Origin of the sequence: Blautia sp. HCP3S3_D9 (genome assembly GCF_052063845.1) — a bacterium.
Classification (GTDB): Bacteria; Bacillota; Clostridia; order Lachnospirales; family Lachnospiraceae; genus Blautia_A.
This window is the reverse complement of sequence record NZ_JBQHWS010000011.1, coordinates 1-57,671: the sequence shown is the minus strand read 5'-3', so window position 1 is coordinate 57,671 and position 57,671 is coordinate 1. Positions and strand designations below refer to the sequence as shown.

Annotated in this window: 52 protein-coding genes and 1 pseudogene (1 of these 53 running past the window's edge); 39 read left to right on the top strand and 14 right to left on the bottom strand. The window is 42.7% G+C overall.

The window, feature by feature from the left end:
• The 28 genes from ACTNES_RS04330 to ACTNES_RS04195 form a co-directional block, all read left to right on the top strand.
• Positions 1-101: the 3' end of a GHKL domain-containing protein gene (locus ACTNES_RS04330; protein WP_441038600.1), read on the top strand. The gene continues 793 nt to the left of window position 1, outside the view; only the last 101 of its 894 coding nucleotides appear in the window; its start codon lies off the left edge, out of view; the stop codon is at positions 99-101.
• Positions 102-198: 97 nt separating this feature from the next.
• On the top strand, positions 199-600 hold the full coding sequence (locus tag ACTNES_RS04325; protein ID WP_441038599.1) for a hypothetical protein: 402 nt from the start codon (positions 199-201) through the stop codon (positions 598-600).
• 148 nt (positions 601-748) lie between these two features.
• A complete protein-coding gene (locus tag ACTNES_RS04320; RefSeq protein WP_441038598.1) occupies positions 749-898 on the top strand; it encodes a cyclic lactone autoinducer peptide in 150 nt (49 codons plus the stop codon).
• A gap of 1 nt (position 899) precedes the next feature.
• Positions 900-1,490 carry an accessory gene regulator ArgB-like protein gene (locus tag ACTNES_RS04315; RefSeq protein ID WP_441038597.1) on the top strand — a complete coding sequence of 197 codons (591 nt, stop codon included), beginning with the start codon at positions 900-902 and terminating at the stop codon, positions 1,488-1,490.
• A 251-nt stretch (positions 1,491-1,741) separates the two neighbouring features.
• Positions 1,742-2,197 (top strand): RNA polymerase sigma factor, encoded by a 456-nt coding sequence (locus ACTNES_RS04310; protein ID WP_441038596.1) that lies wholly within the window; start codon positions 1,742-1,744, stop codon positions 2,195-2,197.
• On the top strand, positions 2,166-2,417 hold the full coding sequence (locus tag ACTNES_RS04305; RefSeq protein ID WP_441038595.1) for a helix-turn-helix domain-containing protein: 252 nt from the start codon (positions 2,166-2,168) through the stop codon (positions 2,415-2,417). The genes ACTNES_RS04310 and ACTNES_RS04305 overlap by 32 nt, the downstream gene beginning before the upstream one ends.
• A 414-nt stretch (positions 2,418-2,831) precedes the next feature.
• Entirely contained in the window at positions 2,832-3,020 is a 189-nt protein-coding gene (locus tag ACTNES_RS04300) for a DUF6462 family protein (RefSeq protein WP_441038594.1), read from the top strand.
• Positions 3,021-3,129: 109 nt separating this feature from the next.
• A complete protein-coding gene (locus ACTNES_RS04295) occupies positions 3,130-3,297 on the top strand; it encodes a hypothetical protein (RefSeq protein WP_006861758.1) in 168 nt (55 codons plus the stop codon).
• 46 nt (positions 3,298-3,343) lie between these two features.
• Entirely contained in the window at positions 3,344-4,585 is a 1,242-nt protein-coding gene (locus tag ACTNES_RS04290; RefSeq protein WP_320812842.1) for a tyrosine-type recombinase/integrase, read from the top strand.
• 417 nt (positions 4,586-5,002) lie between these two features.
• Positions 5,003-5,476, top strand: a complete 474-nt coding sequence (locus ACTNES_RS04285; RefSeq protein WP_087418645.1) for a DUF6075 family protein — start codon at positions 5,003-5,005, stop codon at positions 5,474-5,476.
• Positions 5,476-5,655 carry a hypothetical protein gene (locus ACTNES_RS04280; protein WP_087418633.1) on the top strand — a complete coding sequence of 60 codons (180 nt, stop codon included), beginning with the start codon at positions 5,476-5,478 and terminating at the stop codon, positions 5,653-5,655. The genes ACTNES_RS04285 and ACTNES_RS04280 overlap by 1 nt, the downstream gene beginning before the upstream one ends.
• Before the next feature lie 20 nt (positions 5,656-5,675).
• Positions 5,676-6,461: a ParA family protein gene (locus ACTNES_RS04275; RefSeq protein WP_087418632.1), complete on the top strand. Its 786-nt coding sequence runs from the start codon at positions 5,676-5,678 to the stop codon at positions 6,459-6,461.
• Complete coding sequence (locus ACTNES_RS04270) at positions 6,451-7,341, top strand: ParB/RepB/Spo0J family partition protein (protein ID WP_441038593.1); 891 nt, start codon at positions 6,451-6,453, stop codon at positions 7,339-7,341. Before ACTNES_RS04275 ends, ACTNES_RS04270 begins: the two co-directional genes overlap by 11 nt.
• A 17-nt stretch (positions 7,342-7,358) precedes the next feature.
• Entirely contained in the window at positions 7,359-8,423 is a 1,065-nt protein-coding gene (locus tag ACTNES_RS04265) for a DUF6017 domain-containing protein (RefSeq protein WP_441038592.1), read from the top strand.
• Positions 8,404-8,739 carry a DUF6050 family protein gene (locus ACTNES_RS04260; protein ID WP_441038591.1) on the top strand — a complete coding sequence of 112 codons (336 nt, stop codon included), beginning with the start codon at positions 8,404-8,406 and terminating at the stop codon, positions 8,737-8,739. The genes ACTNES_RS04265 and ACTNES_RS04260 overlap by 20 nt, the downstream gene beginning before the upstream one ends.
• An 83-nt stretch (positions 8,740-8,822) precedes the next feature.
• Positions 8,823-9,473 carry a hypothetical protein gene (locus ACTNES_RS04255; protein ID WP_441038590.1) on the top strand — a complete coding sequence of 217 codons (651 nt, stop codon included), beginning with the start codon at positions 8,823-8,825 and terminating at the stop codon, positions 9,471-9,473.
• Positions 9,474-9,490: 17 nt separating this feature from the next.
• A complete protein-coding gene (locus ACTNES_RS04250) occupies positions 9,491-10,903 on the top strand; it encodes a hypothetical protein (RefSeq protein WP_441038589.1) in 1,413 nt (470 codons plus the stop codon).
• Between the two features lie 204 nt (positions 10,904-11,107).
• The gene (locus ACTNES_RS04245) at positions 11,108-11,584 is read left to right on the top strand and encodes a PcfB family protein (protein WP_118540950.1); all 477 of its coding nucleotides are present in this window, start codon (positions 11,108-11,110) and stop codon (positions 11,582-11,584) included.
• Positions 11,581-13,422, top strand: a complete 1,842-nt coding sequence (locus ACTNES_RS04240; protein WP_441038588.1) for a VirD4-like conjugal transfer protein, CD1115 family — start codon at positions 11,581-11,583, stop codon at positions 13,420-13,422. Before ACTNES_RS04245 ends, ACTNES_RS04240 begins: the two co-directional genes overlap by 4 nt.
• A 374-nt stretch (positions 13,423-13,796) precedes the next feature.
• Positions 13,797-14,012: a Maff2 family mobile element protein gene (locus ACTNES_RS04235; RefSeq protein ID WP_002582189.1), complete on the top strand. Its 216-nt coding sequence runs from the start codon at positions 13,797-13,799 to the stop codon at positions 14,010-14,012.
• Between the two features lie 13 nt (positions 14,013-14,025).
• Entirely contained in the window at positions 14,026-14,898 is an 873-nt protein-coding gene (locus tag ACTNES_RS04230; protein WP_441038587.1) for a VirB6/TrbL-like conjugal transfer protein, CD1112 family, read from the top strand.
• Between the two features lie 51 nt (positions 14,899-14,949).
• Positions 14,950-15,357 (top strand): PrgI family protein, encoded by a 408-nt coding sequence (locus ACTNES_RS04225; RefSeq protein WP_441038586.1) that lies wholly within the window; start codon positions 14,950-14,952, stop codon positions 15,355-15,357.
• Complete coding sequence (locus tag ACTNES_RS04220; RefSeq protein ID WP_441038585.1) at positions 15,305-17,800, top strand: VirB4-like conjugal transfer ATPase, CD1110 family; 2,496 nt, start codon at positions 15,305-15,307, stop codon at positions 17,798-17,800. Before ACTNES_RS04225 ends, ACTNES_RS04220 begins: the two co-directional genes overlap by 53 nt.
• A complete protein-coding gene (locus tag ACTNES_RS04215; protein WP_441038584.1) occupies positions 17,800-20,394 on the top strand; it encodes a CD1108 family mobile element protein in 2,595 nt (864 codons plus the stop codon). The genes ACTNES_RS04220 and ACTNES_RS04215 overlap by 1 nt, the downstream gene beginning before the upstream one ends.
• 15 nt (positions 20,395-20,409) lie before the next feature.
• Positions 20,410-20,667 carry a DUF4315 family protein gene (locus tag ACTNES_RS04210; protein ID WP_441038583.1) on the top strand — a complete coding sequence of 86 codons (258 nt, stop codon included), beginning with the start codon at positions 20,410-20,412 and terminating at the stop codon, positions 20,665-20,667.
• Positions 20,645-22,234 carry a CD1107 family mobile element protein gene (locus ACTNES_RS04205; protein ID WP_441038582.1) on the top strand — a complete coding sequence of 530 codons (1,590 nt, stop codon included), beginning with the start codon at positions 20,645-20,647 and terminating at the stop codon, positions 22,232-22,234. The genes ACTNES_RS04210 and ACTNES_RS04205 overlap by 23 nt, the downstream gene beginning before the upstream one ends.
• Positions 22,235-24,346, top strand: a complete 2,112-nt coding sequence (locus ACTNES_RS04200) for a DNA topoisomerase 3 (RefSeq protein WP_441038581.1) — start codon at positions 22,235-22,237, stop codon at positions 24,344-24,346. It begins immediately after the preceding gene.
• A 15-nt stretch (positions 24,347-24,361) separates the two neighbouring features.
• Positions 24,362-24,640 carry a hypothetical protein gene (locus tag ACTNES_RS04195; RefSeq protein WP_441038580.1) on the top strand — a complete coding sequence of 93 codons (279 nt, stop codon included), beginning with the start codon at positions 24,362-24,364 and terminating at the stop codon, positions 24,638-24,640.
• 251 nt (positions 24,641-24,891) lie between these two features.
• On the opposite strand, the gene ACTNES_RS04190 is transcribed toward ACTNES_RS04195, so the two are convergent.
• The gene (locus ACTNES_RS04190; RefSeq protein WP_441038579.1) at positions 24,892-26,355 is read right to left on the bottom strand and encodes an IS6 family transposase; all 1,464 of its coding nucleotides are present in this window, start codon (positions 26,353-26,355) and stop codon (positions 24,892-24,894) included.
• A gap of 176 nt (positions 26,356-26,531) precedes the next feature.
• Here ACTNES_RS04190 and ACTNES_RS04185 point away from each other — a divergent pair, with 176 nt between their 5' ends.
• The 4 genes and pseudogenes from ACTNES_RS04185 to ACTNES_RS04170 form a co-directional block, all read left to right on the top strand.
• Positions 26,532-26,867: a helix-turn-helix domain-containing protein gene (locus ACTNES_RS04185; protein ID WP_441038578.1), complete on the top strand. Its 336-nt coding sequence runs from the start codon at positions 26,532-26,534 to the stop codon at positions 26,865-26,867.
• A gap of 72 nt (positions 26,868-26,939) precedes the next feature.
• Positions 26,940-35,309 carry a DEAD/DEAH box helicase family protein gene (locus tag ACTNES_RS04180; RefSeq protein ID WP_441038577.1) on the top strand — a complete coding sequence of 2,790 codons (8,370 nt, stop codon included), beginning with the start codon at positions 26,940-26,942 and terminating at the stop codon, positions 35,307-35,309.
• Positions 35,310-35,318: 9 nt separating this feature from the next.
• Positions 35,319-36,152, top strand: coding sequence for a DUF6674 family protein (locus tag ACTNES_RS04175; protein WP_441038576.1), 834 nt, complete (start codon positions 35,319-35,321; stop codon positions 36,150-36,152).
• A 68-nt stretch (positions 36,153-36,220) separates the two neighbouring features.
• A pseudogene (locus ACTNES_RS04170) lies at positions 36,221-38,707 on the top strand (YodL domain-containing protein); the annotation flags it as partial.
• A 344-nt stretch (positions 38,708-39,051) separates the two neighbouring features.
• Here ACTNES_RS04170 and ACTNES_RS04165 read toward each other — a convergent pair.
• The 9 genes from ACTNES_RS04165 to ACTNES_RS04125 form a co-directional block, all read right to left on the bottom strand.
• On the bottom strand, positions 39,052-40,884 hold the full coding sequence (locus ACTNES_RS04165; RefSeq protein ID WP_235250899.1) for a recombinase family protein: 1,833 nt from the start codon (positions 40,882-40,884) through the stop codon (positions 39,052-39,054).
• 281 nt (positions 40,885-41,165) lie between these two features.
• A complete protein-coding gene (locus tag ACTNES_RS04160) occupies positions 41,166-41,849 on the bottom strand; it encodes a M15 family metallopeptidase (protein WP_317244421.1) in 684 nt (227 codons plus the stop codon).
• Entirely contained in the window at positions 41,850-43,061 is a 1,212-nt protein-coding gene (locus ACTNES_RS04155) for an ABC transporter permease (protein WP_235250898.1), read from the bottom strand.
• Entirely contained in the window at positions 43,048-43,935 is an 888-nt protein-coding gene (locus ACTNES_RS04150) for an ABC transporter ATP-binding protein (RefSeq protein ID WP_235250896.1), read from the bottom strand. The genes ACTNES_RS04155 and ACTNES_RS04150 overlap by 14 nt, the downstream gene beginning before the upstream one ends.
• Positions 43,919-44,680: a hypothetical protein gene (locus ACTNES_RS04145; RefSeq protein ID WP_235250895.1), complete on the bottom strand. Its 762-nt coding sequence runs from the start codon at positions 44,678-44,680 to the stop codon at positions 43,919-43,921. Before ACTNES_RS04145 ends, ACTNES_RS04150 begins: the two co-directional genes overlap by 17 nt.
• Positions 44,681-44,684: 4 nt before the next feature.
• On the bottom strand, positions 44,685-45,209 hold the full coding sequence (locus ACTNES_RS04140; protein ID WP_262655559.1) for an RNA polymerase sigma factor: 525 nt from the start codon (positions 45,207-45,209) through the stop codon (positions 44,685-44,687).
• A gap of 188 nt (positions 45,210-45,397) precedes the next feature.
• A complete protein-coding gene (locus tag ACTNES_RS04135) occupies positions 45,398-46,300 on the bottom strand; it encodes a BRO-N domain-containing protein (protein WP_235250478.1) in 903 nt (300 codons plus the stop codon).
• Positions 46,301-46,330: 30 nt separating this feature from the next.
• A complete protein-coding gene (locus ACTNES_RS04130; protein ID WP_235250477.1) occupies positions 46,331-47,233 on the bottom strand; it encodes a hypothetical protein in 903 nt (300 codons plus the stop codon).
• A gap of 90 nt (positions 47,234-47,323) precedes the next feature.
• Positions 47,324-48,070, bottom strand: a complete 747-nt coding sequence (locus tag ACTNES_RS04125) for a sigma-70 family RNA polymerase sigma factor (RefSeq protein ID WP_227078340.1) — start codon at positions 48,068-48,070, stop codon at positions 47,324-47,326.
• A gap of 240 nt (positions 48,071-48,310) precedes the next feature.
• Here ACTNES_RS04125 and ACTNES_RS04120 point away from each other — a divergent pair, with 240 nt between their 5' ends.
• Genes ACTNES_RS04120 through ACTNES_RS04100 form a run of 5 tightly spaced genes read left to right on the top strand, consistent with a single transcriptional unit; the run spans position 48,311 to position 51,332 of the window.
• Positions 48,311-48,505 carry a transposon-encoded TnpW family protein gene (locus tag ACTNES_RS04120; RefSeq protein WP_235250476.1) on the top strand — a complete coding sequence of 65 codons (195 nt, stop codon included), beginning with the start codon at positions 48,311-48,313 and terminating at the stop codon, positions 48,503-48,505.
• Between the two features lie 16 nt (positions 48,506-48,521).
• Positions 48,522-48,851, top strand: a complete 330-nt coding sequence (locus tag ACTNES_RS04115; protein WP_235250475.1) for a DUF3847 domain-containing protein — start codon at positions 48,522-48,524, stop codon at positions 48,849-48,851.
• A complete protein-coding gene (locus tag ACTNES_RS04110) occupies positions 48,775-49,218 on the top strand; it encodes a hypothetical protein (protein ID WP_235250473.1) in 444 nt (147 codons plus the stop codon). Before ACTNES_RS04115 ends, ACTNES_RS04110 begins: the two co-directional genes overlap by 77 nt.
• Complete coding sequence (gene mobQ / locus ACTNES_RS04105) at positions 49,193-50,662, top strand: MobQ family relaxase (protein ID WP_235250472.1); 1,470 nt, start codon at positions 49,193-49,195, stop codon at positions 50,660-50,662. Before ACTNES_RS04110 ends, mobQ begins: the two co-directional genes overlap by 26 nt.
• A complete protein-coding gene (locus ACTNES_RS04100) occupies positions 50,586-51,332 on the top strand; it encodes a DUF6040 family protein (RefSeq protein WP_235250471.1) in 747 nt (248 codons plus the stop codon). The genes mobQ and ACTNES_RS04100 overlap by 77 nt, the downstream gene beginning before the upstream one ends.
• A 97-nt stretch (positions 51,333-51,429) precedes the next feature.
• Here the strand turns inward: ACTNES_RS04100 and ACTNES_RS04095 are convergent, their stop codons facing one another.
• Together ACTNES_RS04095 and ACTNES_RS04090 are read right to left on the bottom strand one after the other, a co-directional pair.
• Positions 51,430-52,287, bottom strand: a complete 858-nt coding sequence (locus ACTNES_RS04095; protein ID WP_235250470.1) for a MerR family transcriptional regulator — start codon at positions 52,285-52,287, stop codon at positions 51,430-51,432.
• A 126-nt stretch (positions 52,288-52,413) separates the two neighbouring features.
• On the bottom strand, positions 52,414-52,653 hold the full coding sequence (locus ACTNES_RS04090; protein ID WP_055213328.1) for a DUF6061 family protein: 240 nt from the start codon (positions 52,651-52,653) through the stop codon (positions 52,414-52,416).
• A 594-nt stretch (positions 52,654-53,247) separates the two neighbouring features.
• On the opposite strand from ACTNES_RS04090, the gene ACTNES_RS04085 reads away from it, so the two are divergent.
• Both ACTNES_RS04085 and ACTNES_RS04080 read left to right on the top strand, forming a co-directional pair.
• A complete protein-coding gene (locus tag ACTNES_RS04085; protein WP_441038602.1) occupies positions 53,248-54,876 on the top strand; it encodes an LPD16 domain-containing protein in 1,629 nt (542 codons plus the stop codon).
• A gap of 4 nt (positions 54,877-54,880) precedes the next feature.
• Positions 54,881-55,084 (top strand): transposon-transfer assisting family protein, encoded by a 204-nt coding sequence (locus ACTNES_RS04080; protein ID WP_055171222.1) that lies wholly within the window; start codon positions 54,881-54,883, stop codon positions 55,082-55,084.
• A 399-nt stretch (positions 55,085-55,483) separates the two neighbouring features.
• Here ACTNES_RS04080 and ACTNES_RS04075 read toward each other — a convergent pair whose 3' ends face one another.
• Positions 55,484-56,854 (bottom strand): relaxase/mobilization nuclease domain-containing protein, encoded by a 1,371-nt coding sequence (locus ACTNES_RS04075; RefSeq protein WP_441038574.1) that lies wholly within the window; start codon positions 56,852-56,854, stop codon positions 55,484-55,486.
• Positions 56,803-57,144, bottom strand: coding sequence for a MobC family plasmid mobilization relaxosome protein (locus ACTNES_RS04070; RefSeq protein WP_441038572.1), 342 nt, complete (start codon positions 57,142-57,144; stop codon positions 56,803-56,805). Before ACTNES_RS04070 ends, ACTNES_RS04075 begins: the two co-directional genes overlap by 52 nt.
• Between the last annotated feature and the right edge of the window lie 527 nt (positions 57,145-57,671).

The following is a 57,671-nucleotide window of genomic DNA, read 5'->3' as shown; positions in this document are numbered from 1 at the left end:
TATACAGGGCAGCCGCAAAATATCATGGAACTGTAGTGATTGAAGATTCTGTGCCAGAGCAGTTCAGAATCCGTGTATTACTATACGGAAGTCAGGAATAATTACATAAACACTCGGAAAAATTACATGAAAAAGTATATGCGGAAAAAGGTGGTAAAATAAAAGGATAGATTAGTTATTCTGTTGTGGGGATTTGGTATGGAGAAAATATTATTATTTAGTGATGATGAAAAATTGTTCGAAATTACAAACCGAATAACAGAAGAAAAATACGAGCTCATATGGAGTACCTACCATCGGTTGGAAACGAATAGATATCCATTTGCAGATGTTGTTATTATGCATTTTGATAGAGAGAGGATGAAAAGGGGTACATTTAAACCTATCGTAAGGGTAAAAGGAAAATTAGGGCATTCTATACCAATACTTGCTGTCATAGAAGGTGGGAGTACACAGGATATTTTTTCTGCGCTGAAAACTGGCGTATACGATTATATAGAAACGATAGATGATCTGGGGAAATATCAGAAAAAAATAGAAGATCTTATTTTATGGAGCTGGTATTTAAAAAAATATGAATCGGGATGGAAAAAGCAATGATCAGGAAGGTCATTGCTTTTTTTGAGAGGAAAAGCCAGACCTGCTTTTTAGGAAAAGTTACATGAATACTCGGTTTTTTTACAAGAAAGAAAAATAAAGAGTTTTTTATAGTAAAGTATAGGAAAATAAATGAAAGGAGATTCCTATTATGAAATCTAAAAATGTAAAAAACCAGCCAGCAAAAGTATTGGCAAATGTATCCTTGAAACTTGGCAAAATGTCAGCAGACAGTGCTTGCTGCTATATTTATCATCAGCCTAAAATGCCGGAGGCTCTGAAGAAGATGAAAAAGTTTTAATATGAAGCGGCTATCGGAAAAATTAACGGGATACCTTATTAAAACCGGTGCAGTTTCAGCGGAATCATATGCGATATATCAATATGGCTTTCAAATAGGGCTTGAAATGTTGTGCTGTTTTGTGGTTTGTTTGGGTATAGCAATATATCTGCATTTGATTCCGGAATTTGCAGTATTTACAGTGATTTTTATGCTACTGCGGACTTATGCCGGAGGAGTGCACCTGAACAGCTTTGGGGCGTGCTTTATATGTTCAGTTGTTGTACAGACACTAACATTACTTTTTGATAGTAAGTATAAATTTACGATAACTAATGCGTTACTCATTATCTTAGTGAGCGCAATATTAATATTGAAAGCCGCACCAGTAGAAAGTATTAATCGGGAACTTGAGAGCGATGAAAAAGAACATTGCAAAAAAGTGACTATGAAAATTTTGATTGGTGTTTTTATATTTGCAGGCTGTTGTACAACTGCAGGTGTTGATAATATGGTGTCATTGGTCGCATTGACTGTTTTGGTAATTTTAATCTCTCAATATGTCGGTGTGGTGGAATACAAAATTGAAAAGAGTAAGAGTGAGCGGGGATGATAGAGGGTTATTATTTCCGCTTTTTAATTATAGAGGTTGATAAGGAGAAGGTTATCTTTTGAATATCAGACTATTCCTATGAAAAAACGTCCAATGGGTCTCGGCTCATAAGGGCGTTTTTTATATATTACGAAAACTTTTTATAGAGTTTTACTTTCAAACCCGAACAATGGGCATCACTCAATCGGGATAAGGGTGAAAGGGAAAAAGACCTTTGCTCATACCTGATGGTCGGGAAGGAGGTGAACTCTATGGAGCAATCTTCTTCCTGTGATGAATTGACGGTTATGCATCAGTTTGATCGAAAATGCAAATTGGCATTGGATGGTGAAGTCGTGGATTATGAAAGACATATGACGTATCTCAGAAATCATGAAGTTATGTTTTCTGAATTATCGGAAAAAGAAATGAGTAGCCTTTCTGTAATTGACGAGTATGAACTGGAAAAATGCTATTTTCAGGCGGGCGGTTATGATGTGGAAGTCAAAGACGCTCTTTTGGCAGAAGCATTGAAAACACTGACAGAAAGAAAAAGAGATGTCATTCTGCTGTCATATTTTATGGAAATGAGCGATGCGGATATTGCAAGAAAACTGAATCTTGTCAGAAGTACCGTGCATGAGCATCGGACACGCTCACTTGAATTATTAAAGATTATATTGGAGGATAACACAGATGGAAGCCGCAGAAAAAAATGTAAGCAATAAGAAACTGATATCGTTTCGGATAATCAAAAAAGCATCAGAGGGCGATATTCAGGCAATTAATGAGGTGTTAAAACACTATGAGGGTTACATAGCAAACTTATCTATCAGAAAAATGTATGATGAGTATGGCAGTGTTCATTATTGTGTGGATGAAACACTTCGCAGGCGTCTGGAAACAAAATTAATAAAAACAATTCTTGGATTTAAGATTAAACGCTAAATAGTATAAATGGGTATTGTATTCCCTTCTACCCAGAAAGGTATTTGGCATGGATGTACCTTGACAACTTCATATTTTACCCTGCAGGGCGCAGAAAACAGTGGAGCTATGCAACAGATACGCCATGACTGCCTGTGTCCGGCACTTTGCGACATCGTGGCGTAAAGTTGCCGGACATTGAAAACGAAGAAATGCCAGTTTGGGTATTGAAGTAAAGGTACGAGCGAAAAAAATCCGATTACAGGCAAAGTGACGGGGACTTTGTGCGAAGATACTGTTTCTGATAATGAGACTTCCGGAGATAAGCTGCTTCGGTCCGAGAGGATAGCGTGATGCCAATGAGGCTGTACCCGACAGCCGCCTGCAGGAGATTTTGGAGAGAACTGATAAAACAATCAAAGCGAGGATATAAAAGTGCATCAGAAAATAAATAAAAAAAGATTCGTTCGTTACAAAGAAGGGGCAGAACTGTATAGCATGTGTCAAAGAAAATTTGAGCAGATGGCAAAGGACGCTAATGCAGTTTATAAGCTGGATAAATTGGTTTTAGTAAATTGTGATATTTTTGAGGAATATTTAGAGACGTTTCGTGTAAAGGAATAATGTATATGAAGAGATTTTGTAAAATTGTATTTTTGTAAGACGAAAACGCTTGACTTTTCGTTGGACGGAAAGTATAATGGTCTTAGTTATGAATGGGAGGTGCAAATGAATGGCAAAAATCGGGAGACCGAAAAAGGACTCTCCTAAATTGAAGTCAGTGACAATCAGGCTTTCAGATGATGAATACGAGAAATTCATAAAGTATGCTGCCAGTCATAACATGACCATGACACAGGCATTACTGAAAGGTATAGAACTTTTATACCAGAACTCATAATGCTTGAAGTACAAAATCTCTTTCCTTTACTTAGAAAGGAGTAGAGATGGCGAAAGCGAGAAAAGATAACAAAGGCAGGGCTTTAAGAAAAGGAGAAAGCCAGAGAACAGAAGATATGCGGTATGTGTATACCTATACCGATCCTTTTGGAAGAAGAAAGTACATTTATGCTACTGATTTGCGGACGCTGCGGGAAAAAGAAAATCAATTACTGAAAGATCAACTGGATGGTCTGGATGTGTATGCTGCAGGAAATGCGGATCTGAATTTTGTATTTGACAGGTATATATCGACAAAGACAGATTTAAGAAAGACTACCTATACGAATTATAAGTATATGTACGATCATTTTGTCAGAGATGAATTTGGGAAACGCAAGATAGCAGAAATTAAATATTCCGATGTATTGTATTTTTACTATCATTTGATAAATGAGAAAAAACTGCAAATTAACACGCTTGAAACAATACATACGGTATTACATCCAACATTTCAGCTTGCGGTTAGAGATGATATTATCCGTACAAATCCCAGTGACGGGGTAATGGCACAGGTAAAAAAGAAACCGGGGCGAAATCACGGAGTCAGGCATGCTTTAACGGTGGAGCAGCAGAGAGCGTTTATGAATTATACTGCCAATAATCCGATATTTTGTCATTGGACACCGCTATTTACTGTTCTTCTTGGAACAGGTGGCAGAATCGGAGAGATTATTGGTTTGAGGTGGCAAGATTTAGACTTTGAAAACAGAACCATTAGCATTAACCATAGTGTTGTTTATTATGCACAGGAAGGTGCTAAGACGAGGAAAAGTGTTTTTCAAGTGTCGTTACCGAAAACCGAAGCGGGTATCCGTACAATACCTATGTTGGATGCAGTATATGATGCTCTTAAAGAGGAATACGAAGTACAGAAGGAGAATGGGTTTAACAGTACCGAGATTGATGGAATGACAGGGTTTGTGTTTTGTAATCGTTTTGGAAATGTACATAATCCACAGACAGTCAATCGTACAATCAAACGTATTTTAGAGAACTATAATGCAGAGGAAGTCTTGAAAGCGAAAAAAGAGAAAAGGCAGCCAGTTATTTTGCCGCACTTTTCGTGTCATCATTTGAGACATACATTCTGCACAAGGTTCTGTGAGCAGGAGACTAATATTAAGGTGATTCAATCCATTATGGGACATGCCAATATTGAAACTACAATGGATATATACGCCGAGGTCACTGACATGAAAAAGGTAGAGTCAATGAAACATCTATCAGAGAAATACGATGTATTTTAGGAAAGAGTCCGATAGTCGGGCTTGTGCAACAAAAAAGAGTTTTTGCAACGAAAATGCAACGAATTTTGAAATGATAGTACCGAATAATGCGTGATAATGCGCTAAACAAAACATATTGAAAAGGCTTAAATACGGGATAATATGCAATAGTGCGTTATCCTCTTGGGTATTTCCGACGATGAAATCATTAGACAAATAAAGCCAGTATTTATGCGGGTTTGCGGACTTTTAAATTGTATGGTACGACAAGAGTACGACAAAATAACCTGTCTTAAAGGGTTAAAATAAACGATTTTAAATTAAAATCGAGTCAGTTCAAGTTAATATTTTGTACTATAAGGACATTTTTCTAAAAGAAATTTTAGAGAAGTGTCCTTTTTTGTTATGGTCAGCAAAGCAGAAATGGAGGAAAAGAACATGAATAGTACAGCGTTAGGAGCAGGAGCCGAAAAAGCTCAAGAAATTATTTTTATCAGCGAAGCACATGAGAAATTCTACTATGAGAAATTGAAAGAGGTACGGTATCAGGATGTGTACCACAAGGCACTTTGCTATTGTCTTGGTATTAGCGATGATACCAGAAGAAATGCAAATCGCATTTATGATTTTAAGACAGGCTGTGTAAAGACAGAATGTTTACATGAAGGCTGGCAGACCAGCGGAAGCGTGAAAGTAGTCAGAATGGCGTTTAATCTGTACTGCAACGGTACACCAAGTGTTGACGATTACAAGGACGCAGAGGAGCAGATCAATGAGTGTAGGCAGTATACGGTGGAAGAATTGTTCTGCTGTGCCTACGCACCGTATTTTTGGCAGGCGATACAAATCCGGTATCCGGAATATGCAACCTATAACCGGAAACTGTATGCCTTGTTTGGAGGAGCAGATTGATGTTAAAAGTTCGATTGATGGGAACAAAGAATGATATTAAATGGTTTGGGAAGATTTTGCAGAGAAATCCCAAGATTGAGGTAACAGAGTTTTCAGATTTATACCCGAATAAAGGAACAAAGAAATTCCACAGGGCTTATGTGGAAGTCAGAAAAAGCAACGTAAAAGAAAATGAGTAGAAAGCAAAGGAGAATTTATCATGTGTAGAGTTATTGCAATCGCAAATCAGAAAGGTGGAGTCGGAAAGACCACCACAACAAGCAATTTAGGAATTGGACTGGCAAAACAGGGGAAAAAGGTACTTTTGATTGATGCCGATGCACAGGGCAGTCTTACCGCAAGTTTGGGGTACACAGAGCCGGACGCAATCGAGATCACATTGGCATCGGTCATGGGCAGTCTGATTAAGGACGAGGAAGTTGAGCCTATGGATGGTATTTTACACCATGAGGAAGGAATAGACCTTATGCCGGGAAATATTGAGCTTTCCGGTCTGGAGGTTTCCCTTGTGAATGTCATGAGCCGGGAGCGTATCATGCAGGAGTACATAAGCATGGTGCGGGATTATTACGATTACATCTTAATTGACTGTATGCCTTCACTTGGAATGATTACCATAAATGCCTTTGCCTGTGCCGACAGTATTTTGATTCCTGTGCAAGCGGCATATCTGCCAGTAAAAGGCTTACAGCAGCTTATCAAGACCATTGGCAAGGTAAAGCGTCAGATTAACCCAAAACTGGAGATAGAGGGCATTTTATTGACGATGGTGGACAGCAGGACGAATTATGCAAGGGACATCAGTGCCATGCTGAAGGAAGCCTATGGAAGCCGGGTAAAGATATTTACCAATATTATCCCGATTTCGGTAAGGGCGGCGGAGATTTCTGCGGAAGGAGTCAGCATTTATAAGCATGATCCAAAGGGAAAGGTGGCATCTGCCTACAATTCTTTGACAGAGGAGGTGCTTGCAAATGAGCAGTAATACAAAGACAGGAAGCGCATCTAAAATCAAAATGGAGAGTTTTGATGATTTATTCGGTGGAAGCAACGCACAGGAAACAGGGGCAGAGCAGATTATCAATGCCCCGTTAGCAGACCTTCATGAGTTCAAAGACCACCCATTTAAGGTATTGGACGATGAAAAGATGGAGGAAACAACGGAGAGTATCAGACTTTACGGGGTACTTGTTCCGGGAATTGCAAGACCGAGAGCTGGCGGCGGCTATGAGCTGATCGCCGGGCACCGTAGGAAGCATGGCTCAGAAAGAGCCGGGAAAACGGAAATGCCGATTATTGTCCGCAATTATTCCGATGATGAAGCAACCATTATCATGGTCGACTCCAATATTCAGAGAGAGGACATTTTACCGAGTGAAAAGGCAAAAGCCTACAAGATGAAATATGAAGCTATGAAACATCAGGGAAAGAAATCGGGCAAGAATACCCTTGATGAAGTTGGGGAAGCTGCCGGAGAGAATGCGAAAAAGGTACAGCGTTATATCTGGCTTTCAAGGCTTTCCGATGAGCTTCTTGAAATGGTGGACAGCAGGAAATTAGGGTTTTCGCAGGGCGTGGACATATCCTTTCTGTCAGAGGAAGCACAGCAGTGGGTAGAGGTCATTATAGAAGAACGGGGCTGTAATGTCAGCACCGTACAATCCGGCAAGCTAAAGGAATATGGCAAAAGTGGAGAGCTTACGCTTGCAATGGTGCGACTGATTCTGACAGAAGAAAAGCCAAAGGAACGCAAGGTTACACTGAAAGCGGACAAGATCAGCAAGTATTTTGCTGAAGATTATAGCAGTGAAGATATAGAGAATATTATCATTCAGCTTTTGGATGAATGGAAGAAAAGACAGTAGAAAGGAGGTGCAGGCACATGGGTAACATGATGAGATTTGATTATTACTATGGTATCGAAGCAGAACAGTTTTCATTTTACAGAGTTCCAAGATTGCTGATTAAGGACGAACGGTTCAAAGAGTTATCCAGTGATGCAAAGCTCCTTTATGGTCTGATGCTTGACAGAATGTCACTATCCATGAAAAACGGATGGTTTGATGATGAAAACAGGGCATATATTCATTATACCCTTGATAATATTATGGAGGATTTAGGCTGTGCAAAAGAAAAGTGTGTAAAAGTATTGGCAGAGCTTGACAGCAAAAAGGGTATTGGTCTGATAGAGAAAAAAAGACAGGGATTAGGGAAGCCGGATATTATTTATGTCAAAAACTTTGCCACTTTGGAAGTGGGCGGAGAGCCAGAAAGCCAGCCGAAAAGTCCTTCAAATACTTATGCTTCCACAGAAGTTCGGAAATCGAACTTCAAGGGGTTCGAAAATCAAACTTCCAGAAGTTCGGAAATCGAACTTCAAGAGGTTCGGAAACCAAACTTGCAGGTGTTCGGAAATCAAACTTCAAGAGGTTCGGAAACCGAACTTGCAGAGGTTCGAGAAGCGAACGCTAATTATAACAATACTAACTATACTGATTTGAGTTATAACAATCAATCTAATCAATCTGAAAGTGAAACAGAAGAAACGATTGATGCGATGGAAGATGTTAACGCATACATTGAAATCATCAAGGAGAACATAGAATACGATCACTACATGAAATATGGTGATTGGCAGGACAAAGCACTTTATGATGAGCTTTTTGAGGTGATTTGCGAGGTTGTATGTGTAAAGCACAAGACGGTTAGGATTGGCGGGGATGATTACCCGTATGAGCTGGTAAAGTCAAAGTTCCTGAAACTGAACAGCTCGCACTTGAATTATGTCATTGGCTGCATGAAGAATACCACAACCAAGATTACGAATATCAAGGCGTATATGGTGACAACACTTTATAATGCGCCAAGCACAATCAATCATTATTACCAACAAGAGGTACAGCACGATATGTATGGAGGTGGATGGTATGAAAAGGGTATTGTTTAAGGTCATTGTTCCGGCAGTGATAATTGCGGTATGGATGCTGACCTGTTATCCGGTATGTAAGAAAGCAGAAGGCTTTGACTGGTTTTTATATTGGATTATTGCAGGGTGTCCGTTTGGTATTCGCCGGATGTGCCTGTGGCTGATACCCAAGAATTTCGGCATCAGCGGCAGTATCGGTGTTCTTGCACTGAATTGTATCATAGGCGGTTTGATTGGCGGTGTAGTGCTGATTTTTAAGATAATCGGCATTGCAGGAGAGCTTATCAGTATTGTAACAGGACACTTCTGGACGAAAAGTCCCAAAGTGGAAATATAGAACTTCTGGACATTTTGTCCAAAGGTGGGGCAGTCAGAACATGGCTGCTCTTTTATTGTCAGAAGGAAGGAGCAAAAAGATATATGGAGTCAATGAGAGATGTGGACAGGATAATGGAACGAGAGATTAAAAAGGGAAGTACACCCTTACAGTTTGAACAGTTAGGCTTTGGTGATTACAGCTATAATGAAATTACTTCAAAGGAAAAGCTTTTGCAGGTGCTTTCCTATCTGTTGCGGATCGGTGAGTATGAGCCATTCGCCGGAAAAACCATAGGGAACAATGTTTACATGGATATGCGGGGGAAAAAGGCAGTTTTTAAGAGAACCAGACTGACCTATGAGAGGAATAATATTTTTGCAACGGTTAAGCGGTTGGCAAAGAAGTATAAGCCGGACTATGAGGGAAAGGTGTATCTGGAAACAGTAAGATGTTTCTTTACCATATCTGCGGAAGAATTGGAAAAGTGCCGATACAATTATAAAGGCAAGGACACCTATGCCTTTGTGACATCTGACAGATATATTATGGCTTTATATACATACTGTCTGTCAGCAAGAAAAGCAGTGGCTTTGGAAAATATAGAGTTGGAGGGACTTTCGGAAGCGGAGCTTTCTATGGTAAAATTAGAGAGTGTCAGGGAAGTGTTATTCCAGGCTTTGTTACTTGATGATGTGAAGTTTGAAGATGGCAAGATGTATGCCGAATTTTGTACAGTATATTTATTAGAATAAATGATATAAAGGAGAGAATGATGTTACCTAATGACAATTTTTATAACTTGATTTTGTCGTATAAATTACCAATATCAAGAGGGAAGCAACCAGCTAAGCTTTTTTTGAAGGCTTATTTTCAACAATATATAAACAGCTGTAAAAAAGCTTTATTAAGAACAGATGAGTGTGATTTAGATGAAGCTTGTTATACATATATAGAGAGTAAGTTGCCAATTTTAGAAGAATTATGTGAGGATATTCTTAAAGTATTTGATTATTATGATGATGGAAAAATGGTAGAGATGTATAATCATTTTTCAAAAATGATGAACAAAATAGAACCATTGATGTCGGTAAAAAATATCGGAAATGTTGGATATGAATCATTTAAAAATTACTATCGTATTAGGGCTGGAAAGGATGAATATAGCAGAAAAGATTTGTTCCATATTCCAATGGATATGCGTCACTTGATAAAATCGTATAGATATAGTATTCCAGGATACCCTTGTTTATATTTAGCATCAGGTAAGGAGCTATGTTGGTTTGAATGTGGTATGCCGAAAGAATTTTCTTATGCAGGGTTTGTTTTAGATTTAGAGGGTGATAAAAAAGTAAAAATAATAGATTTTACCATGTTACCAATTGACGTTGCATGGGCAATATATTTGGAAAATGTAAATCATAAAGAAAATCGAAAGGTTATTTATGAGTTTTTGGCAAAATATCTTTTATTGTTGCCACTAAAAGCAGCTTGTTCGATGAAAGTATCTAATCGTGATGTTGCATTTGTAGAGGAATATATATTTCCACAGCAACTATTGCTTTGGCTAAGGGAAAATGGAACATATGACGGAATTGCCTATAGAACAAGTTCGGCAATAGAGAAGTCAAAAGAGTGGAATTATATAAATCTAGTTCTTCCGGCAAAGAAAATCGAAAACGGTTATTGCAGTCATCTTAATAGCATATTTAAAGTTTCCAAGCCTGTTAAAATCAAAATAAGTAGTTTTATGGAGAAATATAATAAACAAATTGAAGATATTAAGGGATTCGTAGAGTATCTAGAAAATGAAGGGAGACAGGAATATTTTTTGTATCCTTATAGAGAACTGACGTCAATATGCAGGACATTTTTAAAGATGTGCGAAATGCTTGCAAATGAGAATTATGTCGATGCAGAAGCCATATATCAGACATTAGAAACATTGAATTTGTCGATTGGTATTATTAATGATAATATTGATTCGATAACAGAAAAATCAATAGCTGAGGTGAAAAAAGTATATTTTGATGAGGATGATGATTTTTTACGAAAAAAGATAAATAAAAGTATGAATTATTTTTTCACTAAAGTTAAACCAATTGTATTTGATATGTGGGATTATTATTTTAGAGTATTTTGTGATTACCCATTAGATTGTAATTCCTATGAGAAAATAATGTAGTGTATTTATATAAAAAGTGGTAAAATAAGAACAGCGCAAGGGCAGTTATAGACCGTAAAGGTTTGTAGCTGCCCTTTTTGCGTTTACAGAACTTTTGGACAAAATGTCCAGAAGTGGAAAGGAGAGCTTATGAAGTATTTACTGCACAGGCTGTATGTTCCACCATAGCGGAGCTACAGCTACAAAAAATCAAGGAGGAAAACCATGCAGGAGGAAGTTACACAGAAAACGATTGCCCTTGTTTTCAAGTCCTCAAGGCTGACCGCCGATGTACTGAAAAAAGCCATGAAGATGTATCTGGAGCGCCGGAAAGCCGGACAACAGGCAACGCATGGAAAAATGTCAGTGAAAAAGCTGGTAGGTCAGGGTATGGGAGCTTCGAGTATTGAGGTTACGGATAACAACATCAAGTCCTTTGAACGAGTGGCAAGGAAATACAATGTTGACTTTGCTGTGAAAAAGGATAAGACGGTGGAACCGCCGAAGTATATGGTATTTTTCAAGGGCAAGGATGCCGATGTGATCACACAGGCATTTAAGGAATTTGTGAAAGTTAATGAGAAGAAACGTGGCAGAGTATCCGTAAAGGAGAAGCTGGCAGAGTTCAGGGAGCTGCTTGGAAAGGACAAGAACAGGGAAAGAGCAAGGGAACACCAGAAAGACAGGGGGCAGTCGCTATGAGTAAGATTATAGACGGTATTGCCAAAGACTTAAAAGTCATTCCCGAAACGCTGAAGGCTAAGACCGCAGGCGTGGATAAAAAGAAGCTCATTCTTATGAATCTCCCGTATATTCTTGCAGGGTATTTTTGTGACAAGATAGCGTGGCTGTGGCGTGTATCACCGGGGAGTGATGCTTCCGATAAGATGATGGCAGCCATGAACGGGATGAATGATTTGTTTTCCAATCCGTTGCCGAGTTTTTTCCCGAAAGATTTGCTGGTCGGTATTGTGGGCGGCGTTGCGCTCCGTCTTGTGGTGTATTTCAAAGCTAAGAATGCCAAGAAGTTTAGGCAGGGTGTAGAGTACGGTTCCGCAAGGTGGGGAAATGCAAAGGATATAGAGCCTTATGTCGATCCGGTCTTTGAGAACAATGTCATACTGACAGAAACGGAAAGGCTGATGATGTCGGGCAGACCAAAGCAACCGAAGTATGCAAGAAATAAAAACATTCTTGTTATCGGCGGTTCCGGTTCCGGCAAGACTCGCTTTTTTGTGAAACCCAACCTGATGCAGATGCACAGCTCCTACGTTGTCACTGATCCGAAAGGAACGGTGCTTGTGGAGTGTGGCAAAATGCTGTTAAAGAACGGGTACAAAGTCAAAGTTCTGAACACCATTAACTTTAAAAAATCAATGCACTATAATCCTTTCGCTTATATCCGGAGTGAAAAGGATATTTTGAAACTCGTAAACACAATTATCTTAAACACCAAAGGAGAGGGACAGCAATCCGGTGAAGATTTCTGGGTGAAAGCCGAAAAGCTCTACTACACAGCCCTTATCGGATATATCTGGTATGAGTGCGTGGAGGAAGAACAGAATTTTACCACCCTGCTTGACATGATCAATGCCAGTGAAGCCAGGGAGGACGATGAGGAGTTTAAGAATCCTGTCGATTTGATGTTCGATGAGCTTGAGGAGAGAGAACCAGACCATTTCGCAGTAAAGCAGTACAAAAAGTACAAGCTGGCTGCGGGAAAGACAGCTAAGAGTATCTTGATTAGCTGTGGTGCAAGATTAGCACCATTTGACATTAAGGAGCTTCGTGATCTGACAAGCTATGATGAACTGGAGCTTGATATGTTAGGGGACGAAAAGACAGCTTTGTTTGTCATTATCTCCGACACAGACGATACATTCAATTTCATCGTGTCAATCATGTATACACAGCTCTTTAACCTGCTCTGTGACAGGGCAGATGATGTGTATAACGGAAGGCTGCCGATTCATGTGCGCTGCTTATTAGACGAGTTTGCGAACATTGGGCAGATACCAAAGTTTGAGAAGCTGATAGCTACGATCCGTAGCCGGGAAATTTCAGCTTCTATTATTTTGCAGTCAAAGTCACAGCTTAAAGCGATTTATAAGGACAACGCTGATACCATAGAAGGCAACTGTGATACCACACTATTCCTCGGTGGGAAGGAAAAGACCACGCTCAAAGAGCTGGCAGAAGTTTTGGGTAAAGAAACCATTGACCTTTATAATACCTCGGACACGAGGGGTACGAGCCAGTCCTACGGTCTGAATTACCAAAAGACCGGAAAAGAGCTTATGAGTCAGGACGAGATTGCAGTCATGGATGGCGGCAAGTGTATTATGCAGCTTAGGGGAGTAAGACCGTTCTTTTCCAATAAGTTTGATATAACAAAGCATAAGCAGTACCACTTGCTTTCTGACTATGACGAAAAGAATGCCTTTGACATCGAAAAATATGTAAAGAACCTGTACCATGCAAAGATCAGGAACAACGACTCCGTTGATGAGGTGGAAGATGTCGGGGAAATCGCAGCTTAAAACTGAATATGGAACAAAAACGATATGCACAGATAATGCAGGACAAGTGTGCAAGTTTACTTGCAGACACGCAGAACTGCAATTATCTGTATATGGCGTTCAGCCACAGCGAAATGGAGCGATAGCGGAATTGAGCTGGCATATCGTAACACAACTTCTGGGCAAAATGTCCAAAAGTGGAAATGGAGTTTTGAATGTACTTTAGGATAGAAAAGCACCCGATACCGCAGTCGGCAAACTTGAAGGTATCGGATGCCCGTCAGGGTAATCCTAAAGGAATGCCCTGTCCTTATTTTATCACAGGGCGGGGCATTTGACACGAAAAACTCTTTCAATCACAAATCAAATTTAAGGAAAGAAAGAGGTAAATTAAAATGTCATTTTTTACAACAGCAGTAACAGGATTAAAGACCGTAGTAACAGCAATCGGAGCAGGTGTAGGAGTATGGGGTGTTATCAACCTTCTGGAAGGTTACGGTAACGACAATCCCGGAGCAAAGTCACAGGGGATCAAGCAGCTTATGTCCGGTGGTGGCATTATCATTGTGGCGCAGACGGTGATTCCACAGCTCTCCACACTGTTCTCATAAGAGATAGTCCTTTATGGGTGGAATCATTGACAAGATCACTGATTTCATAAAGGAAATGCTGCAAGGGTGGGTGCTGTCCAACCTTGAAACCATGTTTACCGATGTGAATGACAAGGTAGGCACGATTGCAGGGGAGGTCAGCAAAACACCCAGCTCATGGAATTCCGGTATTTTCAGCATGGTGCAGACGTTATCGGAAAATGTCATTGTCCCCATAGCGGGAATGATCATCAGCTTTGTGCTGGTCTATGAGCTGATCACAATGGTTATTGACAAAAACAACATGCACGACTTTGATACGAGTTTGTTCTTCCGTTTTTTATTCAAGGCTTGTATCGCTGTCAGCTTACTAAGTAAGACCTTTGATATTGTCATGGCGGTCTTTGACGTGGGAAGTCATGTAGTGACACAGGCGGCAGCTTCCATATCCGGCTCAACGAGTCTTGATGTGCAGGCTACGCTTACTTCCATGTTCAACAGCCAGATTGATAGTATGGGGATTGGGGAGCTGATAGGACTTGGCATGGAAACCATGATCATCAGCCTGTGTATGAAAATCATGTCCGTCCTTATCACCGTCATTTTATACGGACGTATGATTGAAATATACCTTTATGTATCAGTAGCACCAATTCCGGCGGCAACCGTAACCAACAGGGAATGGGGAACAGTCGGAACCAACTATCTAAAGGGACTTATCGCTTTAGCATTTCAGGGATTTTTCATTATGGTATGTGTGGCAATCTATGCTGTGCTTGTGGCAAGTGTGGCAGTCGCAGGCAATCTTCACAGCGCCTTATGGTCTGTGGCAGCCTATACCGTAATCTTATGCTTCAGCTTATTCAAGACAGGTTCCTTATCAAAATCAATCTTTAACGCTCACTAATGCATGGTGGGCGTTGCCCATATATGGGTATGCACACGAAAGGAGCAGACTATGGCAATATCAGTACCAGTGCCAAAAGACCTGAGTGGCATCAAAACGAAAGTAGCATTGAATCTTACCAAAAGACAGATCATCTGTTTTAGCGGAGCTGCCATTACCGGAGTTCCTTTGTATTTTCTTACAAAGGGAGTTTTAGGAACACAGGCGGCAGCCCTGATCATGGTGGGAGTGATGCTGCCATTTTTCTTTTTGGCAATGTATGAAAGGGACGGGTTTCCGGCAGAAAAACTTCTGTACTTTATGATACGGCAGAAGATACTTACACCGGGGATACGTCCTTATAAATCGGAAAACCTCTACGAGCAGTTGGAGGAAAGAGAAAAAATAAAGAAGGAGGTGCGCTACCTTGAAAAAAAAGCAAAAGGCGCAAGCCGGAAACCGCAGAATGCCGGAAAATAAGAAGGCGGCAAGTAGAGCCGGACTTTCATTTTCGGAAAAGAAGCGGTTAGTAGAGCTTAGACGTATCCTTGCCGGAAACGGGAAGGAACAGGCAAAGCCGGATACTGCACAGAAAACCATTACCTTCAAGAAGATGTTTCGTGATGGTATCTGTCAGGTAACACATAATTTTTACACGAAGATGGTGGAGTTTTACGACATCAACTATGACCTTCTGGAAGTAGAAGACCAGGGAGATATTTTAGAGGAGTACAGCAAGCTCATCAATTACTTTGATCCGTCCATTAAGTTTGAACTGTTCTTATTCAACAGGCAGGTCAATGAACAGGCACTTGCGGAGCAGTTTGACATACCTTTGCAGGATGATGATTTTGACGATATTCGTGAGGAATACACACAGATGTTGAAGCATCAGTCGGCAAAGGGAAACAACGGTATCATCAAGTCAAAGTATCTCATTTTTGGTGTGGAAAGCACCGGATACAAGGAAGCTAAAAACAAACTGAATAATATTGAGAAAGATGTTATCCGAAACTTAAATAACATTGGCACGAATGCCCGGTCACTTGACGGAAAGGAAAGACTTCGTATCCTGCATGAGTATTTTAATCAGGGAACGATGGAGCCTTTCCGTTTTTCATTTAAGGAACTGTCAGAGTCCGGCAAGGGTGTAAAAGACTATATAGCACCGCCGGGGTTTGATTTCCGCTATCCGAGCAGATTTAAGTCCGGCAGTATGTACGGAAGTGTTCACTATCTGGATATTATCGCACCGAGATTTAATGACGAGCTGCTAAAGAAGCTCCTTGACATTGATGATAACCTTACCATTACCATGCACATGCAGACGATGGATCCGGTCAAGGCAATCAAGATGTTAAAGGGAGCTTTGACGAACATTCAGAAAATGAAGATTGAGGAGCAGAAAAAGGCTGTCCGCAGCGGTTACGATATGGATATTCTTCCTACGGACATCATCACTTATGAAAAGGATACCTTAGAGCTTTTAGACGATCTGAATACGAGTAATCAGAAGATTGTTAAAATGACCTTCCTGATTACCTGTTACGGAAAGACAAAAAGGGAGCTTGAGAACATCACGCAGAGGGTCTCCGGCATTATCCAGCAGGCAAACTGCAACTTACGATGCTTGCAGTATTTACAGGAACAGGGGCTTATGGCATCTGCACCGATTGGCTGCAACGATACTGGAATTGAGAGAGTACTGACAACCAAAAGTACTGCTATTTTAGTTCCGTTCTGCACACAGGAGCTGTTCATGCCTGCTCCGGCGATTTATTACGGGTTAAATGCCCTTTCAAATAACATGATTATGGCAGACCGCAAAAGGCTCCGTACACCAAACGGTGTCATACTCGGAACACCGGGTTCCGGTAAGTCCTTCAGCGCAAAGAGAGAGATTTTATCCTGTTTCCTTATGACAAGGGATGACATTATTATCTGTGATCCGGAGGGAGAGTATTTCCCGTTGGTACAGGCACTAAAGGGACAGGTCATAAGACTTGCTACAGACTCCAAAGATTATCTGAACCCGATGGATATTCAGTTATCCCACAAAGGGGACAAAGAAGCTCTGAAATTAAAGAGTGACTTTCTCATTACCCTGTGTGACCTGATTGCCGGAGGAAAGGACGGTCTGGAGAATGATGAGAAGGGTATCATTGACGAATGTATCCGTCATATTTACGATACCTATTTTGAAAACCCTGTGCCGGAGAATATGCCTATCCTTGAGGACTTATACAATGCACTCTTAAAATATGAGCCGAAAAACGTGGAAAAGGAACTTGCCAAGGAAGCAAAGGCAAAGGCGGTCAGAATTGCCAACAGCCTTGTGCTGTATGTAAGCGGTTCGCAGAATTATTTTAACCACCGTACCAACGTGGACTCACAGAACCGTATCATCTGTTTTGACATCAGGGACTTGGGAAAACAGTTAAAAGAGCTTGGTATGCTGATCGTACAGGACGCAGTATGGAACAGGGTGTCGCAGAACAGGGAGCGTAAGATTGCCACCCGTTATTACTGTGATGAGTTCCACCTTCTGTTAAAGGAAAAGCAGACCGCCATTTACTCTGTGGAAATCTGGAAGCGTTTCAGAAAGTGGGGAGGTATCCCGACAGGGCTTACCCAGAACGTGGGTGACTTCTTACGTTCAGAGGAAATCGAGGGTATCTTGGGTAACAGTGACTTTGTGTATCTGTTGAACCAGAACGCAAAGGATCAGGCGATACTTGCAGACAAGTTAGGGCTTTCTGAAAAGCAGCTTTCCCATGTAACCAATTCCGAGCCGGGTTCTGGTCTGATACTGTTTGACAACGTGGTTATCCCATTTGTTGACAAGTATCCGACAAACACCAAGACCTATGCGATTATGAACACCAAACCGGAGGAAGCAGTTAAGAAAGATGAGGCGAGTTAATGGCAGATAAAAAGACAGAAAAAAGTGCCGCTTCACATAAAAAGGCTGTGAAAGAATTTCAGAAGAAAGAGAGTCCAGACTTTCAAAAAGGCGGCGGTTCAGATTTTCAGCCGAGAGCTTCCGATGTCTTTCAGGAGAAAACCGGAGTTTCACAAAAGTCTGGTGCATCGAAAAGCCATGCGAAAAAGGAGTATGGGGAAACTTTTGGACAAAATGTCCAGAAGTCCGGTGCCGATAAGGGACAGGAGGAAAAGGCGGCATTTACCAAAGCCGAGAACACGTTTTCTGGACAGGATAATTCCGGTCAGACGGAGGAAAACGGGAAAAGGCAGGAAGAAAAAGAGGATTACCACCGCAGGGACACTTACAGGCAGTCACAGGAAAAGGGCAAATACCATAAAAAGCGTGTGCAGCGAGAACATCAGCACAGGGAAAAAGCCAAAGATACCGTTTTTACGGAAGATGCCGGAAAGGTTTTTACGGAGGATTGCGCTTCAGAGTTTACCGGAAGCGAGAAATTAAAAAAGAAACAGAAACAGGCGCAGAAAGCCGCAGAGAAGGTCAAAAAGGCTAGAGGAAAACTTCCAAAGAAGCGGGAATATACCTTGCAGAGAGTCTTTGATGAGGAAACGGGCAAGGGGAAATATGTGGTTGTTCCGCTGGATAAGGAGAAGCCTTTTAAGCAGGAGAGCCTTTCCAAGACCACCATGCGGCGAATGCAGACGGAAAGCAGAAATTTCGTACATGGTAAGATTGCTGAGAACGAGAAGGAAAACTCTGCTGTGGAAGGTGCCCATAAGACGGAGCAGAAAGGTGAGGAGCTGATTGGCTTTGTAAAAAGGCACTATAAGGGAAAGGAAGCAAGACAGCGGGCGAAGATAGCGAAGCTGGAAAAGAAGCAGTTTCAGAAAGAGGTCAACTTCCAGTACCAGAAGTTCTTGGAGGAAAAACCGCAGATGCAGAAAAAAGCATTGCAGAAGCGTTTACAGAAACAGCGTATCAAGCGGGAGTACCTGAAAGCAAGACAGAAGGGAGCTGCCACAAAAGCGGCACAGGAAGCAGTGTCAAAGACCGCCAATACCGCAACCGCCATAGCAAAGAAGTTACAGGAGATTGCAAGCAAAAATGCGGGTGTTCTCATAACGGTTGGTATCATGGCGGTGCTTCTTGTTATGATTATGACCTCGGTATCGTCCTGTGGGGCGATGTTTGCAGATACGCAGTCTACGGTGCTTGCGGCAAGCTATTTGAGCGAACCGGCAGAGATTGATGCGACAGACTTGCAGTTTACCAGACAGGAGCTTGACCTTCAGAATGAGATTGACAATATTGAAACTGATTATCCGGGATATGATGAGTATTCCTATAATCTGGGGGAAATCGGGCACAATCCGTTTACGCTGATCGGGTATTTATCGGCTGTCCATACGGAATTTACCGCAAGTGAAGTGGAAAGCGAGGTACAGGCTCTTTTTGATGAGATGTATACGCTGACTCTTACACCGGATACGGAAACAAGGACAAGGACAGTAACCAAGACAGGCACACGCACTGTTACTGATCCGGTAACAGGAGAGGAGACAGAGGAAGAATACGAATACGAGGAAGAGGAGGAATACGAAGTCAGCATATTAAGGGTAGTGCTTACGGTCAAACCATTGGAAACCATTGTTGCCGGAAAGATGGATGCAGAACAGACAGAGATTTATGCCATGTATGCAGAGACTGGCGGGCTTTTACAGCAGTTTGCTTCTCCGCTTAATCTGTACTGGTATAACTATATTTCAAGCTATTACGGATACCGCAAGAACCCGAACACCGGAAATGAGGAACTGCATCGGGGCGTGGATATAGCGGTGCCCACAGGCACAACCGTTTATGCAGCCCATGACGGAACGGTCACGACAGCAGCTTATGACAGCTATTACGGGAATTATGTGGTCATCGAAAAAGACGGTTACACCACAAAATATGCCCACATGGACAGCCTGAGTGTCAGTGCAGGTCAGAGCATAACCAAAGGGACGGTAATCGGAACTACGGGAAACACCGGAAGCAGTACCGGAAGCCATTTGCATATCGAGTGTTTGTATAACGGAGAGTATTACAATCCGTTATTTTACTTTGATGTAGGCGAGGGAACGCTTTACGGGGAAAGTCCGGGAGGTGGCGGCGGTGCGCCGGGAAATGCCATACCACCGGATTCCTATGATGATGCAACCGTACAGGCACTTATGGAGGAAGCAGCCAAGTATTTAGGATATCCGTATGTATGGGGCGGTTCGTCTCCGTCCACAAGTTTTGACTGTTCCGGTTTTGTGTGCTGGGTATTTACCAACAGCGGCGTACACAATCTGCCACGAACAACCGCACAGGGCATTTATGACCAGTGTACTCCCGTATCGGCAAGCGAAGCGAAAGCGGGAGATATTATCTTTTTCACAGGCACCTATAATTCAGCAGGTGCAGTCAGTCATGTAGGCATCTACTGCGGCAATGGGGTAATGATACACTGTGGCGATCCAATCAAATATGCTTCCATTAACACTCCGTACTGGCAGAGCCATTTTTACAGTTTTGGAAGATTGAATTAAAGGAAGTGAGATACTATGACAAAAAGCCAGAGAATAGAAAAGGAAATCTCAAAGACAAAAGAACAGCTCGCCACCATACAGGCAAAGTTAAAGAACCTGGAAGAAGAAAAACATATGGCGGAAAGAGCTGAAAAACTGGATATTATCGAAAAGCATAAAATCTCGTCCGAGAAGCTGCAATTACTTATCAAATTCAGCGAGGACGAGATTTTGCAGTTATTAGCACAAAAAGAAAAGGAGAGAACAGGAAATGAAGAAAAAGTTATCAGTTAAGGTGATCATGTCCCTTATCTTGTCGGCAGTATTGTTCTGTATGCCGATTGGGGCATTTATGGCAAACAGCGGCAATACCGTATCGGTACAGGCACAGGATACGGATGCAGAGGAAAATGAGAGTGAAACGGAAACACCGTCTACGGGAACTGAGGAAGAAAGCGAAAGTGAACAGGAAAGCTCTACTGTGTCCGGCAATGACATTCCCACACCGGAATGTACCTGTAAGGAGAAATGCTCACAGTATTCGGTGGATAAGGAATGTGAGGTCTGTAAAGAGGATTACAGTCTTTGTGAGTATGTGAATCCCAACGTGAAAATCACAATCAATACACCGACAGGGTGGCACAATGATACCACAAAGGTACATATCTTAGTTGAAGATGTGGCAAAGTCCGGCAACTTTACCGTAAAAAGCGTACAGGCGAAAGTTGCACAGAATGGAAGCTGGACAGACATCACAGAGGATATGTATGTGGAGATTTCGGAAAACTGCACCGTCTATGTGCTTGTGACAGACCAGAAGGGTAATACCTATGAGAAGAACCGTTACATTAAGTGCTTTGATTTTACCAAGCCAACCTTAAATGCGGCGGTCAGCGATGGTCTGTTAAGCGTACAGGCACACGATACGGATTCCGGAATCAAGGCAGTCTATGTGAATGGTTATGAATTTACAGAGCTGACGAATGGCGTTTTGAATATCCGTCTGCAACAGTTTGATGCAGGGTATCAGTATTTTACCATTTCCGCAATGGACAATGCCGGAAATATGTCGGAGGTCTATAAGACAGCCAACCCATATTACACCGATCCGGAAGCGGAGGACAGTAACGAAAGCGATCCGGCTAAGCAGCTCCCGGTCAGTGCAGAAGCAACCAAGCCTTCCTCAGCAACCGGACAGGTAACGGAGCATACGAAAACGGACAGTGAGGGCAATACCACATCGGAAACCAGTCTTGCAGAACAGAAAAAAGCTGCCATGCAGGAAGCAGATGCTTCGGAGCAGGCAGAAAATAATGCAGAGCAGTCAGAGAATGGGAAAGAGTTTTATACCATTCAGACCGCAAGTGATAAGGTGTTTTATCTGATTATCGACAGGGACGGTGATGAGGAAATGGTCTACTTCCTTACAGAGATCAGCGAAAATGACCTGTTAAATACGACAACGGATAACAGCGAGACACTTCCGAAAAATTCCGCAGCACTGGAGTCTGCAATCCCGGTAAGTGACAGCGCACTGCCAAACAATAATGCGGAAACGGATAATGAGGAAACAGAAGAATTACCAGAGGATGGCGAGGAAAGTACGGAAGAAAGTACCGAGGAACCGGAAGAACAGCCCGCACAGCCCGATAATCCGATGGGAACCTATATCGTGCTTGGCATTATTGCAGTCATTGGCATCGGCGCAGGTTACTATTTCAAGGTAGTCAAGAAAAAGAAAGAGCAGTTTCTTGATGAAGATGATGAGGAGGACGAGGAAGAAGAAGTCCTAGAAGATGAGGACGAAACTGAGGACACAGAGGACGATTTTTTTGAAAAAAACGATGAGGAGGACGAATAAATGCAGTTAGTAATCGCAGAAAAGCCGAGTGTGGCGAAAAGCATAGCAGATGTATTGGGAGCCTTAGACAGACAGGACGGATATTTTGAGGGCGGCGGTTATCTTGTAAGCTGGTGCGTGGGACATTTAATCGAGCTTGCAGAACCGGAAAGCTATGGAGAACAGTGGAAGAAATGGACTTACGAGAGCCTTCCGGTCAACCCGGAGCATTGGCAGTATGAGATCAAGGAGGATACCAAAGAGCAGTATGATGTGCTCTATGGTCTTTTGCATGACAGCAGAGTGGACGAGGTAGTGTGTGCCACCGATGCCGGACGGGAAGGAGAGCTTATCTTCCGTCTGGTCTACAACATGGCTTCCTGCAAAAAGCCCATGAAACGCTTATGGATTTCATCTATGGAGGAAAGTGCCATAAGGGAAGGATTTGAGAATTTGAAGCCGGGAAGTGACTATGATCATTTATACCATTCCGCACTTTGCAGACAAGAAGCGGACTGGCTTGTGGGTATCAACGGTACAAGGCTTTTTACCGTTTTATATGGCGGCAAGGTGTTAAAGGTGGGCAGGGTACAGACACCTACCCTTGCAATGCTTGTGGAGCGTGAAGCAAAGATTATGAATTTCAAGAAAGAGCAGTATTTTATGGCTCATATCCTCTGTGGCGGCGTGGATGCAGCCACAGAGAGGATTGACAATAAAACAGAAGCAGAAAATGTTGCAGGAGCTTGTCTGAACGGACAGGCTCTTGTTACGTCTGTGGCAAAGGAAGAAAAAGCAGTAGCACCGCCGAAACTCTATGACCTTACCACACTTCAGAGGGATGCAAACCGCCTATTCGGTTTTACTGCAAAGCAGACCTTGGAGTACACCCAGAGCCTTTATGAAAAAAAGCTGTGTACCTATCCGAGAACGGACAGCCAGTATTTGTCTGACGATATGGAGCAGACTGCCGGAAATGTAATCGAAGCAATTTTCAGTTCCATTCTTTTTGAGGAAAATAGGATGTTCAATCCGGATATTAAGCGTGTGTTAAACAGCAAAAAGGTTACAGACCACCATGCGATTATCCCCACAATGGAGATTGCAAAAGCTGACCTTGCAGCCCTGCCGGAAACGGAGCGAAAGATTTTATCCCTTGTGGCCAACAGACTGCTGTGTGCTACGGGGGAGAAACATCTTTATGAAACGGTCAAGGCAGAGCTTTCCTGTGGCGTTTACACCTTTACAACTTCTGGCAAGTCGGTCTTAAAAAACGGGTGGAAAGATTTTGAAGACGCCTTTAAGCGTTCTTTTAAGACAACGGAAGATAAAGAGCAGGAGGATAAGAAGCTGCCAGAGCTTTCCGAGGGGCAGACCTTTGACGGGGTACAGACGAAGATCAGCGAGCATTACACCACACCGCCGAAGCACTATACGGAAGATTCCCTTCTGTCTGCAATGGAGCGAGCCGGAAACGAGGACATGAGTGACGATGTGGAGCGTAAGGGACTTGGCACACCTGCCACCAGAGCAGACATTATCGAGAAGTTAGTCAAGGACGGTTTCGTGAAGCGTGAGAAAAAGCAGATGATCCCCACAGAGGATGGAATGAAGCTGATTACGGTGCTTCCCGATGTGGTGAAGTCCCCGAAACTTACCGCTGACTGGGAAAATGCCCTTACCCTTGTTGCAAAGGGAGAGATGGAGCGTGAGGACTTTATGTCAGATATTGAAACAATGGTATCTGACTTAATCCACACCTACCACGAAGTCAGTGACGAGCAGAAAAAGATGTTTGCACAGGAGCAGAAGGTACTTGGTAAATGCCCGAACTGTGGCGGAGAGGTAGTAAAGGGAAAATACGGAGCTTTCTGCAAGAATAAGTGCGGCATGAATGTAAGCCGGATCATGGGTGTTGCCCTGTCAGATGAACAGGTGGAAAGCCTGCTTACCGGGAAAAAGACGCTGTTAAAGGGGCTTACAAGCAAGGCGGGCAAGAAATACGATGCCTATATCATTCCGAGCGGTACGGAAGAATACCACTACACAAAGGACGGAGAAGAAAAGTCCGGAGTGCAGTTTAAGTTTGTCATGGAGTTTCCCAATAAGAAATTTACAGGAAAGAAAAAATAAAAGGAGGACGTAACAATGGGAGCAGAAGAAACAAAGAAAGTACAGGACAATGAGAGCAAGGCGGACAAGTTTGTCCGTCTTGGGGAGTATCGTGTGAACAAAGTCATTGATGCAATCGGTAGGCTTGAGAACCTTTCCAACCGCACCAATTACGAATACACACAGGAACAGGTGGAAGCCATGTTTTCCATCATGGAAAAAAGGCTTTTGGAAGTCAAAGGCAGATTTGCCCCGAAAAAGGAAAAAGAAGATACATTTTCATTTGGAAGAAAAGCAGAGGAAAGTGTCAAATGAGTTATGAAAAACTGAGTTGAAGAAAAAAGGCTCAGATGAACCTTGAAAACTGTAGATAGTTTAAGTAGTGGCAGCTGGCCGCCACCCTTGATAGCACGAAAAAGAACTGCTGGGAGTCGATTACCGACGGCGAAGAACTCAAGAACAGTTAGTACTTCTTCCGTCGCTCACAGCAGTGTAGCAGTTCTTTTTTGTGCCATCAAGGGCATGCCGCTTTGCGGTGGCTGGGTTATTTACCTCTGGCTTGGAATCTAAGAACAGTTAGCGGCTTCGCCGTGTTGCATGTTCAGGATTGTTTGCTGGCCAAGAAAGATGAGGAGCTGCCATTTGCCGGGCATGTTGTCAGCACCATGAAGCAACTCAACATCGTTAAGGACTTTGTATCCGGCGTGCTTGTGAGGGCGCAGAAAGTTGTAATAAGCAACCCATAGAGCAAGGTCATAGTTGGCTCCATCGACATTGTCGAAACCATTGGTCGGCCGGTAGGATAGCTTATAGGTTCTATTTAGTCGTTCTATCATCTGCTTGAAGGGGCGGTATTCTTTGGATACTTCATCATTATTGGTGAGTCCAATTACCTGAGTGATATTGAACTTAAAATCGTCCCCGTATTCTCTTAAGAATTGTTGGGCTGCCAAGATATAGGCACTGTAACCGTCTGCTATAAAGCGGAAGTTTTCGGGAAGCTTCTTTAAGTGTCTGAAAGCCATACGCATGGCAAGAATACAGGCACCGACATCTCGTTCTTGAGATATACGATAGCCAACAATGGAGCGATTCTTTGGATTCATGATGAACCAGATGAAAGCCTTTACACCACGGATTTTGATGTAGGTTTCGTCAGCGGTTACGATATCTTTTACATCGTAGTTGTAATTATCGACGAAGGGCTTGATGCAGATGGCGGCTGTTTTGCAATAGTTGGCTACCTGCTGGTGAGAGATATCGATGTTGTATAACTCTTTGAGAGCATACTTCGTCTGACGAAGAGACATTCGAAGGTTTACATGCATGGTTAAGCATAAGCCCATGACATTAGAATCAAACTTGGAAAACTTGAGCGATGATGCATTTTTAGGCAGCGAATTAAGATCCATCTTGAAGAAATCCAAGGTGAATTCGCGGTAGATGTAATGAAGTTTGTACTTGTTCTTACCATAGTCTTCCTTAAGGTCTTTTTTATCGACTTTACGGAGGTTCTTGATATAGTAGGGGCATTTAGGGTTCACACATTTATGAACAATAAAGTGCTTGCGATCTTTTTTAGGGACGAGGGTATTCATGCAGTGAGGACAGCGTAGCTTAAGTGATGTGTGACGGTTCTCTTCAGGAGAGAACTTCGTATCACATACCTTGCACATAAGCTGGCCTTTGGAACCGTTGTTCTTATAAAGATAGATACTAGGGGCATTGCAGCGAGGACATTTACAGTCTTCGTCGATGTCACATTCAGATCGACGACGGATGGGTTTGATAGGTTTGTGGTCATCTTTATAACGCCACTTAAGATAAGCCATGAAATCTCGGTAATCCCAAGGTTCAACATTCAGGATAAGTGGAAGTTCATCAATCTTGAATTTTTGATATTTTGGCGAGTTGGAATCATCATGAGCCCACTGCTTAAAAGGCATATATCTACAGAGAAGTTTTAATAAAAAGCAATTCATTGAATAGAGTTGTTGAATTATTTGAAGTAAATACAGTATAATAGTCACGAGCAATTAAATCCTTTCGTATTTTGTTTGTTGTGGTGACTACATTATACCGAAAAAAGGAGGTAATTGCTCTTTTTATTTGCAAACCTCCGAAAAATCAAGGTTTTAAAAGGATTTTTTAAAATAAAAAATGGGTAGTCTTTGACACTACCAAGCAGAGTAGGGAGGAAAGGGATATGTTTACAACAGGAGACAAATTATTAAATGTGATGAAAGAGGAAGAAATCGGGATTGCGGAGCTTTCCAGAATTTCCGGTGTGCCGGAGAGAACAATCCTTGACATTATGGCAGGAGTTAAGGAGCCTGAACTTGGTGTTATGTGCAAGATTGCAGACGGACTTGGTATCTGTGTGCATGAGCTTCGTGCAGATGAGGAGAGTTATGCGGTATCCGTTTCGAAGGATACCCTTGCCAAGCTGATCGTTGTCAGCGAGATTAACAACGTGGAACTGGAGGAACTGATCAACTGCATTTTGGAAAAAGGCATTGAGGAGCAAGGTTTTTATGCCTGATGCCGATAAGTAACTGATCACAGGCTGTAGGGTGCTTAAAGTGCCTTACAGCCTTTTTTACGGAGGTTTACCATGAGAAAATATAAATTGATTTCCGCACTGGCAGAGGAAACAGCAAAAGAAGTCGTGCGGAATGAAGAAAACTGGAGGAGATACCTAAATACTGCTTCCAGATTGTATAAATATCCATTTAAGGAACAGCTTTTAATCTATGCCCAAAGACCGGAGGCAACCGCCTGTGCTTCCATAGAGATATGGAATGAAAAGATGCACTGTTGGGTAAACAAAGGTGCAAAGGGCATTGCGCTGATTGATGAGGATAGTTTTTCCGGTTTGAAGTATGTCTTTGATATTTCAGATGTGCATAAGGCAAGAAGAATCGGACAATTCCCTAACCTTTGGGAGATGCGTGAGGAACACATGGAAGCAGTGATTTCCCGTTTGGAAAAAACTTATGGGGACACCGACAGGGAAGCCGGGTTTGTGGGACGTATCCGGGAGATTGCCGGACGGATTGCAGAGGATTGTTATAAAGAGCTTGCTTCGGATATGGAATACTTAAAGGAAGGGAGCTTTTTAGAGGAACTGGACGAGCTGAACGTGGAAATAAGGATACGGGAAACCCTTGCCGACAGCATTGCCCATACCGTTTTAAAGCGCTGCGGCATGGAGGAGAGCGAGCTTGCCGAAGAAATAAACTTTCCTTATATCCATGAGTTTAACACAGTGGAAACACTGTCACAGCTTGGCAGCAATGTGTCTGATTTATCCAAGCCAATCCTTATGGAAATTGGAAAAGCAATCGGAGCGTATGACAGGCAGATTGCCCAAAATCGGGAAGAAACGAGAGTAGGCAGGGAACGTATCGACACCCATGAGAAAAATATCGAAAAAGGACTTGCAAATGCATCTGAAGCAGACTATAATGCGTTAAAGCGTGAAAGCGAAAGCCAAGACGAACAATCTATCACACAGACCGGAGAAATCGGGGAAAGGAGCAAATATGATGAATCTGACATACGAGAAGAACGGGGATTATCAGATACCGATGGTAGTAATGGACGAACAGCCGAAGGAGGTACTGACGAAGTACGGACTGATGAGGAAGAAGTTCTTACAGGAACACAAGAACGGAGTATATACGGGACTTCTTCTGAACGGGAAGCTGAAGGAACACCTGTTAATGATACAGGAGCAGGCAGAGGAGAGAATGGAGCTTCTGACCGGACAGATGAAGGAGAGAGAGGGGATAACGGAGCAGATGAAAGCAGAAAATCAGATGCTCTGGGTAGCGAAGATGAACAGCATCGTACACTCGGCAGAGGAGATCGTGATGACGGAACTGATCTACAGTTAAATATCGAACAGCCGGAGGGAACCTATCAGCAGTTAAGCCTGTTTCCGAGCTTTGAGGAACAGGTCGGCACAATCGCAGCAGCGGAAGCAAGTATTCAATATACCATGCCCGCTGCTTTTTCTTTGCCACAGGAGCAGATTGACAGTATCTTGCGTAGTGGCGGCGGTAGGGATAACAGCAGAAAACGTATCTATGCCAAGTATCAGCAGGGTAAGACACCGGAAGAAATGGCAGAATTTTTAAAGAACGAGTATAAGACCACCGGAAAAGGTTTTGAGTTTGACGGAAATCCTGTTTCACTGTGGTTTGATGAAATGGGTATGCGTATAGGTTATGGTACATCGGCAAAGGAAAATACCCTTGCAGTGATGAGCTGGAGCGAAGTGGAGAGCCATATCCGTGTTATGGTGGAGAATGGTACTTATATGAGTGCAAATGAAGTATTCCTTGTGGATGCGGTGGAGCGTGAGAGAATTGCTACGGACATTAACAATTTCTTCCGTGATGGTATATCGGAAATGCCGGAGAGTCTGGAGCTTAAATTTTCTAACTACCCGGCAAGCATGGAAAGGCTATGCGAGCTTTTATCCACCACTGAGGGCAGAGAACTGATTCAGGATGAGCTTGAAAAGGCAAAAGCACAGCTTGACAGCGGAGAAAAGCAGATTAAATGGCGGTATGTGAAAAGACCGGATTATTTATTAGAACAGCTTGCGGATTTAGGTGTGGAAAAGAAAGAATTTCCGGCACCTGATACGGTGGAGGTAAGGAATGAGGATTTTATCACACAGGACGAGATTGATTACAGGCTGACCGGAGGAAGCAGTTTTGAACATGGAAAGTTCCGTATCTATGAGTATTTCATGGAAGGGCATGACAAGAAAGACAGCATTGCTTTTCTGAAAAATGAATATGGTACGGGTGGCAGTTCCCATGCACTTCCGGGAAGTGACAGAGCGCACGAGGATCACGATGCCAAAGGTATCCGTCTGGAGAAAGGTAACTATGGCAGTCCTTACGCAAAGGTGCTTTTAAACTGGAATGTTGTCGAGAAACGTATCCGGGAGCTTGTGCAGGCAGATAAATACCTTTCGCCGGAGGGAAAGGAAGCCTATGCACAGTATAAACAGGAACAGGCAGAGAAAGCCATGCAAAAAGAACAGGCGAAGTTGGAGCGTGGTGTAACCAATCAGGAATTAGATAGAGAAACAGGAACTGTTGCTGAAGGAGAACCAAAAGCACCGGAAACCGGAAAAACAGACATAGAGCAGTTAAATAAAAGGCTGTCTGAAATGTCGGCTGTGGTTAAAATCTGCGGAGCATTAGACCGGAAAGATGTGGTTGGCTGGAACGAGGAAACACAGGCGGTCACGATTACTGACGATGAGCGTACTTTAGAAGGAAAAGAGGTCTATGATTTCCTTTTTGCAGAAGCGGCAGACTATGTAATGATGCAGACAATTAGCGACGAAACAGAAAAAGCTCTGGAGATGGACGGACTGTTAAAGGATGCCGGACAGTATGCGTCACGTTATGAGGGTGAGCCTTCCATAGAGCAGACAGAAGAACAGCCTTTGACTGCGGATGATGTTAAAAACCTTGTATTGATAGACCGGGAATATATCAGAGGTACACGAACAACAGTCTATGATTTTGAGTGTGATATTCGTGGGGAACATGATAAGCTGCAATATACGCTTGAGTACCATGATGACGGAGAAGGCTTTACCATTCATACGGAGAAGGATGATATTTGGGAACGTATGCCGGAGCCTGAACTGGCACGATTGGAGGGCATTCTTGGCAGGGAAGCATTATATTTTAAGTACCATGATAAAATAACCGGGGCAAAGAGCCTTGAGGACATGGAGGAGATTCGCTTCAGCATTATGGAAGAAGAATCTCCTTATTTTTCTGCTGTTTCCCAAAGAGTATGGGGTGAATATGAACAGAAAAATGAAGAATTGTCCAATCCAATGCAAGAAAGTGAAGTGATTGCCGAACCAGAGCCGCAGAATGAAGCAGAAGCACCAAAGGAACAGCCGCCGCTTGACAAATCGGGTGCAGTCAACTTCCACATTGCTCCGGAAACAGAGGAAAGTGCCGGAAAAGGCTTTGCGGCAAAAGAAAAATTCCGTCAGAACGTGGAAGCAATCAGAACGCTTGAAAAGATTGAGGGCGAAAACCGTATTGCCACGCCGGAAGAACAGGAAATTTTAGCAAAATATGTGGGCTGGGGTGGTCTTGCTGATGCCTTTGATGAAACAAAAGCGAATTGGGCAAGTGAATATCAGGAATTAAAGAGCCTGTTGTCAGCCGAGGAATACGATTCAGCAAGGGAAAGCACCTTAAATGCCCACTACACAAGCCCTGTGATTATCAAGGCGATTTATGATGCGATGGAACGAATGGGCTTTTCAAAAGGCAACATTTTGGAGCCGGCAATGGGTATTGGCAACTTTTTCGGTATGCTGCCGGAAAGTATGCAGGAGAGCAGGCTTTATGGTGTGGAGCTTGATGAAATTACCGGAAGAATTGCAAGGCAGCTATACCCGAATGCCGATGTGAAGATCACAGGCTTTGAAAAGACGGAGTATCCCAATGATTTCTTTGATGTGGCAATCGGAAACGTGCCTTTCGGTCAGTACAAGGTGGCAGACAGAGCCTATGATAAGCATAACTTCCTCATACACGATTACTTTTTCGCCAAAGCCTTAGATAAGGTCAGACCGGGCGGCGTAGTGGCATTTGTCACTTCAAAGGGAACAATGGATAAGAAAAGTCCGGAAGTCAGAAAGTACCTTGCGCAGAGAGCGGAGCTTCTTGGAGCGATCAGGCTTCCAAACACAGCCTTTAAGGAAAATGCGGGGACGGAGGTCACTTCGGACATTCTTTTCCTAAAGAAGCGTGACAGGGTAATCGACACCCTGCCGGATTGGGTACATCTTTGTGAAAATGAAAATGGCATAGCCATGAACCAGTATTTTGCAGACCACCCGGAGATGATCATGGGAAAAATGGAAATGGTCAGCGGGCAGTTTGGCATGGAAGCCACCTGTACACCGGATACCACCATTCCTTTATCCAAGCAGCTTGAAAAGGCTATATCCCATATCGAGGGCAGCATTGACGAGGCAGAGTTCGATGAGCTTGATGATGAGCTGGCAAGAGAATCCATTCCCGCCGATCCAAGCGTGAAGAATTACAGTTACACGATCGTGGACGAGAGGGTGTATTACCGGGAAAATTCCATTATGAAGCCTGTGGACGTATCAGAAACGATGGAGCAGCGCATGAAAGGCATGGTGCAGATTCGTGACTGTACACAGGAGCTGATTGACTATCAGTTGAACGAATATCCGGAAGATATGATTAAGAGCAAGCAGGCAGAGCTTAATGAGCTGTATGATGCGTTTTCCAAGAAATACGGTCTGATCAATTCACAAACCAATAAGAGAGCGTTTAATCAGGACTCAAGCTATTGTCTGCTTTGTTCATTGGAGAAATTAGACGATGAGGGCAACTTCAAAGGCAAGGCTGATATGTTTTCAAAGCGAACCATTAAAAAAGCAGAAGTTGTCACAAGCGTGGATACCGCAAGTGAAGCACTGGCGGTGTCATTAGGGGAAAAGGCAAGGGTAGACCTAGCCTATATGTCGGAGCTTACGGGAAAAAGCAAGGAAGATGTGGCAAAGGAACTTGTCGGAATTATTTTCCAGAATCCGGTCACAGAAAAGTGGGAAACCGCAGACGAGTATTTAAGCGGCAATGTCCGGGAGAAGCTGGCAACGGCAAGGGTTTTTGCAGAGAATCGTCCGGAGTTTGCAATCAATGTCACAGCCCTTGAGGGTGTACAGCCCAAGGAGCTTGATGCAAGCGAGATTGAGGTGCGTATTGGTGCCACATGGATTGAGCCTAAGTACATCGAGGATTTCATGCGGGAAACCTTTGAAACACCGGATTACCTTTTTGACCGTAACCTTGTCGGGGTGCAGTATTCCGATGTGACAGGACAGTGGAACGTAAAGGGCAAAAATGCGGATCGTGGCAATTCACTTGTCAATATGACCTACGGAACGAGCCGGGCAAATGCCTACCGTATTCTGGAGGATTCCTTAAACCTTCGTGATACCCGTATTTTTGATACGATTGAGGAAGATGGAAAGGAAAAGAGAGTTCTTAACAAAAAGGAAACCACGCTTGCCAGCCAGAAACAGGAAGCCATCAGGGAAGCCTTTAAGGATTGGGTATTTCGTGATCCGGAGCGCAGACAGACCTTGTGTGCCAAGTACAACGAGCTTTTCAATTCCACCAGACCAAGAGAGTATGACGGTTCCCACCTGAAGTTTCCGGGCATGACACCGGATATTACATTAAGACCGCATCAGCTTAATGCGGTGGCACATCAGCTTTATGGGGATAATACCCTGCTTGCCCATTGTGTGGGTGCAGGTAAGACCTTTGAAATGATTGCTGCAGCAATGGAGAGCAAGCGGTTAGGGCTTTGTCAAAAAAGCTTATTTGTCGTACCGAACCACTTAACAGAGCAGTGGGCGAGTGATTTCCTGCGCCTGTATCCGGGTGCAAATATTTTAGCTGCCACAAAGAAAGATTTTGAGCCTGCCAACCGTAAGAAATTCTGTTCCCGTATTGCAACCGGGGATTATGATGCGGTCATCATCGGGCATACGCAGTTTGAAAAGATACCGCTTTCAACGGAAAGACAGGCTGCCATGATCGAGCGGCAGATAACGGAAATAGAAATGGCAATCGAAGCGGTCAAGGCAGAAAAGGGCGAGCGTTACACCATTAAACAGATGGAAAAGACAAAAAAATCATTAATCGCAAGGCTGAGCCGATTGAACGATACTTCCCGCAAGGACAATGTAGTAACCTTTGAACAGCTTGGCGTTGACAGGCTGTTTGTAGACGAGAGCCACAATTATAAGAACCTTTTCTTATACACCAAGATGCGGAACGTGGCGGGCATTGCACAGACGGAAGCACAGAAGTCCTCGGATATGTTTGCAAAGTGTCAGTACATGGACGAGCTGACAGGCGGCAAGGGCATTACTTTTGCAACAGGTACGCCGATTTCCAACAGTATGACGGAGCTTTATACGAATATGCGCTATCTGCAATACAATACGCTTCAGAAGCTCGGTCTTGGCAATTTCGACAGTTGGGCGGCTACTTTCGGAGAAACGCAGACCGCCATAGAGCTTGCACCGGAAGGAACCGGATACCGGGCAAAGACAAGGTTTGCCAAGTTCTTCAATCTGCCGGAGCTGATTTCACTTTTCAAGGAAAGTGCGGATATTCAGACACCGGATATGCTAAAGCTGCCTGTACCGGAAGCAGAGTACGAAAATGTGGTGTTAAAGCCGAGCGAGTATCAGAAAGAAATGGTACAGTCCCTTGCGGATCGTGCGGAGGCTGTTCGTGATAGGAAGGTAGAGCCACACGTTGACAATATGCTCAAAATCACCAATGACGGTAGAAAACTTGCATTAGACCAGCGTTTGATCAACGATATGCTTCCCGATGAGGATAATTCCAAAGCCACCACCTGTGTGGACAAGGCATGTGAGATATGGGAAGAAACAAAGGAACAGAAGTCGGCACAGCTTATCTTCTGTGACTTATCGACACCGAATGGAGATGGTACATTCAATGTTTATGAGGACATTCGGGGCAAACTGATTGAAAAGGGTGTCCCACCGGAAGAAATCGCATTTATCCATGATGCCAATACGGAGAAAAGAAAAGCGGAGCTGTTTGCAAAGGTAAGAAGCGGACAGGTTCGTTTTTTGTTGGGTTCTACTGCCAAAATGGGAGCCGGAACCAACGTACAGGACAGACTGATTGCATTACACCATTTGGATGTGCCCTGGCGTCCGTCTGACATTGAACAGCAGGAAGGTCGTATTTTACGACAGGGAAACATGAATGATAAGGTCAAGATTTTCCGGTATGTGACGGAAGGCACCTTCGACAGTTATTCATGGCAGCTCATTGAGAATAAGCAGAAGTTTATCGGGCAGATCATGACGAGCAAGTCCCCGGTACGTTCCTGTGAGGACATTGACGAAGCAGCGCTATCTTATGCAGAGGTAAAGGCACTTGCAACTGGAAACCCTTACATCAAGGAGAAGATGGACTTGGATATACAGGTGTCAAAGCTGAAGCTCTTAAAGGCGAACCACACAAGCCAGCGTTACCGTCTGGAGGACAATATCGCAAAGCATTACCCGATGCAGATCACAGCCTTAAAAGAAAGGCTTGAGGGATACCGGGCGGACATTCAGACCTACGCAGCGCATAAGCTGGTGGATAAGGACGCTTTTTCCATGAAGATAGGCAACCGTACCTATACAGACAAAAAGGAAGCGGGTGCGGCTCTGATTGATATGTGCCGGAGTGCCAAACAGCCAAACATGGCGGTCACAATCGGAGAATATCAGGGCTTTAAGATGAGCGTGTCTTTTGACTCGTTCTTCTCCAAGTTTACGATCAGCTTAAAAGGAAGTCTGAGCCATGAGGTGGAAATCGGAGCCGATCCGTTTGGAAATCTGCAAAGACTGTCCAATGCGTTAGAGGGAATGACCGGGAAAATGGCAGACGTGGAGCAGAAACTTTCCAATGTGGAACATCAGCTCGAAACCGCAAAGGTAGAGGTCACGAAACCTTTTGCACAGGAGCAGGAACTGGCGGAGAAGCTAGAGCGCCTTGCAGAGTTAAATGCGCTTCTTAATATGGATGAAAAGGGCGATAATGCGCTGGATATGGGCGATGATGAGCCGGAGGACGAAACGGGAGAGCAGAGTACACAGGCGCAGGAAAGCGAACCGGACAAGGCAGAAGATATACAGGCGGTGGCTGAGGAACCGTTAAAGCCTGTTGCAAGTTTTCTTATGTCGGAACGTATCGCAGAGCATGACAAGAAACGGATGTTAGCAGACGGTTCCAGAGGGCGGGTATCCGTCAAGGAGAAACTTGTAGAGATGAAGCAGAAAATATCCGATCAGAAGATGCCGGAGAAACCGGAAGTAACAAAGAGCAAAGGAAAAGAGGAAAGTTTATAGGAGGGTGCGATGGAAGCAAACGAACCAAAGAAAGAACAGAACACAGAGGAAATGGACGTTATGAAGCAGTTCATGGAGCTTATGGGACAGCAGGACATGAAAGAGCAGTCACAGGACTTTATGGAGGTCTTGCAGTATATCGCCGGGATGCAGTTACAGCTTTCCGCTATGGTGGACGAACTGCAGGGAGTACGAAAGCAGCTTGAAAAGATGCAGGAGAGCCAGCCGAAAGCAGCGGAAAGTCAGCTATTGGATAAGGTGTCATACCTCCAGGAGAAGGTAAGCAGTCTTGCAGAACGTTTATCGGAACTGAAAGACCATTTGATTGACACCGCAGCACAGGCAGTAACCGCCTTTAAGGAAAAGGGAAAAGAGGAAATGAACAGGGTTCTTCAGAAAGGAATTTCCAGTGTGAAGTCGGTGCTTTCCGGATGCCGGGAGAAGATGGTTGATGTGCTTACCAGTTATGAAAAGACCGCCAACCAAATAGACAGCATTGGGGACGAGCTCAAGCAGATCGGGAACAGCGTAGCCAACGTGGGAAGGCTCTTAACCGGAAAAGGCACAAAGGAAGTGTCGGACGAAAAAGAAGGCGTTGCCCTTACAAGGGTACTGAATATGCCTGTAAAGAAGCATATCTCAGCCTTAAAGAAACAGGTGGAGCGGATTGACGGTGCAGTAGCGAAGCTGGATAAGGTCTGTGCCGGACTGGATACCGGAAAGGATAAGGAAAAGAGCAGGGTGTCCGTCAAGGAAAAGCTGTCACAGATGAAAGTGAAATCGGAACAGCAGAAGAAAGAACCGGAAAAATCAAAGACTAAGAGTCAGGAAGCAAGTTTATAAAGTTTTATGGAAAGAGCAGGTAGCAATCTATCTGCTTTTTCCTGTTTTTATGATAAGGAGGACATACAATGGCAGATGCGAAAACAGAAAAACAGAAAGTACAGGAAATAACGGAGAAGCTGGAGCAGGGTATCAAGGAGCTTTTTGAAAGCGAGAAGTACAAGACCTATCTGAATACCATGTCAAAATTCCATAATTATAGCTTTAACAACACCATATTAATCGCAATGCAAAAGCCTGACGCTACGTTAGTGGCCGGATTCAAGGCTTGGCAGAAGAATTTTGACAGGCACGTTAAAAAAGGGGAAAAGGGTATCCGTATCCTTGCCCCGGCACCGTACAAGATTAAGGAAGAACAGGAGAAACTTGATCCGGTAACAGGAGAGATCATGCTTGACAAGAACGGAATGCCCATTACGGAGGAAGTGGAGATTAAGATACCCGCCTTTCGTGTGGTTCCGGTTTTTGATGTGTCACAGACGGACGGAAAGGAACTGCCGGATATAGGGGTAAATGAGCTTTCGGGAAGTGTGGAGGACTACGAGGACTTTATGCAGGCACTTACGGAGGTTTCCCCGGTTCCCATTATCTATGAAGATATAGAAGGGGAGGCAAAGGGATATTTCCATACCACAGACCACCGGATTGCCATACAGGAGGGCATGAGCCAGAGTCAGACCGTAAAGACCGCTATCCATGAGGTGGCACACGCAAAGCTTCATGACCGGGAACGGAATCAGGATATAGATGCGGTCTTAGACAAAGACCGCAACACAAAGGAAGTGGAAGCGGAGAGTGTTGCCTATACGGTGTGCCAGCACTTCGGCATTGATACCTCGGACTATTCCTTTGGGTATATTGCCGGATGGAGCAGTGACCGGGATATGAAAGAATTGAAATCTTCCCTTGATACCATACGAAAGACCGCTTCGGAGCTGATCACAGGCATTGAGGACAGGTTAGCAGAGTTACAGAAGGACAGGGCAGTGGAGCAGGAACAGAATAAGGAGAGTATTCTTCTGATACAGAATGATGATCTGACAAAATACAGCCTTGTGAGTGTCGTGGGAATGGACAGACAGGAACTTATGGACGTTCTTTCAGCCATGAGTGAGGACGATAAGCTGAGTATTCAAGCATATCTGGAGAGTAAAGGGGCATGGACAACCGAGATCGCCAATGAAGATACAAAAGAATTTGGAGAATACCACCTTGATGTCCGTTACAATACCGACACAGAGGAGCTTGTGGATATGAAAGAACGAAAGGAAATCTATGATAAGTCTATGGAGCCGATTGCCGCCGGAGATGTAGTGGTAAAATTCTCCGGTTCGATGGGAAGTGAATGGGAGATTTCCAAAATCACAAATATGTCCCCGGACGAAGTTAAAAAGCTGCTTTATGATATGGCTCTGCTTAATGAGAATGAGTGGGACGGAGATTATAATGCGTATCTGAAAGAACATGGGGCAGAAATGACTTTGATTAGTTCCAGTGCCGGACTGAATGAACACGCACCGCAGTTTTTTGATTTTGCATACGATGCAGATACAGGCGTGAGTGCATCAACGGAATTATCTGCCATACAGCAGGCAGAGAACCTTATCAACCGCATGGAGCATGGGGCAACAGTCTTTACGGATGATGAGAGAGATCTGATTGTGAATTACAATTACAAGCTCGATGACATGGAAAAGACAAGAGAATTGGCGGAGAAACTTGCATACATGATAGAAAATCAGCCTGTCAATGAAGCGCTTACTGTCATAGATGCACAGGCGGAGATTGATGCACTTCCGGATGGCAGGATAGGTCTTTCTGAGATGCATGAGTATGGTTATTCCTGGAATGAAATGCTGCCTTTGACAAAGGATAAGGCAACGGAGCTTTTCGGGGAAGATGTGGCTGTGTATCAGCTCCATGAGGACGGTTCCGAAATGCTCATTGAAGATTTGGAAGAATTAAAGGAGCATGAGGGCATTTTCGGAGTGGAAAAGGACGATTGGAGTGCCTATCTGGAACACCAGAGTATGAAACAGGAGTTAGAGGAAAGTCCTGCAAACAGGGAAACACAGCTTCTATTTGGCAGCGAGGACAGATTTGGTATTTATCAGCTCAAAGATACAGAGGAAGCAAGAGACATTCACTTTATGGGAATGGACTATCTTGAAAGCAGGGGAATTGCGGTCACAAAGAAGAATTATAACCTGATCTATACCGCACCATTAGAGGAAGGCACAAGCCTTGAAGATATTTACACCCGCTTTAATATAGATCGCCCCGCAGACTTCCGGGGACATTCCCTTTCTGTCAGTGATGTGGTGGTGCTTCATCAGAACGGAGAAAACACAAGCCATTATGTGGATTCCTTTGGTTACAGGGAAGTGCCGGAGTTTACAAAGGAGCTTATGGCAGAGCATACACAAGAACAGACTTCGGTCATTGATGAAACGACGGAGATCCTTTCGGAGATTGCACAGGAACACGCACAGGATGAACTGGACAGGGAAAATGAAGTGTTCCTCGTCAATTACAACGAATGGCGTGAGGTCAGTACGCTTGACTTGGAACAGAATTATTTTGCTATTGATGATCCGTATGCGGATGGGGATTTCAGACTTTTGCATTTGCAGAACCAGATCAAGGACATCACACCTGCAGGAGTGCATTTCGATACCTATGAGGAAGCTGCGGCTGCCCTTTATGAAGCAGAGCGGGAAATGGCGAATATGCCTTTCAATAAAGAAAATAACATCGGTTCCTACATGGTAAACGGAAGGGCACAGCTTGAGCGTATCATGGAAGCAAGACAGCTTCAGAAGCACATGTTGCGCTTTCATAGGGATATTTTTAGAAGTGGGCTTGAAACCCTTATGTAATGGGAGTTTCCGGCAGTTGCCTATGCTCCCTTTTTAGATTTGTCAGTATCTGTTGCAGCTTCTAAAGCTACTTTTTCTTTTTCAGCACGTTCTTTCTCAGCTTTGCGTCGGTTGTAGGTTCGATTCCACGCACGCTTGCGACGTTTCCGTTCTTCTTCGGCTAATTCTTCCGGTGTCAGTTCTGGCATTGGAACATCCAGCTTGCCTACATATTTGAGATAAATGTCGATTTCCTGTGTGCGTTCCCCTGTTGACTTGTCAGCTTCGTGAACTTCAATTCTGTCTATAAATTCGTGAATCATTGGTGTGGTCAGTTCAGAAAAATCTGTGTACTTATGAACCAGTGCGATGAATTTATCGACATTGGAAGCTTCTTCCTTTGCTGTGGCTAACTGCTCTCGGGCAGAAGTAAGGAATTCTTCTAATTCCGCCTGTTCCTTTTCGTAATCAGCAGACAGCAATTCAAAACGCTTATCCGACAGCTTCCCGGATACATTATCTTCATAAATACGTTTTATCAGATGATCAAGTTCAGTAACCCTCTTTTCAGATTTTGCAATCTTTTTTGTGAGAGCCTTCGTATCTGATTCCTGCTTCAGAACATTGGATTTTCTAACCTTTTCCAGAAATTCATCCTCATGTTCTTTGACATAGCTTGCCGTATATTGCAGTGTTGTCAAAATCAGGTCTCTGACCACATCTGTTCTTACGTGGTGTTGGGAGCATTTGTTTTCAAAATGTCCCTTTGCCTTGCTGTAGGTAGAGCAGGTGTAATTATTCTGTGCATTGGTATATTTACCGGTCGGATTTCCATCCTTATCCTTTTTCTCATAGCCTTTTGTGCGGTGGTTGAACATTTTAGCACCACAATCTGCGCAAAACATGAGTCCGGTCAATGGATTTGCTTTGCCCTGTGCGATTGGGCGGTGCTTGGTCTCTCTGATTTTCTGAACCATATACCAGGTGTCTTCATCAACAATAGCTTCCTGCGTATCTCTGAATATCAGCCAGTCCTCCGGATTAGCATATTGGGAATGCTTGTCCTTGTATGATTCCTTGAAGGTTCTGAAATTAACTGTGTGCCCCATGTATTCCGGTTTTGATACGAGGTCTGTGATAGTGGTAGCTGTCCACGAATAAGGTCTTGTCATATCGCATTTACCTCTGCAAGTACCGAGTCCTTGTTTTGCAAGATAGTAGGAAGGACGTTCAACCTTTTCGTTTGTAAGAATTCTCGCAACCTGCATCGGTCCATTCCCTTCAATAATCAACTGGAAAATGCGTCTTACCACAGCAGCGGCTTCTTCATCAACAAGCCAGTGGTTGTTATCTTCCGGGTCTTTTTTGTATCCGTAGATGGCATTAGAAGTCAGATGCTTGCCTTCCATACCTTTATTGCGAAGTACAGACTTGATTTTTCTGCTGGTATCACGCACATACCATTCATTCATAATGTTTAAGAATGGTGCAAATTCATTGGATTCAGAATGCGTGCTGTCAACACCATTGGAAATAGCAATAAAGCGGACGCCTTTTTCTCGGAACAGAACCTCTGTATAAAAGCCTACTTCCAGATAATTTCTGCCGATTCGGCTCATATCCTTGACGATAACACATTCGATTTTTCCTTCTTCAATGTCAGCAGTCAATTGCTTCCAATCCGGTCTGTCAAAGTTTGTGCCGCTATACCCATCATCGGTATAGTGAGCAAGGTTCGTAAACCCCTGTTCTTTGGCATACTTTTCAAGCATTTTCTTCTGGTTTACAATGCTGTTACTGTCTCCATTCAGTTCATCATCTCGTGACAGTCTCTCGTAAAGTGCTGTTATTTTGTTGTTGTCCGGTCTCTTCATAAAATCTCCTTTCCGAGGTATCCATACCTCTGTGACCGGGCATCTATGGATGAATTTATTCTACCATAGATACAGGGTCACTGCTATATAATCTTGTGATTCGGGAACAGATTTTCTAAAAATGACCATAAAAATGACAGGGTATGTAACCCTGTCATAAAGTCAGAAATTGTTCCTTCACTTATAGGAGAAATTCGAGGGGATAAACGGAACTGTTTTTTATAGCTTTTAGAATTGTTGTCAGCATTTATACAACACTAATCAGCCTTAAACAGCTACATTTATTTATTGCGGTCTAATTCATCAATATACTCTTCAAGACATATACCCTGTGAATATATTTCTTTTGCTGCTTCTTTTCCAACATACCGATAGTGCCAGGGTTCGTTAATCACTCCGGTTATATCCGTTTTGTCAGATGGATAACGCTTGATAAAACCATATTTGTGTGCGTTTTCAGCAAGCCATGTATAGACAGCATCACTGGAATTAATTGTTTTATCAGCATTTATATCAACAGCAATGCCAATCTGATGCTCGCTTGTTCCCGGTATTGCCACCCATTGCTCTGCAAGTCGTTTTGCCTCTGAACTGCTATGACCCTCATTTTTATATGCGTCTATTTTCTCATCCATCAGTTGCTGTTGCTTTTCTGTTGTACGATAGCCAGCGGCAACAAACAGCCCATATCCTTGCGCCCTTGCATCATCAAACATATCCTGCAAGTCCGGATAGATTCGAGAATCAACTTTTTCGCCATTAGATAGTTCGGTTAGCTCCACCTTATAATTATGGGGAATGTAGTTTTCATGATTAACAAGCAATAAATTCCAGCCATAATCATTATTTGCAGCATGATGTGTAATTCCAATTCCCTTTACAGCCAGCACATAAAGTATAATAATCAAAGCAGAGAGAAGTAGTACCCATTTTCGCATTCTCTTTTTATGTTCATGCCGTTTCACTTATTTAATCTCCGTTCTCTTATAAACACGATATAATATAGGTTGAAGGATCAGACAAACTACGGCATAAACAGGCACAATTACCGTTGCAGAGGTCATAATTTTTCCTCCAATTTCAATCAAAGCTGATTCTTTTAAGTCATTATAAATATCCAACAATTGATCCGGGAAAAAGGAACAGAAACCCGGCAGCGTAATAATTCGACTTAAAAAAGGAAACACACACAAAACAATAAAAGGTACAATAATTGCGGTAGCAGTGGAGTGACTAAATGCAGATACTAACATAGCAAGTGTAGCTGCAAATAATGTACCGATATAACCGCCTGCTACAATAAAAAGATAAGCCCTGAAAAAAGTAATATTGTAAACAGACCGCCACATATCTAATTGAAGCGGACAACCTGCGCCATCTGCACCGAGTACGCAAATGATAGTCAGCGTATAAAGCACTACAAAGACTATATAGAAAACTGAGGTAATCAGAAAACCCGCACCTACTTTTGATACAATAGCCTTGTTCCTTCCCATCTTAGCAGAAAAAAAGATGGAATCTGCTTTTGTCTGAAACTCGTCTGAAAAAATACCTGAGACCAAAAAACCAATCATCAAAGCTAACATCAAAATAAATGTTGATATGTTTTGCAGCAATGCTGCCCAACCATCCGTATATTCATAGTAAAATGGAGTGTCCAACGCTTCATATCGTTGAATCAAAAAATCCTTTTCTTTCTGCGTATAATATTCCTTACCGGAATCCAACCAATTTTTCAACGTAGAAATCCGCTTTTCATACAGCTTATTTACATCGTCCTCGGACACGCTGTCAGCGGCAAAATAATTGTAGTCTCTGTAATCGCTCCATGCGGAACTGATAACATCAAGAATACCCAAAATGCCTTGTTTCTCTGAAAATGCCTGATCCTGTTTTGCAATGTCATCAGACTGTGCTTCATCGGAATTGTTAATTCTCCTGTTTTCGGCAATCACTTTTTTCAGCACATCATCGGTAAGATAGCCTGCCCATTCGTTCCTTGCGTTTCTTAGATTCTTAGCAGCCGTAAACCCAACCGAATGATTCCCGTTTTCATCCACATATTCCACTCTGTTAATAGTCAAAATGCTGGTAATTATCGTAATCACAACCATAAGCAAAATTACAATTTTGTTCCTGGATTTAGAAAACACTTTCTTCAACTCAAAATTCAGCATTTTTATCACCTGCCTTTTCTCCGAAATAATACAAAAATACATCCTCTAAAGATGCTTCCACGCATTTTGCTTCGGGAACCGGCTTTTCTTTAGAGATAATTCTTAATTCCACGCCATCGGACTCTGCTTTCATATTTGAAATCTTATATTTTTCAGCCATAGAAGAGACCGCACTTTTTCTTACAAAACATTTCCATACATCTACCGGCATGGTACGAATGAGTTCATCCGATGTTCCGCTGCGCACTAGTTTTCCGTCTTTCATCAACCAGATTTGGTTTGCGATATATTCAATATCTGATACGATATGAGTAGACAATAGTACCAATCTTTCTTCTGACAATTCACTAATCAAATTACGAAAACGAATCCTCTCATTTGGATCAAGCCCTGCTGTCGGTTCGTCTAATACCAGGATTGCAGGATTATTTAACATTGCCTGTGCGATTCCTGCTCTACGTTTCATGCCGCCTGACAATTTTTTCATCTTTCTGTTGGTAACTTTGGAAAGACCAACTTTAGAAATTAGCTCTTTCACCCGTTTCTTAGCAACAGCAGGGCGTACTCCTTTTAGAGATGCAATGTACATCAAATAGTCCTGCACCGTAAATTCGGGGTAAAACCCAAAATCCTGTGGCAAATATCCCAGTAAATTTCGATATTCACTATCCATTTCAAAAATGTCTTTTCCATTACAGGTAATACTTCCGCTTGTAGGTTTCAGCAATGTGCAAAGCATTCGCATCATCGTTGTTTTTCCCGCTCCGTTTACCCCCAGCAGCCCATATACGCCATTTGTCATAGTCATGGTCAGATGGTCTACAGCCGTAAAGTTTCCGAATTTCTTCGTTAAATCATTAAATTTCACTTCCATTTTGTAACACCTCCAAATAATGATTGCAATGATTCAATAAGCGATAGATTGCAAGAAACATATAAATAGCTGCGAATCCAATCAACAGTATCCAGACTGGAACAGCAATCTTTTCATAGATATTTTCATTTAGGACGATAAACAGCCATATAGCACTCCATAAGACGCATAAGATAATCGCAGATCCTTCGCTGAAAGAATATTTACTGCATAGCGTGCCAAAACAGATGCAGGCTGTTACACTTAACGGAAGCAAAAATTGAACCATCAGTTGAAGCAGCTCAAAATGCAGACCAACGGTTGCGGCACCGCAGAACACAGTCAATAAAAGAGTATCTGCAATGCCAAACAATAGTGTTCTTGCTGCATACACCTGTTTTAAGGAAAAATAGGAAACAGCTTCGATTTCCATAGATTTGTTTGAACTGTTTTTCCAAAATTCCGGGATAACTAAAATAACGAATAATGATGCAATTACTCCCAGACTTCTTTGGATATAAAAATCATCCTCCGCATTTTTCAAGATAAACCACAAACAAAAAAGAAGCAGAAATTGAAACAGCCACCATTTCTTTTCAATTACTTTTAACTGTGTCCATAGGAACTCATGATATGACAGTATTTTTTTCTCTTCCGCAGCATAGAAAGCTTCCAATGATTTCTTTACCGTCAATCTGATTTTCTGTTCATCAGAAATGACTGTATTATCGCTCTTATTCTCATTAGATTGCTTATTTGCGTTCATAAAATCAATCCTCCTTCAACAAATTCTTTAATAACAACCTCGCCCTTTGGATTCGATATTTCACAAGCGGTAATCCAACTTGCAGAAGCTCTGCTATTTCAGATAATTTCAAATCTCTAAAATAGTGGAAAATAATGACCTCCTGCAATTCATCAGGCAATTTTTTCAAAGCATCTTCGATTGCAATTTTATCAAAGATACCATCCAATTCCAAAATATCAGACATATCCCCTATCTCATTTGATGCACCATCCCACAAGTCATCCCTTGCCTTTTTATAATAATCACGACAAAGATTCCCGGCTATGGTATACATATAGTTTAGGGTTTTACCCATATAATGGTAATTGGAGAGTTTTTCAAAAAAGTGTACAAAGACCTCTTGCGTAAGATCCTCGGCGTATGATGTATCGGGACAGTGGTAGCAGCAGTAAGTTAATATAGATTCATAATATTTATGAACAAAAATATCAAAAGCTGCTTCATCGCCCCGCTTCATTCTCCTTATTAGTAAAAAATCTGCGTCCACTTACACCCTCCTTTCCCATTAGTGAAATCAAATTATCTTTCTATTATGTATAACGAATCAAATAAAGAAAAAGATAGGACAAAATAAAAAAAAGTTTGGTGCTGCCTGTCAAATCTTATCAATATGATACAAAAATAAGGGGCAGACCGTTAGCCTGCACCCTGTTTTAAGTTATTTTACGGTAATTATTATTTATTGTTTTCAGTATCATCTAACAATTCTGGTGTAGTTGCATTGGTTTCTGACAAAACACTGTGTCCAAGCTGTTCTTCAAGTGCCTTGCGTGCATCCCCGGCGATTTTGCCACCTGCAATCGTAACTTCTTTTGTCTGTGAAAAACCTTCTGGCTGTCTACTTCGTGATATTTCAGTTGCAGAAACTTCGGCTAGGAGGTTGAGAGCAAGTTCCGTGTTTGTCATATTGTCACGCAGATTCTCTTTCTTTAATCCCTTTAATTTTTTATATTCCTGAACGGATTTCCCAGACCATGCGATGGTAAGAATATTGGTAAGTGTTGCGAATTCTTTTGATTCCTTTATACCTGCATTTTGCCATTCATCTGTCAATTCTTTTCTAATCTCAATGGTTCTGAGACGTTGTGAAATCCATTTATCTGAATACCCTTTTGCTTTATATGTAGCAACCGCACGTTCCATTGCTTTCTCTGGATCAGCAATTTCTTCCAATCTTTCTGCACCGACTTTTGCCAGCCATGTTTTAAATGGCTCAGCTTTTGGTGAAGGAATTGACTGAATGATTCTAAGAATTCCTTCTGTGTTGGCGGCCTGTGTTTTTCGCATCTTCCCATCAGGTGCTAACATTTGAAGTGGGGTACAAATTGTACCCCACTTGGATTCAAGTGCTTTGTCACGGGCACGCATCTTCTTGATATATTGTTTGGGGTCAGAACTATCAGTCAGTACCTGTACGACATCAACAATCGAAAGATACCATTCTTCTTCGCCGGAGTGCCAAACTTTTCGGATACTGTGGTCATTAAAAAATTCCAAATCTTCATCCACCATGTTTTTTTTGTCTATGGAAATGGCATTTGTTTTTCCTTCTTTGTCATCATAAATATATACTATCATTATGTTCCTCCCTTGATATTTCTATGTTGTTTATTCCTCATCCTTTTTCGCCCGACACTTATATACATTATACTGATTTTTACATTGCGGAGAACAGAACTGCACATTGGAGCGGCTGGCTACAAATATCTTTCCACAGTGCTTGCACAGTTTCAGCGTAGAGTTTTCATCCGTTATCATAAAGGAAAACATCATCTGAATGGCGAGCATCAGGGAATGGAAATCCCAGACAATGGTGGGCTTATCTAAAAGTTCTATGTGGTAAGTCGGTGCAATGCCGCCAAAACATTCCATTCCTTTTCGGTATACATTCCGTTCTGCTTCCTCCAACGTATCATAATCCTGATAATACAGAAAGCTGGTAACAAAGGTAAAAGCCCAGTCAGAGAATACCGTGGTAATCCAGTCATAGCTTTCAGCATATTCCTTTTGAAAGCTCATAAGCACTGCTTGTGGCTTATCTTGTAAAGTCATAAATACCGCAAACATTTCCCGGCTATCTGTATTCCACGTAGATTCCCGACCTTTTTTTAGAAAAGAGATCTTGTCAAAAGGAAAGAAGTAGGCGAGGTAATCTTCCGTAGAAAGCGTTTCCTGTTTGATGAAATGATTCTTGGGAAGATACACCGCATCATAGGTGATAAATTCCGGTGTGGTCGGAAGTGCGGTCATCAGTCCAAGAAGTCCAAAATGTTCTGCAAAGCTCTGAATCCTCTGTTTCAATTCTTCCATAGAAGCTTTTTTCTGCATAACATCAAGACCAATTCCAAGAGCGGTCAGTACCAGCTCCTTATACTCCTTGATGGGATTGTAAAGTGACATTACGGCATCTTTTGCCGGAGTAAGGTACAAAACGCCGTCAGTCGATTCTTTCCATTCATATTTATCATAACGTACCCAGTGAGCACTGGTGCGTTTAAAAATGTTATCCATATTTCTGATACCTCTGTTTCGTCATAAATGTCTATTTTTATTGTGAGTAATTGCTATAAACAAAATTCGATTACATTCCAATCATATCATCTATCCATCCGTACTGCAATGTCTTTCTAAAAAGTTTCGTTCCTTCATAGTTGTTGACAGTCCGTTATCACATTTATACTGCAAAACCGGAATCAGCTTTTTGTGAATCTTCCTTAAAATGGTTGCTCTCACCTTACGGATATTCCGGTCAGACTGCTCATACATTTTCGCAAGACAGCATGTACTGTAATCCCTGATATATAAAAAATAGAAAAGTGCTTTGTGCTTTTCACTTAATTCACTTAGTATCTGTGAGATATTGCTGTCGCATACAAGCTCCTGCAATTCATAAGGACAGTCAAATATTACATCTAAAAATTCGCCCTTCATCATTTGCTGCCAGTACACACTTTGAATGGGTGCCGGAATAACAATCTCATCCGGAGACATGTTGTACTCAAACGGAACCTCGGCATCATCCCGGCAGACCTCGTGATAACGCTCACGTCTTTCACGGTTTTTATCCTCTTTGTCCCATGCGTCAATGACATCTTCAAAATCTCCCTGTGTTCTGGCAGCAGCTTCCATTCTTGCAATGGCAGCTTTTCGCAGGTCTCTTTTTAATATCAGCCGTTCGGCAACCTCAGGTTCTGCCTGTTCCAGTAAATCCTCTTCCGGGATGAAAGCATCTTCTTTAGTTTCCTCTTCCAGTGAAATCGTCCATTTATAATGCTCTTCTTTTTCTATCGTATCATCTGATTCTGGATTATCCGAATTATCAAAATAAAAATCTTCTCTGCTCTCCATATAAAAATCCTTTTTCAAAAAATCTTTTCAAAACAGTTCCGTTTTGCATCGGAATTTTCTCCTTTAGGTGAAGAAGTAATTGTTTTGATTGAAACAGATTACTCGAATTCAAGAAAGGAGAAAACGGAAAATGAAAAAAGGAACGATTCACATTGCCATTCGTGCCCCAACTGCTATGCATTTATTATAACAAACAAGTGTTCGATTATCAATTGTTTATTGAAGGAATGGAGGGTTTTTATGGAGAAGAAACAGAATGGTGAAAAGTGTACCAGTACTTTTACAAAAAGAATTGGAAACACCACCTATCGTGTCAATGTGCATTTCGCAGAAAACACAACGGATACCGTAGAGGATAAGCTGCTACACCTGATGGGTACAGTGGCGCTTACAGATGAAATTTCATCAGCTACTGATGAAGCAGAAGCAGTTTAAAAGGAGGAACAATCTTATGGTTAGAACACAGAGAAGTATTGAGGAACGCATTTCTGAAAAGGAAATACAGTATGAGCAGGTAATGGAAAAGGCGAAACAGTATCAGGCGCAGATGAAGCGGCTCAAACAGCAGCAAAAAGCAGAGGAACGCAAGAAACGTACTCATCTGCTGTGTCAGATTGGAGGAATCGTGGAAAAGGTACTGGATCGTCCGCTGGTGGAGGAAGATGTGATGCGTCTTTTGAATTTCCTAAATCAGCAGGAACGAAATGGAAAATATTTTACCAGAGCAATGGAAAAATGCCCGGATACGGGCAGTGAAATGGAAGGTGCCAAGAATGAGTAATTTGGTATCTTCTTTTTATATGTTGGGAGTTGCAGAGGCAGAAATGCTTTTGCAATTCCCTTTTCTCGTAAGAGAGAAGGGCGCACTTATAGACAGGCAGAGCCTGTCTGATATAAGTTTGCCACAGGTGGCAACCGGTCTGCGCTTTGCTTGCCGGGCTCGTTCCGTCGGCGGGGCTTTCAGCCAGACCAAGTTGTGTACTTGGATGACAGCAACTTGTGCAGTTGCATCGCACTCTTCGCAGAGAGCGGTCTTGCAGACGGCTATTTGCCGGATACGGCAAAATGGTAAAGCAAAAACCGCCTATGCGGTTTTTCAATATCATACGGGGAGGTGGTACGATGGCAATTTTTCATCTTTCCATTAAGATAGTCAGCCGAAGCTCTGGAAAAGGTGCAGTTGCCGCAGCTGCTTACCGGGCAGGTGTCAAATTGGAAGAAAAGGAAACCGGATATACGCACGATTACACGAGGAAAAGAGGTGTAATCTATTCGGAGATTTTTCTCCCAGCCAATGCACCACAGGAATATCAGAACCGGGAAATTCTCTGGAACGAGGTGCAGAAAGTGGAAAAGAAATCGGATGCCCAGCTTGCAAGGGAAATTGAAGTGGCACTTCCGGTTGAACTTTCAAGGGAAGAACAGATTACACTTTTGCAGAATTATATTGCAGAAAATTTCACTTCCGCTGGAATGTGTGCGGATATGGCAATTCACGAAAAGCATGTGGATGGGAAAACAGTTTTGCACCAAAATCCCCACGCCCATATCCTGTTGACCACCAGAGGATTCAAGGAAGACGGAAGCTGGGCTCCAAAGGAAAAGAAAACTTATGCGCTTGATGAAAACGGAGAACGGATTCCACTGATGGATGAGAATACTGGTTTGCAGAAACTCGGAAAGCGGAATGAGAAGTTATGGAAACGTGTTACGGTTCTGTCCAATGACTGGAATAGTCAGTCCAATGCTGAAAAGTGGCGCAGTTCCTGGGCGGATATGTGCAACCAGTATCTTGCACCGGAGAATCAGATAGACCACAGGAGCTTTAAACGACAGGGCATTGAACGGATTCCCACGATTCACGAGGGATACGCAGCCAGACAGATGGAGCGGAGGGGGCTTGCTTCGGAACGGATGGAACTTAACCGTGAAATAAAGCGGCTGAACCAAATCATTTCCAAACTGAAAGATACTGTTTTGGGAATAGGGAAAAGGCTGATGGAACTAAAGGACAATTTAATGAAAGTGAGGATGCACTATGGAGAAAGAAATATTGCAAAACGAACTTCCAATACTGGAAGAGATGCTCGCACTTATGACAGAGCAGCAGGAACTGATACTGGAGATTACGGAGGAGCTGCAGGCGGCGAATCAGGACTTGGCACAGGAAGAGAAAGTAATCAGGGAAAAGGACAGACAGATCAATTCGTTGCAGTCATTGGTGCAGCAATTGAACGACGAAAACGAACAATTGACGAAGCTTTAGAGAGGAGAAAAGAGATTTATGAACGATTTGAGAGGTTACAGAGACTCAGATCTGCTGGCAATGCTGGAACAGATGGAGCAAATGCAGGCGGAACTTACGGAAAAGACCCAGACCATACAAGCATTAGAGAGCGAACTACAGCAGCTTCCGACCTTATCCGAATGGCAGAACGTGCAGGTGCTGATGCAAGAGCAAACGACGCAGCTTCAGGAGCAGTCATTAAAGATTCGCAGACAGGCAGAGCATATCGTGAAGCAGAACGAGAGCGACAGGATTCTGAAAGACAACGAAAGATTAAGGCTCGAAAACGAGGAATTGACCGATAAGGCAGATGCTGCTTTGCATAAGCAGAAACAGGCAGAACAGGATGCAGCTTATGCAAGAAGCCATATGAAGATTAAGGAAGTGGAGGTTGAGAGAAAAGTGCTGTATGAAAAGTGCAAAAACTGTAAACAGTCGTTGCTTGACAAGGCGATTGTTTCCTACCGTAACCGAAAAGAGTATTTGGAAAATTATTTGTTTCTTTTTATGATGCTTTGCACAACAACTATGATACTGACGGCTTTTCAGCAGGAGGCATTTTGGAAAGATACCGTGGATTTCTTTACCACTTTCTTGAATGGCTGTGGAAAAGTGCTGGTAATGATAGTTGACGCAGAATGTGGACTTGCACAACTGCTCGCCGACATGATTAGTCAGCCGATATGGGGCAATGTAGTATACTGGATTGCATTGACACTGTTCCTCATCTCAACTGGAATCCTGCTCTTTTTTATCTGTCATATGGCGTGGGATAAGAATAGAAAAAAGATACGGTCAGGAATCAATATGTGGACTGTATCCATTGCAATTCTGCTGTTGATGGTGGTTGTATATCTTGGAGATTATATCCGAATGATTTTACCGATTAACCTATTCCTGCTATGGTTGATAGGTGTTGGGGTATTGCTTGCGATTGGTATATATGTGGCTGAATGTAGTAAATATCACTATTAAGGAAGTACAGCCCGTCACGTTGATGTGATGGGCTGTATATTTCAGATTTGAAATTCTGTTTCACCTATAGAATGAGGAGATACATTTAGGCAAATATTTAGATTACCTGTCTGTTTGTGTAAAAAGACTCTATTGCCCGTGCAAAGAAATCAGAAGCCCCTTCACCGTATTTTTCGTCTATCATTGGTCTGATTTTTTCATTGCGGTAATATTGCGCCTGTGCCATCATAAAGCCTTTTTCTTCTTTTATCTGGGAAAACTGTTTCATAACAAAGCCATATTCTCCGACAAGCTCTTTTACTTCAAAAGAATCTATGTCACAATTCTGTTTTGCAATCAGTTTTTGCAAAATCGCTTCTATCCGTTTGTTATAGCTTTCTGCAACTTCTTTGCTGACGGGAGTTCGGGCAACAGACAGAAACTTGTCCTTTCCACCGTACCATTCAACTACCTTTGCATAGCCTTTCTGCATTTCTTCCGAAGATACGACTTCCATATAATGCTTTTTCCATTGTTCAATGCTACCAAATTCTTTAATTGCAATATTTCTCATATTCTCCGGCATATACTCAAGCATGGTTTGGAACATTTCTTCTACTTCTGTTTTGGTAAAAATTGTAAAATCCATTTTGTTCTCTCCTTTCAGAATGTCATCAATGCTGGCAATCAGACGTTCCATTCGTTCTTTCTTTGTTACCAACATTTTTCGCTGTACTTGTAAAATCTGATTTCTATCAAGAGCCGGATTGTCCAAAACAGCTTTGATTTCTTTCAAGGAGATATCAAACTCACGGAAAAATAAAATCTGTTGTAATGTTTCCAGTGCCTTATCGTCATAAAGCCGGTATCCCGCATCACTTTTTTCTGTTGGCTTTAACAACCCGATTTCATCATAATAGTGAAGCGTGCGAACGCTGATACCTGTTAAATCTGATATTTCTTTTACAGTTCTCATAGCTACTGACCTCCTGTTCTTGATAAGATAACTTTAAGCTATGACGCTCCGAGAGAGTCAATAGGTATTTTGAATTTTAGTATAACATTTTTCTGCTCTAAAGGAAAAAGGTTGTTTGATATTCAATTATAATAATTCAAGACTGTCCTCTGCATCTACCCACATCTGTAAATTTCCATCCAATGCCAATGTCGCATATTCCAGTGGCTCATCTATTGCCAGTGCATTTAAGGCGCATTGTGAACCGGGAGTTGTCCGTAAGCCATCTTCTGCAACATTGCAGTCAATTCTTAAAGTATATCCATTGAATGTTGTTACATCAATACTGTTATGATACATATCGTATTCCGCATAAATTAATCTCATTTTTATCTGTCCTTTCCGTTGAAAATTATCTAATACATCATTTTATCCATAGATACCCGAATTTTGTATAGTTCTTATTTTATCCCTCAGAAAGTCAAACTCATGGATATTGAAAATGACAAGGTATCCTATTACGTCATTGCCGATTTAAGCACTTGGGCAGAGAACAGCTCGGAAAGGAGCAAGCTGGAGCGTTTTGACAGCATTTCTGGAGCAATGGAAGCATTTCAGGCTTATCGTGGCAAGGATGCACAGTACAGCGATGACAAGGCAAGGACAACCTTTGGTGTCAGTGTACATGGCATTGAATTTGATGTGATCCATGTAAGGAATAACGAAAATGTCCTGTCCCTTGATTTTACCCACAGCAGTGAAGCAAAGGAAAGTAAGCATTTCATGGACGATTTGCAGATGTTGAGTGACAGTATCGGCATCGACAAGGTAAGAGTACACCGGGATATGACACCGGAGGAAGTGAAAGACTTTGTGAAGCAGCGTTTTGAACATCAGTTAAAACAGGGCGGTCTTGATGATATTTCCCTTTATATGAGCCGGTTTGATACGCTCTATGAACAAGGAAAGATGGAAAAGTTAATGCCTACTGCAAACCAAAAGCACATCGAAGAAAATGTACCGATTACGGAGTGGGACAATCCGTATTTTGAGGTAAAGGAGCCGGAGCAGATGGCATTTTCCATAAAAGATAAATTTGTCTGCATACAGACCTGTACGGAGGGCTATGATTATTCTGTTTTTGATGCGGATTACAGGCTGATTGACGGTGGTGTGTATGACAATCCTGACATTTCCATTCATGCGGCATTAAAGGACGTGCTGGAGGACTTTGGACTGTCAGAACAGGATAAGCGTATTCCGGTGGACTATGAGGAGCTTATGGAGAAAACAGAAGCGGTGGAGCGTGAGCAGTTAAATGAGCGTATACGGGCAGAAGCACCGGAAGCAGACAGTGTTGTTGCTGATTTCAAGGCAAAGACAGAGCAATTATTTAACGGGATCAACGGACAGACACAGGACGAAATAGAGCAGACGGTATGGGCATATCTGCAATCCAAGATTGACGAGTATGAGATAGATGTTGAGCTTGTGGATGTGGTGGTGTCCGGAAGCAGATGCAGAGGTCTGGAAAAAGCAGACTCCGATCTGGATGTGGTTGTGGAGTATAAGGGCAGGGAGCATGAAGATACTCTGTTCAATGCCTTTAATGAGGACGGTCTTATGATCGGCGGCATAAAGGTTGACATCAATCCTATCACAGAGGGCAAGACCGGAACACTTGCAACTTATCTTCCGGGAGTGGAGAGTTATCTTGCAGAGAAACAGGCAATGCAGAAAGCACCTGCTGTGGAAGTTATACCGGAGAAAACCGTTACCTTAACGGTTGCAGAGTGCGGCGAATTTCACAGTCTGGGAGAGTTCCATGAGAATATCGCAAGCGTGGAGGAAGCAATCGCTGTGTGGAAAAGCATACCACCGGAGCGCATGAACGGGATTCCGAGCATCAGCATTAACATACACACTGAGGGAACTGAGCGTTATGAGGACGTGGAAATGGATATTCTCTCCGGCAAGGTCATTGATCTGGAGGTCTTGGATTATGTACCGGACATAACAGACGATCCGAAAGCAATCGAGGTTATAGAGGAGCTGATTGACAAGTTGCCGGACATTGAGGTGCGTGGTTCACTGGAGAAGTGGCAGGCGGCTATCCTTGCTACGGAGATAGACCAGTTTTCCTATGATTATGACACCTATCAGTATCAGGATACGGTTGAGGACAGGGAAGCACAGGTTGCCAACATCACTGAGGACATCAGAAACGGAAATACCGGGTATCTGAATGACTTTCTCAATGCGGTCATTTCTGAAGGTGTCAGAGAGGGCATTACGGACATTTTCGGACAGGGTGTGGAGATTGATAACAGCGAAGCGGTTCAGACTGCGAGAAGGGCAAAGGAGCTGCTTGACAAACTGGCAGAATACAAGCCGCTTGCAAAGGTGGAGGAGCTTACCGAACAGAATTACAACATGATCGATAATGTCTTAAACAACGGAGCCGAGAAAAAGGAACAGGAACAGACCAAAGGTAGAATTTCCATAAAGGAGAAGTTGGCAGAGAAAAAGGCAGTCATAGAGCAGAGGGACAAGGCGGAACGTACTTCACCGGAAAAGGAAACCGAGAAAAAATCACAGAGGGAGATGTAAGAAGATGAGTAAATTCACAGTAGAAGAAATCAATTTCATGTGTGTGTTTGAGACACAGGACAGGACGGATATGATTGGACAGATTAGACAGGTAATGCCGCACATAAAGGATAGCGATATGGAGGAGCTTGGAGAGCAGGTGTTAGGTAAGCTCCAGAACATGACAGATGAGGAATTTGCAGAAATTTCTCTGGAAGCGGCAGAATGAATGTGAGTCGGTACTAGCAAAATTCGACACCACATGATATAATGTTTTTCAGTCAGATTAGAGCAGTAGGGATAGTCTTGCGGTTGTCCTTTCTGGAAACAGAAAGGAGGTCGGTATGAATACTTTAGAAGTGCTTACACTTTTACTGGTTGTATTTGCAGCCTTGACATACATAGACAATAAACATAACCGCAAATAAACGGAAAGGCTATCCTCTACGCCAATAGGGGATAGCCTGTAATCCGTTTGATTTTTAAACTGATTATTTGTTTCCGATTGTGCAACCGTTGGACACACCAAAATCCTTCGGTTTCTAAGCTGATTATAAACCAGCCTTGCGGATTTTGCAAGAGGTTTAGGAAAATAGGGGTGTTTCGGCACCTCTATTTTTTTACCTATTTACAGGTTCGGAGTATCTTTTTTCGTTTGTTGTTCCTGTGCCGGATCGGGCTGTATCCGTCCGAGATACTGATTGAGATTTTCCAACTTTCGATTTAGCTCACGCACTTCCTTTTCACAATCTTTATAGGTGGAAGTCAGTTCGCTTTTCTGCTTCATCAGTTCCTGATACTCTGCTTTTAGCTTATCGACATTCAAGCCCTTTAAGTTTATGCCCGCCTGTTCAAGCATACGTCTGGCGCCGCCATAAAGAATGATCTGGCTTTCGTATCTGCGGAAATATGCGTCAGGGTTCTTGGCTTTTTTGTAGCCGATATGATAGGAGCGGTTGTCTTTGTACTGCTGTGCATATTTGATGATTTCCGCAAGGTCTTTGATACGGTGTTCCAGTTCCACCACGCTCTGCTTTGCAGACTTTCCGGCTTCGGTTTTTACCGCAATTTTGTGTTCCAGTTCTGCAAGCGAACCAACCTCATTATAGCTCTGTGCGGCGATCTTTAAATTCTCAATGGTAGCCCACCTTTGTAGTCCCGGACTGTTCTGAAATTTCTCGTCAGAGGTGTCAATAAGTCTGCGGGCAGAGTAGTCTTTTTTGGGGATAATTGCCTTTCGTTCCCGTTTTCTTTCAATGCGTTCCCTGATCCGTTCCTTTGTGTATTCCTTTCCTAAAGACTTCGCACTGCCACGCACAAAACGCTCTTTATCCAGAGGGCGGAATGAGATGTATTTGGCAGCTCCTTTTTCAAAAGTTTCCCCTTTGATTTCATAACCTTTGGCTCTCATCAGAAGCAGAAATTCTTCGTAAGTGGAAGCCGACTTGATGCAGAAATTGATGTCCTTTCTGATCTGCGTTTTCCATGCAGAACCGTTCTGCTCGGACTGCCATTCTTTGTATTTTCTGCCACGCTGTGCCCCCGGAATGATGATGGAAAGATTGTGTTCCTTACACAGTTCATCACTCAGTTTCCGGATGTGGTAATAGGACTGTTTGCAGTCGTGATATTTGTTATGTTCGATGTTATCAGCGGCGCAAAAAATGATGTGATTATGGACGTGTCCTTTATCAATATGGGTGGTAACAACATACGAATATTTTCCCTCTAAAAGTTTATCTGCAAGCTCCTTTCCAATGCGGTGCGCTTCTTCAAAACAAACCTCTCCCGGAGCAAAAGCTTGTATCAGATGATAGGCTTTGTTAGGACTGTTTTCCCGGCAGTGGTCGAGGGTATATTTGAAGTCATAAGCTGCGGTTTCTGGAGAACAGGCATAAGAGGAAACAAACATTTTTTCATCGGTCTTTTCGGGGTTGCAGATGTAGTCTATCGCTTTATCAACGGTTGCTTTGATAGCATGGATTTTTGTGTACGCCATACTTCATTCATCAACTCCTTTACTTCGTCCATATCTTCCTTATAAATGTTTCCGGTGCTGTTTACCCGCTTGGCAATCTGGTTCAGATTTGAGCTGATCCGTCCAAGCTCCGTATTGTAATTTCTAAGATAACTGTAATCCACGTCATAGACATAGCCATACAAAATGAGCTTGCGTAAGAAAGCGGACTTGCTTTTCATGCCTGATACTCTGAACTTCTCGTCCAGGATATACTGCTCCTCATCATCGAGATAAAATTGCACCGGATTGGTGCGTTTTCTGTTTGCCATTTCTTTAACTCCTTTCTGGTTTTGGGTACAAAAAAACTGCTGTAAAATGTTCGATGTTTTACAACAGTTTGTTTCAAAGTGTATTCGATTTTTGGATAAAGTTATCCAAGAAAAATTGTAGCAAAATTGCAGAAGAAGGTCAATGATTTTGCTGTGAAAAGTGGCTCAAAAAATATAAGAGGGTTAGGGATACTTCCCTATGGAAATTTACGGGATATGCCTGTGGCATAAACGTAAATTTCAGCCCATGTGTCATGACATGGGCAGTGCTTGCTAAGGTTGTTTTTGGCACTCCCGGAGGGTGTGCCGGATGTTTTAAAATGTATAAAACTATAGAATCGTGATACATTTACATTACGTTTACATAGTTGCCCTAACTCACACGGCCCTAACTCACAATTCATATCTTGCTATTGTTCGGCTATCCGAGTATAATCATGCTGAAACCATAAGAGAAGGGATAGATGAAGCTATGGAATATATGTCTGCACCGCAGGCAGCGGAAAAATGGGGCATTTCAGAAAGGC

Excerpts from the sequence above, each read along its gene's own strand:
- ACTNES_RS04325 (WP_441038599.1), top strand. The coding sequence starts at position 199 with ATGGAGAAAATATTATTATTTAGTGATGATGAAAAATTGTTCGAAATT.
- ACTNES_RS04320 (WP_441038598.1), top strand. The coding sequence starts at position 749 with ATGAAATCTAAAAATGTAAAAAACCAGCCAGCAAAAGTATTGGCAAAT.
- ACTNES_RS04315 (WP_441038597.1), top strand. The coding sequence starts at position 900 with ATGAAGCGGCTATCGGAAAAATTAACGGGATACCTTATTAAAACCGGT.
- ACTNES_RS04310 (WP_441038596.1), top strand. The coding sequence starts at position 1,742 with ATGGAGCAATCTTCTTCCTGTGATGAATTGACGGTTATGCATCAGTTT.
- ACTNES_RS04305 (WP_441038595.1), top strand. The coding sequence starts at position 2,166 with ATGGAAGCCGCAGAAAAAAATGTAAGCAATAAGAAACTGATATCGTTT.
- ACTNES_RS04295 (WP_006861758.1), top strand. The coding sequence starts at position 3,130 with ATGGCAAAAATCGGGAGACCGAAAAAGGACTCTCCTAAATTGAAGTCA.
- ACTNES_RS04290 (WP_320812842.1), top strand. The coding sequence starts at position 3,344 with ATGGCGAAAGCGAGAAAAGATAACAAAGGCAGGGCTTTAAGAAAAGGA.
- ACTNES_RS04285 (WP_087418645.1), top strand. The coding sequence starts at position 5,003 with ATGAATAGTACAGCGTTAGGAGCAGGAGCCGAAAAAGCTCAAGAAATT.
- ACTNES_RS04280 (WP_087418633.1), top strand. The coding sequence starts at position 5,476 with ATGTTAAAAGTTCGATTGATGGGAACAAAGAATGATATTAAATGGTTT.
- ACTNES_RS04275 (WP_087418632.1), top strand. The coding sequence starts at position 5,676 with ATGTGTAGAGTTATTGCAATCGCAAATCAGAAAGGTGGAGTCGGAAAG.
- ACTNES_RS04270 (WP_441038593.1), top strand. The coding sequence starts at position 6,451 with ATGAGCAGTAATACAAAGACAGGAAGCGCATCTAAAATCAAAATGGAG.
- ACTNES_RS04265 (WP_441038592.1), top strand. The coding sequence starts at position 7,359 with ATGGGTAACATGATGAGATTTGATTATTACTATGGTATCGAAGCAGAA.
- ACTNES_RS04260 (WP_441038591.1), top strand. The coding sequence starts at position 8,404 with ATGAAAAGGGTATTGTTTAAGGTCATTGTTCCGGCAGTGATAATTGCG.
- ACTNES_RS04255 (WP_441038590.1), top strand. The coding sequence starts at position 8,823 with ATGGAGTCAATGAGAGATGTGGACAGGATAATGGAACGAGAGATTAAA.
- ACTNES_RS04250 (WP_441038589.1), top strand. The coding sequence starts at position 9,491 with ATGATGTTACCTAATGACAATTTTTATAACTTGATTTTGTCGTATAAA.
- ACTNES_RS04245 (WP_118540950.1), top strand. The coding sequence starts at position 11,108 with ATGCAGGAGGAAGTTACACAGAAAACGATTGCCCTTGTTTTCAAGTCC.
- ACTNES_RS04240 (WP_441038588.1), top strand. The coding sequence starts at position 11,581 with ATGAGTAAGATTATAGACGGTATTGCCAAAGACTTAAAAGTCATTCCC.
- ACTNES_RS04235 (WP_002582189.1), top strand. The coding sequence starts at position 13,797 with ATGTCATTTTTTACAACAGCAGTAACAGGATTAAAGACCGTAGTAACA.
- ACTNES_RS04230 (WP_441038587.1), top strand. The coding sequence starts at position 14,026 with ATGGGTGGAATCATTGACAAGATCACTGATTTCATAAAGGAAATGCTG.
- ACTNES_RS04225 (WP_441038586.1), top strand. The coding sequence starts at position 14,950 with ATGGCAATATCAGTACCAGTGCCAAAAGACCTGAGTGGCATCAAAACG.
- ACTNES_RS04215 (WP_441038584.1), top strand. The coding sequence starts at position 17,800 with ATGGCAGATAAAAAGACAGAAAAAAGTGCCGCTTCACATAAAAAGGCT.
- ACTNES_RS04210 (WP_441038583.1), top strand. The coding sequence starts at position 20,410 with ATGACAAAAAGCCAGAGAATAGAAAAGGAAATCTCAAAGACAAAAGAA.
- ACTNES_RS04205 (WP_441038582.1), top strand. The coding sequence starts at position 20,645 with ATGAAGAAAAAGTTATCAGTTAAGGTGATCATGTCCCTTATCTTGTCG.
- ACTNES_RS04200 (WP_441038581.1), top strand. The coding sequence starts at position 22,235 with ATGCAGTTAGTAATCGCAGAAAAGCCGAGTGTGGCGAAAAGCATAGCA.
- ACTNES_RS04195 (WP_441038580.1), top strand. The coding sequence starts at position 24,362 with ATGGGAGCAGAAGAAACAAAGAAAGTACAGGACAATGAGAGCAAGGCG.
- ACTNES_RS04185 (WP_441038578.1), top strand. The coding sequence starts at position 26,532 with ATGTTTACAACAGGAGACAAATTATTAAATGTGATGAAAGAGGAAGAA.
- ACTNES_RS04180 (WP_441038577.1), top strand. The coding sequence starts at position 26,940 with ATGAGAAAATATAAATTGATTTCCGCACTGGCAGAGGAAACAGCAAAA.
- ACTNES_RS04175 (WP_441038576.1), top strand. The coding sequence starts at position 35,319 with ATGGAAGCAAACGAACCAAAGAAAGAACAGAACACAGAGGAAATGGAC.
- ACTNES_RS04165 (WP_235250899.1), bottom strand. The coding sequence starts at position 40,884 with ATGAAGAGACCGGACAACAACAAAATAACAGCACTTTACGAGAGACTG.
- ACTNES_RS04155 (WP_235250898.1), bottom strand. The coding sequence starts at position 43,061 with ATGCTGAATTTTGAGTTGAAGAAAGTGTTTTCTAAATCCAGGAACAAA.
- ACTNES_RS04150 (WP_235250896.1), bottom strand. The coding sequence starts at position 43,935 with ATGGAAGTGAAATTTAATGATTTAACGAAGAAATTCGGAAACTTTACG.
- ACTNES_RS04145 (WP_235250895.1), bottom strand. The coding sequence starts at position 44,680 with ATGAACGCAAATAAGCAATCTAATGAGAATAAGAGCGATAATACAGTC.
- ACTNES_RS04135 (WP_235250478.1), bottom strand. The coding sequence starts at position 46,300 with ATGATAGTATATATTTATGATGACAAAGAAGGAAAAACAAATGCCATT.
- ACTNES_RS04130 (WP_235250477.1), bottom strand. The coding sequence starts at position 47,233 with ATGGATAACATTTTTAAACGCACCAGTGCTCACTGGGTACGTTATGAT.
- ACTNES_RS04125 (WP_227078340.1), bottom strand. The coding sequence starts at position 48,070 with ATGGAGAGCAGAGAAGATTTTTATTTTGATAATTCGGATAATCCAGAA.
- ACTNES_RS04120 (WP_235250476.1), top strand. The coding sequence starts at position 48,311 with ATGGAGAAGAAACAGAATGGTGAAAAGTGTACCAGTACTTTTACAAAA.
- ACTNES_RS04115 (WP_235250475.1), top strand. The coding sequence starts at position 48,522 with ATGGTTAGAACACAGAGAAGTATTGAGGAACGCATTTCTGAAAAGGAA.
- ACTNES_RS04110 (WP_235250473.1), top strand. The coding sequence starts at position 48,775 with ATGGAAAATATTTTACCAGAGCAATGGAAAAATGCCCGGATACGGGCA.
- mobQ (WP_235250472.1), top strand. The coding sequence starts at position 49,193 with ATGGCAATTTTTCATCTTTCCATTAAGATAGTCAGCCGAAGCTCTGGA.
- ACTNES_RS04095 (WP_235250470.1), bottom strand. The coding sequence starts at position 52,287 with ATGAGAACTGTAAAAGAAATATCAGATTTAACAGGTATCAGCGTTCGC.
- ACTNES_RS04090 (WP_055213328.1), bottom strand. The coding sequence starts at position 52,653 with ATGAGATTAATTTATGCGGAATACGATATGTATCATAACAGTATTGAT.
- ACTNES_RS04085 (WP_441038602.1), top strand. The coding sequence starts at position 53,248 with ATGCCTACTGCAAACCAAAAGCACATCGAAGAAAATGTACCGATTACG.
- ACTNES_RS04080 (WP_055171222.1), top strand. The coding sequence starts at position 54,881 with ATGAGTAAATTCACAGTAGAAGAAATCAATTTCATGTGTGTGTTTGAG.
- ACTNES_RS04075 (WP_441038574.1), bottom strand. The coding sequence starts at position 56,854 with ATGGCGTACACAAAAATCCATGCTATCAAAGCAACCGTTGATAAAGCG.
- ACTNES_RS04070 (WP_441038572.1), bottom strand. The coding sequence starts at position 57,144 with ATGGCAAACAGAAAACGCACCAATCCGGTGCAATTTTATCTCGATGAT.